The sequence below is a fragment of the Rhodococcus sp. P3_B8 genome (assembly GCF_056402775.1).
Window position 1 is genome coordinate 1 of record NZ_JBFUGT010000060.1, and the last position, 50,949, is coordinate 50,949.

The window sequence follows — 50,949 nt, forward strand, 5'->3', positions numbered from 1 at the left end:
TCCGCAATCCCCACCACAAAACCCACCCGCTCGGCAGGCAGATCCGGATCTATCGGCACATACGCCCCACCCGCCTTCACCACCGCGTACAACCCCACCAGCAAATCCACCGAACGACGCACAGCCACACCCACCGACGACTCCGGACCCACCCCCGCCCCGATCAGGAACCGCGCCAGCCGATTCACCCGCGCACCGAACTCCCCATACGACAACACCACATCCCCACACACCACCGCCGCAGCACCAGGAGTCCGCCCCACCTGCGCGTCGAGCAGGCCGGCAAGGGTGGTACGCGGCACCGGGTGACCCGTCGCATTCCACGAACCCACCACCAACGCCCGCTCACCCGGCCCCAGAACCTCCACATCACCGACCGGCGCATCCGGATCCGCAACCACTCCCGCCAGAATCCGGAGGAACCGTTCCCCGAATCCCGTGACCGTCTCCGGATCGAACACGTCCGACGCGAACGTGAACGACGCGTCGATGCCTGCTGCCGTCCCGGACGCGTCGTAGCGCTCCGCGAGCGTCAACTGCAGATCGAACTTGGACACACCGGTTTCGACATCGAGGATCTCCACCGTAAGTCCCGGCAGGTCGAGGTGCGCCGGGGCGGTGTTCTGGAACTCCAGGAGAACCTGGAACAGCGGTGAGTACGCGGTCGAGCGGGTCGGTGCGACCGCGTCCACCACGCTCTCGAACGGCACCTCCGCGTGACCGAACGCCGCCAGATCCGCCTCCCGCGCCCGGGACAGCACCTCGCCGAACGTCGCGGCGGACTCGACGSTCGTCCGCAGGACCAGAGTGTTGACGAGCATCCCCACCACGTCGTCGAGTGCTTCCTCGCCGCGCCCGGCGATCGGCGTCCCGATCGCGATGTCTCCGGAACCACTCAGCCGCGCCGCCAGCACCGCCAGCACCGCGTGCATCACCATGAACATCGTGGAATTGCGCTGCCGCGCAAGGAGCAGAAGCGCCCGATGCTGTTCCGCTGACACCGGGAACCGGACCATCCCACCCCGTAATGCTCTGTCCGCGGGCCTCGGTCGATCCAAGGGAAGATCCATCACGTCGGGGAGGCCGGACAGCGTCTGTTTCCAGTATTCCAACTGCGCCGACATCAGGCTGCCGGGATTCTCGTCACTGCCGAGGGCCGCCCTCTGCCACAGGCTGTAGTCGGCGTACTGCACGGGCAGCGGCGCCCAGCCGGGTGCCTGCTGCTGTACCCGCGCCGAGTACGCCACCATCAGGTCGTGCGCGAGTGGGGCCAGCGACGCTCCGTCCGCCGAAATGTGGTGCACCACCAGCATGAGGACGTGCTCGTCGTGGCGGGTCCGGAACAGGTCACCACGCACGGGCACCTCGGTGCTCACGTCGAAGCCCCGAGCGGTCGATTCGGCGATCCGCGCGCGCACCGCGTCCTCGTCGTCGCAGACCGTCGGATCCAGGTCCGGAATCACCTCCCCCGGTGGCAGGATCACTTGATGCGGTCCGTCCACTGACGCCGGATACACCGTGCGCAGCGATTCGTGTCGTTCGAGGACGTCCGCCACCGTGGCCCGGAGCGCCTCCACGTCGAGCGTTCCGGACAGTCGGAGCGCCATCGGAATGTTGTAGGCCGGTGACGAGGTGTCGTACTGATTGACGAACCACATACGTTGCTGGGCGAGCGATAGCGGGATCCGGTCGGGACGCGTCTGCGCCACCAGGTCCGGGCGGTCGGGGCGCCTCGCGTGAGTACCCTCGATCCGGTCCGCCAGTGCCTCCACCGTCGGTGCCTCGAACAGGGTCCGCACCACGAGGTCGACGCCGAGGGCGGCGTTGACCCGCGCCACCACTTTCGTCGCGACCAGTGAATTTCCGCCGAGGTCGAAGAAGCTGTCGTCGAGCCCGATTCGTTCCACACCCAGTACGTCGGCGAACACCCGCGCGACGGCCCGCTCCACCGGAGTGGCAGGTGCACGGAACTCGGCGGCCGTGGAGAGGAATTCCGGCGCCGGCAGTGCCGCACGATCGAGCTTCCCCACCGGTGTCATCGGGATCTCGTCCAGTACCACGATCGCCGCCGGCACCATGTACGTCGGCAATTGCTCTGCGGCATACTCGATCACCTCAGCAGTCGCGAGCTGATGCCCGGCCGCAGGCACCACGTACGACACGAGCACCGTGTCGCCGGACGGTGCCGTTCGCGGCATCGTCACCGCGGTCCGCACGCGCGGATGGGTGTGGAGGACGGTGTCGATCTCCCCGAGCTCGATGCGGAAGCCACGTACCTTCACCTGGAAATCGCTGCGGCCCAAGTACTCCAGTGTGCTGTCGGTTCGCCACCGCACCACGTCCCCGGTTCGATACATCCGCTCGCCGGGGCCGCCGAAGGGGTTGGCCACGAACCGTTCGGCCGTCAACGCTGATTTGCCGTGATATCCGCGAGCGAGGCCGTCACCCGCGACGTACAGCTCTCCGGCGACGCCGGGCGGCACGGGTTGCAACCGCGCATCGAGGACGACCTCGTGGAATCCGCGGAGCGGACCGCCCACCGTGATGGCTCCGGTCGGTGACATCGGCGCACTGATGTTGGACATGACGGTGGCCTCGCTGGGCCCGTACGCATTGCACAATCTGCGACCGGGCGCCCACCGCTCGACGAGTTCCGGCGGGCACGCCTCGCCGCCGAACACCACGTCCCCGAAGTCGGCGAGTCCGTCCGGTTCGACCGTTCCGAGCGCGGCAGTGGTGACGAATCCGTGAGTGACCCGCTCCGATTTCAGGAGCCGGGACAACTCGGTGCCGCCGTAGACCGTGGGCGGCACGATCACCATGGTTGCCGCGGCGGCGAACACGTGCAGGTACTCGGAGACGGACGCGTCGAAACTCGGTGTGGAGAAGTGCAGAATCCGGGATGTCTGCGTCGCTCCGAATCGTGAGTGCTGCTCGGCCGCGAAGGTGTCCAGGCCACCGTGTGTGACCACGACGCCTTTGGGCCTGCCTGTGGAACCGGATGTGTAGATCACGTAGGACGGGTTCTCCACGCGGAGGGGCCGTGCCCGCTCGGCATCGGTCACGACGGATACCGGCTGCGTTGCGCAGAGGGTCCGGAATTCTTCGTCGTCGAGCACGAGCCACGCAATCGCGTCCGGAAGCCGGGAACGGACGGCGGACACCGTCACGCCCAGGGCGGCACCCGAATCGCCCAGCATGTGCTCGATCCGTTCGGCCGGGTAGTTCGGGTCCACCGGCACGTAGGCCGCGCCCGATTTGGCCACCGCCAGCATCGACAGAACCGACTCGATCGAGCGAGTCATGCCCAGTGCGACGAAGTTCTCCGGCCCGATACCGCGTTCGGCGAGGACGCGTGCCAACTGGTTCGAGCGCTCGTCCACTTCGCGGTACGTCATCTCGATACCGTCATACGAGAGCGCGACACCGGTGGGGTTGGATCGTGCTGCCGCTGAGAATAATTCGGGCAGTGTGCGGCCCCGTCGCCCCGGCCCGCCGGACACCGGAACGAGGGTGGCCCGTTCGGTATCGGACAGGACGTCGACGTCGCCGACGACGAGTCCGGGGTCGCCGGCGGTCGTCTCCAGGGTTCGGCGGAACCGTTCGCCGAGGCGACGGACCGTGCCGGGGTCGAACAGATCGGTGGCGAACCCGAGGGTCGCCGTGATGCCGGACGGGATGCCGTCGGCGTCGAAGGTCTCGGTCGCGGTCACCCGGAGGTCGAGTCGGCCGATCCCGGACGTCTCCGGATCGTCACTGCACTCGAGCAGGACCTGGACGATCGGCGAGTACGCGGGCGAATCGCCGAGGGCGAGCGTCCGGACCACCCGTTCGAATGGGACGTCGCGGTGCTCGAACGCCTCCCGGTCGATGTCGCGGACGTGGCCGAGGAGACGCGTGAAGGACGTGTCCGGTTCGACGCGGGTACGGAGCGCCACGAGGTTCCGGTCGTGGTCCACCGTGGTCGTGGTTCCGATCACTACATCCGAGACGCCCGACAGCCTGCTCAGCAGCGCGGTGAACGCTGCGTGCAGAACCGAGAACGCGGTGGTGTCGTGTTTGTGCGCGAGGGCCAGCACCGCGGCATGCGCTTCCGCGCCGATCGGAATTTCTACGCGGTCTTCCCGCCCGGATTGCGCGACGGGCCGCGGCCGATCGGACGGCAGGTTCAGCACTTCGGGGATCCCCGCCAGCTGATCCGTCCAGTACTCGAGTTGATGCGCCTCGCGGCGTCGTCGCTCGCCGTCGCGGGCCGTGACCTCGTGAATCGTCGCGACCCGGGCCTGCGGGTCGGCCGAGATGAACTCTTCCAGCAGTTCGACGAAGTGCCGGTGGTGCAGGCGCAGCGCCACGTCCTCGTATCGGTTCGGGTTGGCCCGGAAATCGACGAAGATCTCGGCCGGTGTCCCGCTCGGGTACACGTTGACCAGGAGATCTTCCACCGGACCCGACGTGACGATGTGGTATTCGCCGACCAGTGGACCCAGCTGCACGTTCTGGTGGAACAGCATGACGTTGACCATCGGTCCGTGGAGATCGGCGCCGCTGCCCGCGCCCACGTCGCGGCGGATGTCCTCGACACTGCACCGCTGATGCCGCAACGCGCCCATCAGCTCTCGCCTGACCCGTGACACGAGGTCCGCGACCGTCTCGTCCTCGTCGACCGTGATCGGCAGCGGCGCGACGCTGACCATCATGCCGCCGGAGTTGCGCAGCACCGACGTGGTCCGGCCGGACATCGGAACATTCACGAGGACATCGGTTTTCACCGTGATTCGCGACAGGTAGCAGGCGAAGGCGGCGATGATCGTGACTGCCGCGGTGGCGTTTGCCTGACTGTCGGCGCCGTGGATACCGGACACGGCCGCCTCGGACAGCAGGGCACTCTCGACCTTGCTCCTGGCGAGTGCGGGGGCGGGCGCGTCGGCCAGAGTCGATCCGTCGACGGCCTCGACTCGCTTCGCCCAGTACTCCCGATCCGCCTCGAAGCGGTCGGACGACCGGTAGCGGGCATCGACGTCGTACAGCTCGTGCAGGGTCGCGGCGCGACTCGGATCCGGTTCGCGGCCGGCCACCGAGGCCGAGTACCGGTGCGCGATGCGGTTGATCAGCGTCATGGCGCCGTATCCGTCGAGCGCGACGTGGTGAATGCGGCTGTACCACAGGTAATGCGACTCTCCGACGCAGAGAATCGAGGTCTCGAACAGTCGATCCACATCGAGATCGAGGGGGGCCTGGTAGTCCCGGTCCATCCATTCGTGCGCGGCAGCGACCGGGTCGTCCTGACCGCGAAAGTCGATGAAGGCGATGGACGTGTCGGTGGCGTGGTCCACGTACTGCATCGGTCGGCCGTCGACCTCGACGACCTTGAGGAACGGCGACTGGAATTCGCGGGCCACCGCGATGGTCTCCCGGCGCAGCAGGTCGATGTCGAGGTCGCCGTGCAGTTCCACATAGTGCGCTACCGAGATCGGCACCGCGGGGTCGAGTTGCTGCGCGAACCAGGTGGCACGCTGCGCCGCGGACAGGGGGAACGGCTCCCCTTCGGAATCGTGTGTTGCCGGCTTCCGCGTGTCGACGGGCTTCACGGCGGTTCCTCCCCATAAGGTATCCCCGACCGCTCACAGCGTGACCGCGTCCGTATCCTGGCTCGCGAATGCGGGAGGCGGTAGCTTTTCGCCGTCCCCCAGAAAACTCGTTCGCCGTCCACAGGGCGCACAGACCCCATCGTTGCACAGCGGCACGGCTCCGTTCAGCGGATTCGGTCGTCGCGGCGCCGGGTGCGACCGGCCTCGAGATACCCCGACAACACCGGACCGATGACGGCGAGGGACTGCGGCTCGATCATGTCGTTGTGCCCGCAGTCCACCCGGTGCTCCACGATTCGACCGGTCACCAGCGGCCGCCACTCGTCCGCCGACCGGGAGCGCGTGGTGCCGTCGTCGTCGCCGGTCGCGGGGAAGATCAGCAGCTCGCCATCGTAGACCTGCGGCTCGAACCGGTGGACCAGATTTCGCGAATTCTCGTATCCGGCGTTGATCCGCGCGAGGTGTTCTCCGCGTAGCCCGGAGTCACTGCCCCACGATTCGTTCAGCAGTTGCGCCGCGCGTTCGTACGTGAGCTCGCCGTCGGTGGCGACGACGAGCCCCAGGCCGCGGAGCAGATCCCGCATGTCGAGCTTCCCGAACAGCGGATCCTCGCCGTTGTCGGGATAGCTGTCCATGACCGTGAGGGTGGCGACGTCGTCGCCTGCACGCTGGAGTTCGACGGCCATCGCGTGGGCGATGACCCCGCCCAGCGACCAGCCGAGCAGGTCGTACGGTCCCTCCGGCTGAATGGCCTTCATCTCCTCGACGTACCGGTGCGCGAGTTGTTCGATCGACTGGTAGTCGCCGTCCCCGCTGATCGTGGGCAACTGCAGTCCGAACGCACGGCGGTCGGCGGGCAGATACCGGACGAGACCCGCATACCCCCAGGAGAGCCCGATTCCCGGGTGGACACAGAACAGCGGTCGTCCGGTGCCCTCCGTGCGCAGCGGAATGACCACCCCCAGCGCCTCCGTCACCCCGCTCTCGGCCGACGGCACTGCGATCCTGCGGGCGAGGCCGGCCGGGGTGGGATCGAGGAACATCCATTGCAGCGGGATCTTCCGATCGAGCCTCTCCTGCAGGGCGGCGATCACCTTCGTCGCAAGCAGGGAGTTGCCGCTTCTCTCGAAGAAGTTGTCCTCGGCCCCCACCCGGTCGAGCCCGAGCACCTCGGCGAAGACGTCCACGACCGCCGCCTCGAGGTCGTTCGCCGGCAACCGGAAGGCGGCGCCCGACAGGAACTCGGGTGCGGGCAGTGCGGCGCGATCCAGCTTGCCCACCGGCGTCAGCGGAATCTGTTCGAGGACGACGATCGCGGCGGGCACCATGTGGGCCGGCAGACGCTCCCCGACGAGACGGGTGAGTTCCGCGGTGTCGACGTCCGCACCGCCGATCGGCCGGACATACGAGACGAGCAGCGGTTCCCCGGCAGGCCCGGCACGGCCGATGGTGACGGCGAACCCGACGTCGGGATGATCGGTGAGTACGGCGTCGATCTCGCCGGGTTCGATGCGGAACCCGCGGATCTTCACCTGGAAATCGCTGCGCCCGACGTACTCGAGGGTGCCGTCCCGGCGCCACCGCACCACGTCTCCCGTGCGGTACATCCGCTCGCCCGGGGCACCCCAGGGGGCGGCCACGAAACGGGACGCCGTCAGATCGGGCCGACGGTGATACCCGGACGCCAGAGCGCGTCCCGACACGTACAGCTCACCGACGACACCGACCGGCACCGGGCGCAGCCGCGAATCCAGCACGACCTCGGAGACGCCGCGGGTGGGTGCGCCGAGCGTGATCGGCTCGCCCGGCACCAGCGCGTCGCTGATGTTCGACATGATCGTCGTCTCGGTCGGCCCGTAGGCGTTGAACATCCGGCGGCCGGGCGCCCACCGGGCGACGAGTTCGGGTGGACAGGCTTCACCGGCCACGACCAGCATCCGCAGCGACTCGAAGCCGAGGGGGTCCATCGACGCCAGTGCGGTCGGGGTGACGAATCCGTGGGACACCCGCTCATTGCTCAGCAGTGCGGCCAGTTCGGTGCCGCCGTAGATCGTCGGTGGGGCGATCACCAGCGTCGCGCCCGCGCAGAATGCCATGACCAGTTCGAACACGGACGCGTCGAAACTCGGCGACGCGAAGTGCAGCACCCGGGCGCCGGGTGTGACGGCGAGGCGGTCGCGCTCCTCCGCGGCGAGGTTCGCCAGGCCGCGGTGTGTGACGGCCACTCCCTTGGGGACGCCCGTGGATCCGGACGTGTAGATGAGGTACGCGGGATGTGCCTCGTGCAGCGGTACCGTCCGGTCCGCGTCGATGACGGGGGCAGGCGACTGCAGCCGGATCCGTTCCTCGTCTTCGGCGTCGTCGAGCACGATCCAGTTCACGGTGCCGGGCAGCCGATCTCGGTGTGCCCGCAGGGTCACCCCGGACACCGCCCCGGAATCGGTGAGCATGTGCTCGATGCGGTCGAGTGGATACCCGGGGTCGACCGGCAGGAACGCGGCGCCCGTCCGAGCGACGGCCCACACCGACAGCACCGATTCGATCGAGCGCGGCAGGCTCAGCGCGACGGTGGTTCCCGGTCCCGCACCGTCCTCGATCAGGCGGCGCGCCAGCCGGTTCGACGCCTCGTCGAGTTCGCGGTAGCTGATCGTCCGGCCCCGGTAGGACACCGCGTCGGCGCCCCGGTCTCGTTCGACGGCGGCCGACAGCAGTTCCGGCAGCAGGACATTCGGGGCGTCGGGTGCGCCGCGCGCCGGGGTGAGCGCCGCGACTTCGTCGGTGCCGAGGATCTCGATGTCGCCGACCGGAACACCGGGTTCCGCGGTGACGGTGCCGAGGATGCGCACGAACCGTTCCGCGAACCCGCGCACCGTGTCGGCATCGAACAGGTCGGTCGCGTAGTCGATCGCACCCACCATGCCCGCCGGGGTGCCGTCGGCGGCGAACCGCTCGTCGAGGATCACCTCGAGGTCCACCTTCACGACGGCGAGGTCGGGATCGAGCCCCTCGACGGTCAGCCCCGGCAACCGCAGAGCGGGATTCTCGGTGTTCTGGAATTCGAGGGACACCTGGAACAGCGGCGAGTGGGCGGTCGACCGCACCGGTCCGACGGCGTCCACCACCCGTTCGAAGGGCAGGTCGGCGTGCGCGAAGGCGCCGAGATCGGCGTCGCGGACCCGCGCGAGCAGGTCACGGAACGGCTGTCCCGCCTCCACCGGGGTGCGCAGGGCCAGCGTGCCGACGAACATGCCGACGAGGTTGTCGAGTGCCGCCTCGCCGCGGCCGGCGATCGGGGTGCCGATCGCCACGTCCCCGGTGCCGCCGAGCCGGCCGAGCAGCACAGCGAGTGCAGCGTGCACGATCATGAACTCGGTGGACCGGTGCTCCCGCGCCGCCGTCCGGATCCGCTCGTGCAGGCCGGGCTCGATCGCGAAGCGCACCCGCTCGCCGCGGAACGACTGCTGTGCGGGACGCCGACGGTCGGCGGGCAGTTCGAGGAGTTCGGGCAGCCCGGCCAGCGCCGACTCCCAGTAGGCCAGTTGCCGCGAGACCAGCGACCCGGGGTCGTCCTCCGAACCCAGCAGCCTGCGTTGCCACAGTGTGTAGTCGGCGTACTGGACCGGCAGCGGCGTCCATCCGGGAGCGCGACCGTGGACGCGGGATTCGTACGCGATCATCACATCCCGCACCAGCGGTGCCATGGAGAAGCCGTCGGCGGAGATGTGGTGGACCACGACGGCGAGCACGTGGTCCGTCGGGTCGAGGGAGAACAGGGCGACGCGTAGCGGAACGGCTTGGGCGACGTCGAAGCCGGCCGTCGCGAGCCGGGTGAGCTCCTCCCGGAGCCGACCGTCGTCCGCGACCGCGGTCGGCGCGAGCATCGGCGCGGTAGGCGCGAGGATCTCCTGGACGGGTTCGCCGTCGCGGAGCGGGAAGCGGGTGCGCAACGACTCGTGCCGGGTCACGACGTCCGTGACGGCGGCGGTCAGCGCATCCACGTCGAGGTCGCCGATGAGCCGCACCACCATCGGGATGTTGTAGGCGGGCGAACTCGTGTCGAACTGGTTGATGAACCACATGCGTTGCTGGGCGTAGGACAGCGGGATGCGGTCGGGCCGGTCCCCGGCGGTGAGGGCGGGACGGCCGGACGGACCCGCTCCCGCGTGCTCGATACGCGCGGCGAACGCCTCGACCGTGGGCGCCTCGAACAACGCCCGCACGCCGATGTCGGTGTCGAGTGCGGCGCGCAGGCGGGCCACCGCGCGGGTCGCGCTCAGTGAGTTGCCGCCGAGGTCGAAGAATCCCGCGTCCGCGCTCACCCGGTCGAGTCCGAGGACCTCCGCGAAGACGTCGGCCACCGTCTCCTGGACCGGATCGGCGGGTGCCCGGTATTCGCGCGTGCCGACGTCGAATTCGGGTGCGGGCAGGGCTTTGCGGTCGAACTTGCCGACGGCGTTCAGCGGGATCTCGTCCAGCACCGTGATCGAGGACGGAACCATGTGGGCGGGCAGTCTGCTCGTGAGACGGCGGGTGATCGTCTCGGTATCGAGGGCACGTTCGGGCGCGGGCACCACGTACGACGCGAGGAGCGTGTCCCCGGCCGGACCGCGGTAGGCGACCGTGACCGCGAACCGGACGTCGGGGTCGGCCGTGAGAGTGGTGTCGATCTCGCCGAGTTCGATGCGGAACCCGCGCACCTTCACCTGGAAGTCGCTGCGGCCGAGGTACTCGATGGTGTGCTCGGCAGTCCAGCGCACGATGTCGCCGGTGCGGTACATCCGTTGCCCGGGCTCGGCGGGATCGGCGACGAACCGTTCCGCCGTCACCCCGGGGCGCCGGTGGTAACCGCGCGCCAATCCCGCACCGGCGAGGTACAACTCCCCCGGAACCCCGACCGGAACCGGCCGCAACCGGGAATCCAGCACCAACTCCGTGACACCGCGAATCGGTCCACCGATGGTGATCCGCTCCCCCGGCCTCAGCGGATCGCTGATGTTGGACATGACCGTGGTCTCGGTCGGCCCGTACCCGTTGTACAACCGGCGTCCCGGTGCCCACCGGGACACGAGTTCGGGTGGGCAGGCCTCGCCGCCGACCACGACGTCGGTGAAATGATCCAGCCCCGCCGGGTCGAGAGACGCGAGGGCCGCCGTGGTGACGAACGCGTGTGTGACGTGCCGGTCCCGGATCAGCTGGGCGAGTTCGTCGCCGCCGAAGACGGTGGTCGGCGCGATCACCATCGTCGCCGCCGCACCGAACGCCTGCAGATATTCGAATACGGATCCGTCGAAGCTCGGTGTCGAGAAGTGCAGCGTCCGGGACTCGGAATCCGCTCCGAAGCGGGCGAGTTGGTCGCGCGCGAAATTGTCGAGACCGCGGTGCGTCACGGTCACGCCCTTCGGCCTGCCGGTGGACCCCGACGTGTAGACGAGATACGCGGCCGTGTCGAGGGTGACCGGTGCCGTGCGGTCGCCGTCGTCGACCGATTCCGCGGATGCGGCCGCGCACTCGGCGGCGAACGCGGGGTCGTCGAGAACGAGCCAGCGGATGTTCTCGGGCAGGCGAGCGCGATGCTCGGACGTCGTCAACCCGAGTGCGCAGTCCGAGTCGGTGAGCATGTGCGTGATGCGCTCGCCCGGATAGTTCGGGTCGACGGGCACGAACACGGCCCCGGTCCTGGCCACCGCCCAGACGCACAGCACCGACTCGATCGAGCGTGGAATACCCACGGCCACCGACTTTTCCGGCCCGAGTCCGCGGGCGATCAGAGCACGGGCGAGCCGGTTGGACCGCTCGTCCAGCTCCCGGTACGACACCTCGACGTCGCCGGACGACAGGGCGACCGCATCGGGGTCGACCGCGGCGGCGTCCGTGAAGATCTGCGGGAGCGTGCGGACGGAGCCGGCGGGACCACCGCGGACCGGTACCAGTTCCGCGCGTTCCCGCTCGGTGAGCAGCGACAGCCGGGCCAGCGGCACGTCGGGTCCGGTGCAGGCGTCGAGCACCCGCACCACCCGCTCGGCGATGTCCTCGATCGCGCCGGCGGCGAACAGGCCGGGCACGTACTCGAATTTCAGGTGCAGGCTCGCCGCCGCCGACGCGACGAGACTCAGCGGGTAGTGGGCGGCGTCGCGGGCATCCACACCGGTCACGCGGAGTCCGGCGATGTCGGTGTCTTCCGACAGCCCGGCCCGGTCCACCGGATACGACTCGAACACGGTGAGGGTGTCGAACCCGACGCCGGGACCCGCGGCGTCCTGGATCTCGGCGAGACCCGTGTAGTGGTGATCGAGCATCGCCGCCTGCTCGGCCTGCACCCGCTCCAGCAACGCGCCGAGCGTCTCCTCCGGATGCAGAGTGACGCGCACCGGAACGGTGTTGATGAACAGCCCGACCATCGTCTCGATGCCGGAGAGTTCCGGCGGCCGGCCGGAGACGGTGGCGCCGAACACGACGTCGTCGCGTCCGGTGAGCATCGCCAGCACGATGCCCCATGCCGTCTGCAGAATGCTGTTGAGGGTGAGCCCGCGCGCCCGCGCGGATTCGCGCAGCCGGTCGGTCCGGTCCTCGTCGAGGTCGAACACCCACTCCCGCGACACGGTCGACAGCTGCCGAGCCCGGTCGGCGGGCACCAGCAGCGTCGGTTCCTCGACCCCCGCGAGGGCGTCCGCCCAGGCCCGCGCGGACAGCTCGGTGTCGCGCCCGCTCATCCACACCAGGTAGTCGCGGTAGTCCCGCACGCGGGGCAGCGGAGAGGGGTCGGCGTCCGTGGCGTACAGCGTGAGCAGTTCCCGGATCATCAGCGGCATCGACCAGCCGTCGAGCAGGATGTGGTGGTTCGTCGACACCAGTCGGCAGCGGCCGCCGGCCGTTCGCACCAGCAGGAACCGGATCAGCGGCGCGGTGGCCATGTCGAAGGGGGTGGTCCGGTCGGCGGCCAGCAGTCGCTCGATCTCGGCGGCCGCCGCGTCCTCGTCCAGTGCGCTCAGGTCGATCTCCCGCCAGGGCACGGCGACCCGGCCCGAGACCACCTGCACGGCCCCGCCCTCGGCGTCGTGACAGAACGCGCTGCGCAGGTTCGGGTGACGGTCGAGGAGTGCGGCGGCGGCCCGGCGCAGTCGTGCGGCGTCGACGTCGCCGCCGAGGTCGAGAATCAGCTGGACGAGGTAGGCGTCCACCGATTCGTCGGCCAGTTCGGCGTGGAACAGCATGCCCGCCTGCAACGGCGACAGCGGCCAGACATCGGTCATCGCCGGGTAGCGGCGCTCGAGGTCGTCGATCGCGCTCTGGCCGAGCCGGACGAGGTTCAGGTCGGACGGGGTGAATCCRCCGCCACCGGACCGGGCGTGCTCGGTGAGGGCCTCGAGCGCGCCGACCCACAGGCTCGCGAGTTCGCCGATGTCGTCGGCGGCGATCACCCCGACGGGGAACGACCACGTGGCGGTGAGGGCGGGACCGGCGGCGGTGTCGGTGGTCCTGGCGTTCACGTCGACGACGGCCGCCGCGGGCAGCCCGGAGTGCGCGGCGGCGGCGAGGCCCGCGTCGGCGACCGGCGTCCAGTCGCCGTCCGGCGCGGAACCCGAACCGAGCCTGCCGAGGTAGTTGAAGCTCACCTGCGCGCCCGGCAGGGCCGCGAGTTCGGGAGCCGTCTCGGCGTCGAGGTAACGGAGCAGCCCGAACCCGATGCCGTGGTCGGGGATCGACTGCAACCGCTCCTTCACCGTCTTGACCGCGGCCCCGGCGGCGGGGCCGGCCGCGAACGCGTCGTCGATGTCCACACCACTCAGGTCGAGGCCCACCGGGAAGATCGTGGTGAACCAGCCGACGGTGCGGGCGAGATCGGCGCCCGGAACCACCTGCTCCTCACGACCGTGCCCTTCGAGATTCACCAGCGCGCCGGACGACTCGATCCCGCGCGCCCGGCGCCAGCGGACGAGCGCCAACGCCAGCGCCGTCAGCAGTCCGTCGCCGACACTCCCGTGGAAGGCCTGGGGAAGCGTCGTCAGCAGCGCCTCCGTCACCTCGACGGGAACCCGGACCTCGACGTCGGAGGTCTGGACGTCGGCTGCGGTGAGGGGCCGCGACCCGAGCGGTGGGTCGGGGGTGTCGAGCATCCGCCGCCACAGGTCGAGTTCGGCTGTGCGAGAAGGCTCCTGCGCCACATCGGTGAGGGCGTGCGCCCACCGGCGCATCGACGTGCCGGTGCCGGGCAGGGTGGGCGGCTCACCCGACAGCACCTGAGCGCAGGCGAGGGCGAGGTCGGGGACGAGGATCCGCCACGACACCCCGTCGACCACCACGTGATGGGCGACGATCAGCAGCCGTCCCGCGGCGGCCGGTGTCGCGCTGCTCGCGAACCACACCGCCTGCACCATCACACCCGACTCCGGGTCGAGCCGGCCCGCGGCGGCGTCCAGTTCGCGGGACGCGGCCTCGGTGAACGAGTCGGCGGCGTCGAGCGGCACCGTGCGCACCACCGCGGTCGCCCGCACCCAGCCGGGCGGCGCGACCGCCATCGCCGCACCGCGCTCGGCCCGGTCACTCCGGTACAGCCGGGCGCGCAGCATGTCGTGCCGGTCCAGGACGGCCTGCATCGCCGCCGTCAGCGTGTCCTCGTCCAGTGCGGCGGGGGTGGTGAACAGCGCAGCCTGGGAGTACCGGCGGAAATCGCCGTCCCTGCCCAGCATCCAGTGCACGATCGGGGTGAGGGGGAATTCGCCGACGCCGCCGCCGGGCAGCTCCTCCAGCGTGACCGCCTGCTCTCCCGCGGTCGCGACCTCCGCGAGTGCGGCAACTGTCTTGCGTTCGAACACGTCCCGCGGGGTGATCACCACCCCGGACGCCTTCGCCCGGGTGACGAGTTGAATCGACATGATGGAGTCGCCGCCGACCGCGAAGAACGAAATGTCGACGCCCACCGATTCGAGGCCGAGCACCTCGGCGAACAGGCCGGCGAGGATCCGCTCCGTTTCCGTCGCCGGTGCGCGGCCGAGCGACACCTGCCGTCCGAAGTCCGGTTCGGGCAGCGCCCTGCGGTCGAGTTTGCCGTTCACGGTGAGGGGCAGGACGTCGAGCACCACCACGACCGCGGGCACCATGTGCGCCGCCAGCCGGCCGCCGACCGCGGCGACGATTGCGGCCGGATCCAGCACCCGGCCCGCCTCGGGCACCACGTAGCCCACCAGTCGTTCGCGCCGCGCCAGCACCACCGACTGCGCCACACCGTCGCAGGCGAGCAGCGCCGACTCCACCTCGCCGAGCTCGATGCGGAAGCCCTTGACCTGAACCTGGAAGTCGTTGCGGCCCAGATATTCCAGCTGACCGTCCGCGTTCCACCGGCCGAGGTCGCCGGACCGGTACATCCGCKAACCGGGTGTGTGCGGGTCGGCCACGAACCGGGTCGACGTGAGTGCGAACCGGCCGAGATAGCCCCGGGTCACCTGCGCGCCCGACACGTAGAGTTCCCCGACCACTCCCGGCGGCACCGGGTGCAGTCGGGAGTCGAGCACGTACACGCGCAGTCCGGGCAGTGCCCGGCCGATCACGGAGGCCGACGCGGACGCGGCGAGTTCCACGTCCAGCGGCAGGTGACTGACGTGCACGGTGGTTTCCGTGATGCCGTACATGTTCACCAGCGCCGGGGCGGTGTCGTCGTGTCGCGCGTACCAGCGGGTGAGCTGCCCCAGGTCGAGGGCCTCGCCGCCGAATACCACGACGCGGAGGGACAGTTCGGTGGCGCCGGCGACCCGGTCCGCCTCGGCGAGTTGGTAGAAGGCGGTGGGGGTTTGATTCAGGACGGTGACGTTCTCGTCCCGCAGCAGTCGTAGGAACATGTCGGGTGAGCGGGTCGTGAAGTAGTCGACCACCACCAGCCGGCCGCCGTGGAGCAGCGCACCCCACAGTTCCCAGACGGAGAAGTCGAACGCCGCCGAGTGGAACATGGTCCACACGTCGGAGGCATCGAACCGGAACAGCGGTTGCGTGTTCGCGAACAGGGTGACGACGTTGCGGTGCGCCACCTGAACGCCTTTCGGCTGCCCCGTCGAGCCGGACGTGTAGATGACGTACGCCACCGAGTCCGGGCGCAGCGGCCCGGTCCGGTCGCCGTCGGTGACCGGCAGCGGCGACGTACGGTCGAGTTCGGCCACCGTCTCCGCACTGTCCACGAGCAGGAGCGGGACCCCGCTCGCCCGGACCGCGTCGGATTCGGCCTCGGTGGTCAGCACACACACCGGCCGGGCGTCGGCGAACACGAACGCGAGCCGCTCCGCCGGGTACGTCACATCCACGGGCACATAGCCGGCACCCGACTTCACCACCGCGAGCAGCGCCACCACCAGGTCCACCGACCGCGCGGCGGCGACGGCCACCAGGGTCTCGGGGCCGGCGCCCCGCGCGATCAGCAAACGCGCCAGGCGATTCGCCCGGGTGTGCAGCTCGTCGTAGGTGAGCGAGACGCCTTCGCACACGACGGCCGTCGCGCGGCGGGATCGCTGCGCGGCCCGCTCGAAGAGGTCCACCAGGGTCGCGTCCGGGGCCGGGGACTCGGCGAACGCCGGCAGCACCCGGTCCCGCTCCGCGCTGTCCAGGATCTCGATATCGCCCACGGGAAGCTCCGTGGCCGCGGCGACCGACTCGAGCACCCGGAGGAACCGTTCCCCGAATCGGACCACGGTGTCGCGATCGAGCACGTCCGTCGCGAACCGCAGTCCGGCACTGAGTCCGGCGGGCGCGCCGTCACTGTCGATCTGCTCGGCGAGACTCAGTTCCAGGTCGAACTTCGCGACGCCCAAGTCCACGCCGAGCGAATCGACGGTGAGTCCGGGCAGTTCGAGGTGGGTGCCCTCCGCGTTCCGGAACTCGATCAGCACCTGGAACAGTGGGGTGTGCGACGTGGATCGTTCGGGGGCGAGATGGTCGACCAGCCGCTCGAACGGGATGTCCGCGTGTTCGAACGCACCGAGGTCCGCCGCCCGCACCGCGGTCAGTACCTGACCGAACGACGCCCGCGGATCCACCACCGTCCGCAGGACGAGCGTGTTCACGAACATGCCCACCACGTCGTCGAGCACCGCCTGCCCGCGACCGGCGACGGGCGTTCCCATCGTGACGTCGTCCGTGCCCGACAGCCGGGACAGCAGGACGGCGAATGCCGCGTGAACCGCCATGAACAGTGTCGAATTATGTTGTGCTGCGATCGTGTTCAACGCACGGTGCAGCCGGGCAGGCACGTCGAACTCGACGACGTCCCCGCGGTAGGACCGCTGGACGGGGCGCGGCCGGTCTACCGGGATCTGCAGCACCTCGGGCGAACCGGACAGGGTGTCCGTCCAGTAGCCCAGTTGCCTCGACAGCACCGAGTCCGGATCGTCCACCGCACCGAGGAAGTCCCGCTGCCACACGCTGTAGTCGGCGTACTGCACCGGCAGCGGGGTCCAGCCAGGCGTCTCCCCCACGGTCCGGGCGGTGTACGCGAGCATGACGTCGCGGGCCAGCGGCATCATGGAGAACCCGTCGGCGGCGATGTGGTGCACGACGATGGCGAGGACGTGCTGCTCGGGTTCCAGCTCGAACAGCCGTGCGCGGAAAGGGATCTCGTCGCTCACGTCGAAACCGGCGCCGACCAGGGCTGCGAGGGCGTCCCGCAGTGCGCGGTCACCGGCGGCGGCCACCGGATCGAGGCGGGGGGTGGCCCGCCCGGCATCGACGATCACCTGGTGCGGTCCGTCGACCGACCCGGGAAACACGGTGCGGAGCGATTCGTGCCGCGCGACGACGTCGCCGACCGCCGCGAGCAGGGCGGCGTGATCGAGGACCCCGGTCAGTCGCAGGGCGATCGGAATGTTGTAGGCGGGCGACGACGTGTCGAACTGGTTGACGAACCACATGCGTTGCTGCGCCAGCGACAACGGGATCCGGTCGGGGCGCTGTCGTGCGGCGAGCGCCACCGACGGGGTGGCCGCCGTCACCGCCGAGTCGATCCGGACCGCCAGATCGGCGACGACCGGCGCGTCGAACAGTGCGGCCACGCCGATCCCGGCGTCGAGGGCGGAGTTGATGCGCGCGACCGCCCGGGTGGCGCTGAGCGAGTCGCCGCCCAATTCGAAGAAGCTGTCGTCCGCACCGACGCGCAGGGCGCCGAGCACGTCGGCGAACACCTGCGCGACAGCCTCCTCGACCGGAGTGGTGGGCGCCCGGTACCCGATGGTCGCCGACGTGAATTCCGGTGCGGGCAGAGCCTTTCGGTCGAGCTTGCCGACGGGGGTCAGGGGAATCTCGTCGAGGACGACCACCGCGGCGGGCACCATGTACTTGGGCAGGATCCGGCCCGCGAACGCGAGCACGTCCGGCGCCGCCACCTCCTCGCCGTCGTGCGGCAGCACGTACGACACCAGCGCCGTGTCCCCCAGCGGGCCCGGCCTGCCGAGGGTCGCGGCGAAGTCGAGGTGCGGGTGGGTGGTGAGAACGGAATCGATCTCGCCCAGTTCGACGCGCTGACCGCGGATCTTCACCTGGAAGTCGCTGCGCCCGAGGTATTCGAGGGTGTGGTCGCGGGACCAGCGCACGACGTCGCCCGTGCGGTACATCCGGCCGCCGCCGTAGGGGTCGGCGACGAACCGCTCCGCGGTGAGCGCGGGCCGCCGGTGGTACCCGCGGGCCAGCGCCGGTCCCGCGATGTACAACTCGCCGGGCACCCCGGCCGGAACGGGCTGCAGCCGCGCATCGAGGACCGACAGCGCGATGCCACGGACGGGGCCCCCGATGGTGACCGGCTCGCCCGGTCTCATCGGCCGGCTGAACGTGGTGAGGATGGTGGCCTCGGTGGGGCCGTACCCGTTGAACATCGCCCGAGCCGCACCCCACGCGGCGACCAGTTCGTCGCCGACGGCGTCGCCGGCCACGACGAGCGCCTCGAGGTGCTCGATGCCGTCGCGCTCCACGGTGGCCAGGACGGCCGGGGTGATGCAGGCGTGGGTGACGCGTTCGCGGCGCAGCAGCGCCGCCAGTTCCGCCCCGCCGTAGACGTCGGGGGGAGCGATCACGAGCGTCGCCCCGGCGGCGCACGACTGGACGAGTTCGAGTATCGCCACGTCGAAACTGGGTGAACAGATGTGCAGGCACCGGGAGTCGGGTGAGACGGTGTAGTGCTCGGTCTGCTCGGTGAGCAGGTTCGCCAGACCGCGGTGGGTGACGACGACGCCCTTCGGCCTGCCGGTGGACCCGGACGTGTAGATCGCGTACGCGGCGTGGTCGACGTCGAGCACCGACCGGCGGTCCAGGTCGGTGACGCGGACCGGCGACGCGGCGGCCCACGTGCGGTCGAAGGCAGGATCGTCCAGCACCAGCCACGGCACGGAACCGGGCAATCGGTGTCGGTGAGCGGACGTCGTCACACCCAGTGCCGCACCGGAATCGGCCAGCATATGTTCGATGCGATCGGCGGGATAGTTCGGGTCGACGGGCACGAACGCCGCGCCCGCCTTCGCGACCGCCCACACCGCCAGCACCGATTCCCGTGATCGGGGTAGCCCGAGCGCCACGAACGTCTCCGGCCCGGCACCGCGTTCGATGAGGACGCGGGCCAGCGCGCTCGACCGCTCGTCGAGCTCGCGGTAGCTCGTCTCGCGTCCGTCGAAGACGAGCGCGGGCGTCTCCGGCCGGTTCCCGGCCGAGGCGGTGAGGATCTCGGGCAGGGTCTTCGGCGGCCCGGCGGGGGCCCCGGACACCGCGGTGTACTCCTGGAGTTCGGCCTCCGACAGCAGGGTGAGGTGGGCGATGGGTGTGTCGATGTCCGACAGCATGATCTGCACGACGCGCGCGACGCGGGCCGCCACCGACTCCGCGAACTCGCTCCGGAAGACGTTCGGCTGGTATCGCAGTCGCAGGTGCAGTCCGGTGTCGACGTGCGCCATCAGGGTGAACGGATAGTGGGTGGAGTCGATCCCCTCGATCCCGGCGACGTGCATGCCGTCGATGTCGGTGTCTTCCGACAATCCCATGCGGTCCACCGGATAGGACTCGAACACGGTCAGCGTGTCGAAGGCAGCACCTTCCCCGACGGCGCGCTGAATCTCCGTGAGGCCCACGTAGTGGTGATCGAGCAGGGCGGACTGTTCACGCTGGAAACGCTGCAGCAGTTCCGCGAGCGTCTCTTCGCGGCGCAGGCGCAGCCGGACGGGCACCGTGTTGATGAACAGCCCGACCATCGACTCGATGCCGGCGACTCCCGGTGGGCGGCCGGACACCGTGGCTCCGAAAACCACGTCCTCGCGCGTGCCGAGTGTGGTCAGCACCAGTCCCCACGCCACCTGGACGAGGGTGTTCATGGTCAGTCCGTGTTCCCGCGCGAGGGCCTCGAGCGCCCGGGTCTTCTCCTCGCCCACGTCGAGGCGCACGTCCTCGGGTTCGGCGAAGCTCTGCTCGCCGCGCGCCGCGGGGGCCACGAATGTCGGCTCGTCCGAGCCGGCGAGGGCGGATACCCAGGCGGCCGTGGAGCGTTCGTGGTCCTGTCTGCCGATCCACTGCAGGTAGTCGCGGTAGGACGTGACGTGGGGAAGGGCCGTCGTGTCGCCGTCCGTGGCGTAGAGGATCAGCAGGTCCTTGATCACCAGGGGCGTCGACCATCCGTCGAGAAGGATGTGGTGATGGGTCACGACCAGCCGGTACCGGTCGGGTGCGGTGCGCAGCAACGTGAATCGGAGCAGCGGCGCCTCGGACATCTCGAACGGGACGGCGCGGTCGGCCGCGACGAGTGCCTCCGCCTCCGCGGCGATCCGGGTGTCGTCGAGATCCGACAGGTCGACGTCGGTCCACGGCGCGGTCGCCCCGGCGAGTACCACCTGGACCGGTCCGCCACCGGTGTCCGCGAACGCCACCCGGAGGTTCGCGTGCCGGTCGAGCAGGCCCTGTGCGGCGCGGCGGAGCCTGGCGGAGTCGACGGTGCCGCGCAGGTCGAGGACCAGCTGCACCTGATACGCGTCGAGGCGATGCTCGGACAGCTGCGCGTGGAACAGCAGACCGGCCTGCAGCGGTGACAGCGGCCAGACGTCGGCGAGGTCCGGGTAGGTGCTCTCGAACCGGTCGATGTCTGCCTGCCCGACGGACACCAGATCGAGATCGGACGGCGTCAGCCCCCCTGCGCCCGGGCGGCTCGCGTGCTCGGCCAGGGCGGTGAGTCCCCGAACCCACAGTGCGGACAGCTCTTCCACGTCCTCGGCGGCCAGCACACCGGTGGGGTACGACCACGTCGCCGTGAGTACCGGTGCGCCGTCCCGGACGGTGGTGGCGGCGTTGACGTCCACGACCCAGGCGGCGGGCATGTCGTAGTTCTGGGTTCCGCCGAGGTCCCCGCTGCCCGCGACGGGTAGCCAGGGCACGTCGCCCCCGCTCGTCGCCACCCGGCCGAGGTAGTTGAAACTCATCTGCGGTGGCCGGAATCGGCGCAGTGCCTCCGAGCCGACCGGATCCAGGTATCGCAGGATCCCGTACCCGATGCCGTGATCGGGGATGGCGAGGAGTTGTTCCTTGATCGCCTTGATCGCGGACCCGGCCGCGTCGTCGCCGGCGAGGGCGGCGTCGATGCCGATGCCGGTGAGGTCGAGTCGCGCCGGGAACAGTGTGGTGAACCACCCGACGGTGCGGGACAGGTCGGCGCCGGGCACGACGTGGTCTTCGCGGCCGTGACCCTCGAGGTTGATCAGTACGTCGGCCATCTCGACCCCGCGGTGCCGCCGCCACCGAATCATTGCCAGTGTGAGCGCGGTGAGGAGGCCGTCGCCGACGGTGCCGTGGAACGCGGCCGGCAGTGTGGTGAGGAGAGCCTCGGTGACGGGTGCGGGGACGTCGACGGTGACGCGGCCCGTCGTGGCATCGACGTCGACGGCCGGATCGAGCGGCCGGAACCCGAGGAGCGGGTCGGGGCCGTCCAGGATCGACTGCCACCGCCCCGCTTCGGTGCGACGGGCCGCCGCGGCATCGGTGAGTCCGTGCGACCACCGCCGCATCGACGTCCCCACGGCAGGCAGCGCGGCAGGCAGACCCTCGGCGGCGCGAGTGTGGGCCGCCGCCAGATCCGCGATCAGGATCCGCCACGACACGCCGTCGACCACGAGATGATGCGCGACCAGCAGCAACCGCCCATGCCCGCCGGGACCGTCGAACCAGAGCACCTGCACCATGCTGGCCGAGGCCGGGTCCAGGCGGTCCGCCGCCGCGTTCAGTTCCGCTCTCGCCACCGCATCGAAGTCGCCGGCGTCGAACGACGTCACGGGCACGTGATGGATCAGCGCATCGGCGGGCACCGATCCGGTCGGCAGCACCGTCATGGCCCACTGCCCCGACTCGTCGACGGCGAGCCGCGCGCGGAGCATGTCGTGACGGTCCAGCACGGCGTCGACGGCGGCGGCGAGATCGCCACGGGTGAGCCGGGGCGGCGCGGTGACCAGCACGGCCTGGGAGAACCGGTCCAGCCGGCCGCCGCTTCGTCCCAGCATCCACGCGACGACGGGTGTGAGCGGAACCGGGCCGACGCCACCGCCGGGCAGTTCCTCCAGCACCACGGCATCCGCGCGCTCGTAGTGGGCCACCTCGGCGAGACCGGCGACGGTCCTGCGCTCGAACACGTCCCGCGGGGAGAGGATCAGACCCGCTGCCTTCGCGCGGGCCACCAGCTGGATCGACATGATGCTGTCGCCGCCCAGCGCGAAGAACGAATCGTCCACACCCACCGACCCGAGTCCCAGCACGTCCCGGAACAGGCCGGCGAGCAGCGCCTCCGTCTCGGTGCGGGGCGGACGACTGTCGGTGACGGCGACACCGAAGTCCGGTTCCGGCAGCGCCTTCCGGTCGAACTTGCCGTGGACCGTCACCGGAAGCGCCGCGATCACCACGACAACGGCGGGCACCATGTACGACGCGAGGCGCGTGCCCGCGAACTGCAGGACCTCGCCCGGATCGATGTCCGCTCCGGGTTCGGGGACCACGTATCCGATCAGCCGGTCGCCCGAGCGTTCGTCGCGGCGCACGTCGGCGATCGCCGCCGCCACGTCGCCGTGCGCGAGCAGCGCCGACTCGACCTCGCCCAGCTCGATCCGGAATCCGCGGATCTTCACCTGGAAGTCGGTGCGCCCGAGGTAGTCGAGTTGCCCGTCCGTCGTCCAGCGCACGAGGTCGCCGGTCCGGTACATCCGGCTGCCCGGCGGCCCGAAGGGGTTGGCCACGAAGCGTTCCGCGGTGAGCGGGTATCGGCCGTGATAGCCGCGCGCGAGCGCCGGGCCCGCGAGGTACAGCTCCCCCGCGACCCCCGCCGGTACGGGATGCAGCCGCTGATCGAGGACCGCCTCGGTGAACCCGAGCGTCGGCGCGCCGATCGTGACCGGTTCGCCCGGCGCCAGCGGGGTGCTGATGCTCGACACGACCGTCGACTCGGTCGGACCGTACGCGTCGAACATGGCCCGGCCCGGTGCCCAGCGGGCCACCAGTTCCGGCGGGCACGTTTCGCCGCCGGTCACCACGCACTGCACGCTCTCCAGACCGGCGGGATCGACCGAGGCGAGCGCCGCCGGGGTGACGAAGCAGTGCGTGACCCGCTCGCGCAGCAGCAGTTCCGCCAGCTCGTCGCCGCCGTAGACGGACGGGGACGCGATGACCATCGTCGCGCCCGGCCCAACCGCCAGCATCAGCTCCAGCACGGAGGCGTCGAAGCTCGGCGACGCGAAGTGCAGGGTCCGGGACGCCGCGGACGTGCCGAACGTGCTCTGCTCCGTCGCAGCGAAATTCGCCAGACCGCGGTGCGTGGTCACCACACCTTTCGGCCTGCCCGTCGATCCCGACGTGTAGATGACGTACGCGGGGTGGTCCACGTGCAACGGTGACGTCCGGTCGGTGTCGGTCACCGCCGCCGCCGGGAGCAGCGCCAGCTCGGCCTCGGTCCCGGGGTCGCCCGGCACCAGCCACGGGATCGACGCGGGAAGGGCTGACTGCAGCGCGGCCGTGGTGAGACCGGCGACGGCGCCCGAGTCGCCGAGCATGTACTCGATGCGCTCGGCCGGATGGTTCGGGTCGACCGGCAGGAACGCGGCCCCGGTCTTGGCCACCGACCAGACGGCCAGCACGGATTCGATCGACCGCGGCAGTGCCAGAGCCACCACTTGTTCCGGGCCGACGCCGCGCTCGATCAGGAGCCGGGCGAGCCTGTTCGACCATTCGTCGAGGTCCCGGTAGGACACCTGGCGTGCTTCGAAGGACAGCGCCGCGGCGGCCGGGTCCCTGGCCGTGGCGGCCGTCAGCAACTGCGGCAACGTCCGAGCGGCCACGCCGGGGCCTCCGCTCGCGGACGTCAGCGCGGCCCGCTCGCCGGCGCCGAGGACGTCGACATCGCCGACCGGGGCGTCCGGCGATTCGGTGACGGCGCTCAGGATCCGGACCAGGCGCTCGGTGAACGCGGCCACCGTGTCCGTGTCGAAGATGTCGGTGGCATACCCCAGCGCCGCACTGATCCCCGCGGGATGACCGTCGGCGTCGACGTTCTCCCTCAGCGTCAGCTGGAGGTCGAAATTGATCGTGTCGAACGCGAGGTCGAGGGGTTCGACATGGAGGCCCGGCAGTTCCAACTCGGGGCGCTCGGTGTTCTGGAATTCGAGCATCACCTGGAACAGCGGTGAGTACGCCGTCGAACGGGAKGGCCGCAGGCTCTCCACGACACGTTCGAACGGGACGTCCGCATGCGTGAACGCCCCGAGATCGGCCTCGCGGACCTGCGCGAGCAGCTCGGCGAACGTGCGGGCGCCGTCGATGGGGGTACGGAGCACGAGGGTGTTCACGAACATCCCGACCAGGTCGTCGAGCTCGACCTCGCCGCGGCCCGCGATGGGGGTGCCCACGGCGATGTCGTCCGACGCACTCAGCCGCGCCAGCAGGACGGCCAGCGCGGAGTGCAGGGCCATGAACACGGTCGATCCGTGCCTGCGTGCGAGTTGCACGACGTTCCGGTGGAGATCCGGGTCGATGTCGAATTCGATACGACCCGCGCCCAGGGTGCGGGCGGCCGGGCGGGGCCGGTCCGTCGGCAGTTCCAGTACATCCGGAAGGTCGGCCAGCGTCGCGGTCCAGTAGTCGAGCTGGCGGGCGAGAGGCGCACCGTCTGCGTCTTCGTCGCCGAGCCAGTCTCGGTGCCACAGTGTGTAGTCGGCGTACTGCACGGGAAGCGGGGTCCAGTCGGGCGCGGCGCCGCGGCACCGGGCGGTGTACGCCGACAGGACGTCGCGGGCGAGCGGAACCATCGAGAAACCGTCCGCCGCGATGTGATGCACGACCACGGCCAGCACGTGCTCGTGCTCGTTCACCCCGAACAGCCGGGCCCGCACCGGCGCCTCCGTCGTCACGTCGAACCCGGCGGAGAGCAGGCGGTGGAGTTCCGCGCCGAGGTCCGCCGACCCGACGGCGTGCGGTGTGAGTGCGGGCGCCACCTTCTCTGCCGGGAGGATCACCTGCCGCGGACCGCTGTCGGTGAGAGGGAAGACGGTGCGGAGGGACTCGTGGCGCTCGACGACGTCGGCGACGGCCTCCTCCAGCGCCTGCGCGTCGAGGGTGCCGGCGAGGCGGAGCGCGATCGCGACGTTGTACGCCGCACTGGCCGTGTCGAACTGGTTGATGAACCACATCCGCTGCTGTGCGAGTGAGACGGGGACCTCCCGCGACGGGTCCCGTGGGGCCGGCGGCGGCCGGGATTCCAGGTTGGAGTCCCCGGCCTCGGCGCGGGCGGCCAATCCGGCGACGGTCGGGGCGTCGAACACGTCCCGCACGCCCAGCCGGTCGCCGACGGCAGCGTTGACGCGCGCGACGAGCCGGGTCGCGGTCAGCGAGTTCCCGCCGAGTGCGAAGAAGCTGTCGTTCGCCCCCACCCGGACGCTGCCGAGCAGATCGGCGAACACGGCGGCGACGATCTCCTCCACCGGATTGCGTGGGGCGACGAAACCCACCGTCGACGTGCCGAAGTCCGCTTCGGGCAGGGCTTTCCGGTCGAGTTTGCCGTTGACCGTCAGGGGCAGGGCGTCGATCACCACGACCGCGGCCGGCACCATGTACGACGGAACGCTCGCCCCGACCGCGTCGAGAACCGCCGCCGCGTCGACATCCGCACCCGTCTCCGGGACCACGTAACCCATCAGCCGGTCACCGTCCCGGTCGTCGCCGCGCACCACGACCACCGACTGCGCGACCCCGGGGCACGCGGCCAGGGCCGCCTCCACTTCGCCGAGTTCCACCCGGAATCCGCGCAGCTGCACCTGGAAGTCGCTGCGCCCCACGTACTCGAGCCGGCCGCCCGCACCCCACTTCACGACGTCGCCCGAGCGGTACATGCGCGCCCCCGCCCGGTGGTGGTCGAACGGGTCGGCGACGAAACGTGTCGCGGTCAAACCCTGCCTGCCGATGTAGCCGCGGGTCACCTGGTCGCCGGACACGTACAGTTCGCCCACCACCCCGGGCGGTACCGGATGCAGCCGGCCGTCGAGGACGTAGACCCGCAGACCGGGGAGTCCGCCGCCGATCACCGAGCCCGGCACGGACGCCGCCAGCGCGCGGTCGAGGGCGAGGAAGCTGACGTGCACCGTGGTCTCGGTGATGCCGTACATGTTCACCAGCACGGGGGCCCGGTCGTCGTGCCGGGTGTACCACCGCTCCAGTTGCCCGACGTCGAGGGCTTCGCCGCCGAAGATCACGTGCCGCAACGACAATGGCGCCTGATCGGTGTCCTCGACGGCGTTCGCCGCGCGATCGGCCTCCGTCAGCTGGTAGAACGCCGTCGGGGTCTGGTTCAGCACCGTCACCCGTTCCCGGCGCAGCAGTTCGAGGAACGTGTCCGGCGATCGTGCGGTGAAGTAGTCGACCAGCACCAGCCGGCCACCGTGGACGAGCGCACCCCACAGTTCCCAGACGGAGAAGTCGAAAGCGTACGAGTGGAACAGCGTCCACACGTCGGACGAGTCGAATCCGAACAGTTCCCGGGTGTTGGCGAGCAGCGTGACGACGCACCGGTGCGACACCTGGACGCCTTTGGGTCGCCCGGTGGACCCCGACGTGAAGATGACGTACGCGACGGCGTCGGCCCGCAGCGGCCGCAACCGGTCCGAGTCGGTGACCGGCAGCCCGGACAGTTCGGCCACCGCACCGGCCGTCGCCGGATCGTCGATCGCCACCACCGGGATTCCGGCCGGTGCCAGCGACGCGAATTCGGCGCTCACCACGGCGCAGACGGGTCGCGCGTCCTCGAACATCGCTGCCACCCGCTCGGCGGGATAGCTGGTGTCGACCGGCACGTACCCGCCACCGGCGGCGAGCACCGCCAGCAACGTCACCACGAGGGCAGGCGTGCGATCCACCATCACCGCGACCAGCGACTCGGTTCCCACCCCCTCGGCGATCAGCAACCGGGCCAGCCGGTTCGCCTGCTCGTCCAGTCCGCCGTAGGTCAGCGTCGCGTCACCGCACACGACCGCGGTGGCGTCCGGGGTCGACGCGGCCACCCGCGCGAACAACTCGACCACGGTCTGCGCGTCGGCGGTGACGCCCTCGTGGTTCCATCGGTCCAGCACCAGGTCGCGCTCGACCGCACCGAGAACCGGGATGTCCCCCACCACCGCCGCCGGGTCGTCGACCACCGCCCGCAGCACCCGGACGAAGCGTTCCCCGAACCCCTCCACCGATGTCCGGTCGAACACATCCGCCGCATAGAGGAAGGCAGCGGACATTCCGGCGGCGGTGCCCTTCTCGTCGTGATGTTCGGCGAGCGACAGCTGCAGGTCGAATTTGGCGACCCCCGGGTCGACGTCGACCGCCTCGACTGTCAGGCCCGGCAGTTCGAGGTGGGCGCGCACGGTGTTCTGGAATTCGAGCAGTACCTGGAACAGCGGCGAGTGGGACGTCGACCGGCCTGGTGCCAGCTCGTCGACGACGCTCTCGAAGGGAACGTCCGTGTGCCCGAACGCGCCCAGATCCGTGTCGCGGGCCCGGGCCAGCACGTCGGTGAACACCTCACCCGGTTCCACCGGAGTCCGCAGCACCAGCGTGTTGACGAACATCCCGACCAGGTCGTCCAGCGCCGCCTCACCGCGACCCGCGATCGGGGTGCCGATGGCGACGTCACCCGACCCGGACATCCTCGACAGCAGTACGGCCAGCGCCGCGTGCATCACCATGAACAGGGTTGCGTGGTGCTCGCGCGCGAGGAGGAGCAGTTGCCGGTGCAGGCCCGCGTCGATCGCGAACGCCGCGGTCGCTCCCTCTAGCGAGCGGGCGGGCGGCCTGTTCCGGTCGAGCGGCAGGGCGCTGACCTCCGGCAGGTCCGCGAGCACACCGCGCCAGTACTGCAGTTGCCGGGACATGAGGCTGTCCGCGTCCTCGGCACTGCCGAGAAGGCGACGCTGCCACACGCTGAAGTCGGCGTACTGCACGGGCAGCGGCTCCCAGCTCGGCGGCGTCCCGGACCGGCGCGAAGAGTACGCGACCATCAGGTCGCGGGCCAGCGGTGCGAGCGACGCCCCGTCGGCGGCGATGTGATGCACCACGATCACCAGCACGTGTTCGTCGGGGCCGGTCCACAACAGCGCCGCCCGCAGCGGGACCTTCGCGCTCACGTCGAATCCGCCCGCGAGGAGGGTCGCGATCCTCTCGTACAGCGACTCGTCGCCGTCGACGTGCGGGGTGAGGTCCGGGACGACGTCCGCGGTGTCGACCACCACCTGGTAGGGCCCGTCCGTCGACGCGGGATACACGGTGCGCAGCGACTCGTGCCGCTCGATCACGTCGCCGACCGCTTCCCGCAGCGTGTCCGCGTCCAGAGGTCCGGTGAGGCGCACGGCCATCGGGATGTTGTACGCCACCGACGACGTGTCGAACTGGTTGATGAACCACATCCGTTGCTGCGCCAGCGACAACGGGATCCGGTCGGGCCGCTCCCCGACGACCAGGGGCGGTCGGTCCACGAGTTCGGTCCCCGCACGCCGAACGTACGCGGCCAGCAGTTCGGCGGTGGGCGCCTCGAACAACGCCCGCACACCCACGTCCGATCCGAGCGCCGCGTTGACGCGCGCGATCACCCGCGTCGCCACGAGAGAATTGCCGCCGAGGTCGAAGAAGCTGTCGTCGACACTGATCCGTTCGACGCCGAGGACCTCGGTGAAGACCTCGGCGATCGACTCCTCGACCGGGTCGGTTGGCGCCTTGAACTCCGCGGCCGCGGACAGGAACCGCGGTTCCGGCAGCGCCGCGCGGTCCAGCTTCCCGACCGGGGTCAGCGGGATCTCGTCGAGCACCACGACGACCGAGGGAACCATGTACGCCGGCAACCGGTTCCGCACCTGCCGCAGCAGTTCCGTCGTCTCGATCGGCCTGCCCGGAGCCGGGACGACGTACGAGACCAGGACGGTGTCCCCGGTCGGTCCCGGCCTGCCGATGGTGACGGCCAGTCGCACGTCCGGATGCGTCTGCAGCATCGCGTCGATCTCGCCGAGCTCGATGCGGAAGCCCCGCACCTTCACCTGGAAGTCGCTGCGGCGCAGGTACTCGAGGGTGTGGTCGGGCCGCCACCGCACCACGTCACCGGTGCGGTACATCCGGCCCCGGCCGTACGGGTCGGCGACGAACCGCGCCGCGGTGAGACCGGGACGGCGGTGATAGCCCCGCGCCACACCGGCACCGGCGATGTACAGCTCACCGGGTACCCCGACGGGTACCGGATGGAGCCGGGCGTCGAGTACCACTTCCTCGGTACCTCTGATCGGACCGCCGAGTGTGATGGGGTCACCCGGGGTCATCGGTGCGCTGATGTTCGCCATGACGGTCGTTTCGGTGGGACCGTACGCGTTGTGYAGCCTGCGGTCCGGCGCCCACCGGGCCACCAGTTCGGGCGGGCAGACCTCACCGCCCACGACCACGTCGAGGAAGTCGCCCAGCGAATCCGGCGGGATCGTGCCCAGCGCAGCCGTGGTGACGAAGCCGTGCGTGACACGTTCCGACCGCAGTAGGTCGGCCAGTTCCGGGCCGCCGTACGCGGACGGCGGCACGACCACCATCGTGGCACCCACCCCGAACGCCTGCAGGTACTCGAAGACGGACGCGTCGAAACTCGGCGTCGAAAAGTGCAGTGTCCGTGACGATCTCGTGGCGCCGAAACGTTCCTGCTGGTCGGCGGCGAAGTTGTCGAGCCCGCGGTGCGTGACGGTGACGCCCTTCGGCTGCCCCGTCGAGCCGGACGTGTAGATCAGATACGCGGAATTGTCGAGGTGCAGGGGCCGGATGCGGTCGGAGTCGGTCACCGGATTGTCGGAGCGGGCGGCGCAGTCGGCCTGGAAGTCCGGGTCGTCGAGCACGCACCAGGGAATCGAATCGTGTAAGCGTCCCCGCAGCGACTCCTCCGTCAGGCCCAGCACCGCACCGGAATCGGCGAGCATGTAGTCGATTCGGTCGGGCGGGTAGTTCGGGTCCACCGGAACGAACGCCGCCCCGGCCTTGGCGACGGCCCACACGGACGCCACCGACCGGAACGAACGCGGCAGTGCCAGCGCGACGAACGATTCCGGCCCCACCCCGCGGTCGATCAGCATGCGCGCGACCTGCGTCGACCACCGGTCCAGCTCGCGGTACGACAACTCCTCGCCCTGCCGCGACAGGGCCGTCGCCGCCGGATCCAGTGCGGCGGCGTCCGCGAAGAGGTCGGGCAGGGTGCGCTCGGACCGGCCCGGTCGTCCTCGTACCGGTGTCAGCGCGGAACGTTCGTCTGCGGAGAGGATCTCGATGTCACCGACCGGAACCACCGGATCGGCCGCCATCGCGTCGAGGATGCGGAGGTACCGCTCGGCGGCCACCCGAATCGTGTGGGCGTCGAACAGGTCGGCGGCGAAACCGAATTCGACGGCGACACCCGCCGGATCGCCCGACTCGTCGGCCGCTTCGGTCACGGTCACGCACAGGTCGAGGCCGGAGACGGCAGAACCCGGGGAGCCGGGCGCGCGGGTGTCGAGCAGCACCTGGAAGATCGGTGCGTACGCGTCCGACACCGACACGCCGAGTTCCCGCACCAGACGATCGAACGGAACACCGGTGTGCGCCGTCGCCTCGGTAGCGACGTCCCGGACGTGCGACAGATAGTCGCGGCACGACTCCTCGCTCGCGTACCGCGACCGCACCACCACGACGTCCGTGCGATCACCCACGTCCACAACCGTTCCGACGGCGATGTCGCTGCTACCCGTCACCCGCCCCAGCAGGATCGACAGGGCCGTCAGGAACACCGTGCGGCCGGTGGTGCCTGCGGCGTCGGCCAGTGCGGCCACGCGGCGGTGCAACTCCCTCGGCACCACCACGGTGACCCGATCGCTCGCCTGCGACAACCTCGCGGGCCGCCGATGATCGGTAGGCAACGGCAGGAGGTCGGGCAACCCGTCCAGCTGCCGGCGCCAGTAGTCGATTTCCGCCGCCTCGCGCAGAAGTCGTTCGCCGGTGCGGGAACTGGTCTCGTGGATGCTGCCCACCCGGGACGCCGGGTCTGCGGTGGCCAGTTCCTCGAGCAGTTCGACGAACTGACGATGGTGTTCCCGCAGTTCCGCGTCCTCGTAGCGGCTGGGGTTCGCACGGAAGTCCACGAAGATCCGGGTGGGAGTGCCGCTCTGATACACGTTGATCAGCAGGTCCTCGACCGGACCCGACGTGACGATGTGGAAATCGCCGAGGAGCRAACCCAGCGCGACCTCCTGGCGGAACAACATGACGTTCACCATCGGCCCGTACAGTGCCGTCGTCGCGGTGTCGCCGGCGTCGCGGCGGATGTCGTCGAGGCTGCACCGCTGGTGTCGCAGTGCGGCGACCAGCTCACGCTGCACCTTCTCGATCAGTTCCGCGACGGTGTCGTCGGCCCGGACACTGACGGGCATCGGTGCCACGTTGACGAGCATGCCCCCGGAATTGCGCAGTACCGCCGTGGTGCGGGCCGACACCGGAATGGTCACCAGCACATCGGTTCTGCCGGTACGTCGCGACAGGTAGCACGCCGCGGCCGCGATGATCGTCGCCGCCGACAGGCTGTCGCGGGAATCGAGAACGGCCACGACGTCGTCCGAGAGGACAGCGCTCTCCACCGTGCTGGTGGCCGACACCTGCCCCGCCGTCCGCGCCAGCGTGGTGCCCTCGAGCCCGGCGACCCGCCCCGCCCAGTACTCCCGATCGGTCACGAACCGCTCGGAGGCGCGGTACCGGCTGTCGATGTCGTACAACTGCCGCAGGCTCACCGCCCGGTTCGGATCCGGTTCGCGGCCCGCGACTTTCGCGGAGTACCGGTGTGCGATGCGGCGCAGCATCGTCATGGCCCCATAGCCGTCGAGAGCAACGTGGTGAATCCTGCTGTACCACAGGAAGTGTGTGTCACCGGTCTGCAGGATCGACGTCTCGACCAGCCGGTCGGCGCTCAGATCGAGCGGCGTGACGTAGTCACGTTCCATCCATGCGTGCGCCGCCGCCACCGGGTCCTCGTCCGCGCGGAAGTCGACGTACGCGATCGACGTGTCCGTCCGATGGTCCACGTACTGCAGCGGCCGCCCGTCGACGTCGTACACCTTGAGGAAGGGCGATTCGAATTCGCGGGCCGCTTCCACCGTCTCCTGCCGGAGCAGGTCGATGTCGAGGACACCGTGGAACTCGACGTACTGGGCGATGGAGATCGGGACCAGCGGTTCGAGTTGCTGCGCGAACCACGTGGCCCGCTGGGCCGCCGAGAGCGGAATCGGTTCGCCGCCGTCCGGAACACGGAGGTCCGCGGGGCGGCGCGTTTCTCCCGCCCCCGGAACGGGTCCTTCACCTTGTCCAGGGCACACTCGAACTCGACCTCGCCCCGCCCTACCAGGACGGACGCACTGTTTCGAGTATCCGCCCCTCGGACGCGCCGGGTCCAGGGCACTGCGGGACAAAAGCCGCCAATGGATACTGGGCCCCATGACCGAGCGCGTCGACACACCCGGCATCGATCCCGCGGACTTCCGCGTCCACGTCGTGGCGCAGGCCATCCGGCTGTTCTCCGAGAACGGGTACGAGGCGACGACCGTCGAGCAGATCGCATCCGCGGCGGGCGTGTCCCGGCGGACGTTCTTCCGCCAGTTCCGCTCCAAGGAGGACGTGATCTTCGCCGATCACGAATCGCTGTTGCAGCAGGCAGGCGATTATCTGTCCACGGATTCCGACGACCCGTGGGCGGCGGTCTGCAGGACGGCAGGCCTGGTCTTCGACAGGTTTCGCGAGAACCGGGAGCTGTCGGCTCGCCGGTACCAGGTGGTGCAGCGGGTGCCCGCCCTGCGCGACCGGGAGATCGTCACCGGTTTTCGCTACGAGCGGTTGTTCGTGGACTACCTGCGCGGCGTCGTACCCACCGAGCCGGCCCTGAAGGTCATCGGATTCGCGGCCGCTGTCACCGCGTGCCACAACTTCCTGCTTCGGAACATGATCAAGGGCGACCCCGACGCCACCGCTGAGGAACTCGAGCGGGCCCTCCTCGACGTGCGCCGGACGTTCGGCGTCGCTCCGGGGGCATCGACGCAGGAACAGGACGCCGTGCTGGTGGTGTCGTACCCGCCGGGAACGCCGGTGGACGAGATCACCGGGCGTATCCAGGCCCAGCTGTCCCGGCGCCGGGGCTGAGGCGGCCGGGTGACGACAACCACCCTTGACTGGCACTCAGTGCCGTGGTTGACTGCACTGTAGTGGCAGTAGTTTGCCGACCACGAACATTGCGGCCCGCCTGAACGACAATAACCCTGGCACGGAGTGCCTATTCAGACTCGGTGCCGTCGAGACTCAGCAAGGAGCGCCCCATGGCCGGAAATCCGGACTTCGATCTGTTCAAGCTCGGTGAAGAGCACGACGAACTGCGGTCCGCGATCCGCGCGCTCTCCGAGAAGGAGATCGCCCCCTACGCGAAGCAGGTCGACGAGGACGCACGCTTCCCCGAAGAGGCCCGCGTCGCCCTCGTGAACTCCGGGTTCAACGCCATCCACGTCCCCGAGGAATACGACGGCCAGGGCGCCGACTCCGTCGCCACCTGCATCGTCATCGAAGAGGTCGCCCGCGTCTGCGGCTCCTCCTCCCTGATCCCCGCCGTCAACAAGCTCGGCACCATGGGCCTCATCCTCAACGGGTCCGAAGAACTCAAGCAGCAGGTCCTACCGCAGCTCGCGTCCGGCGAGGCCATGGCGTCCTACGCACTGTCCGAGCGTGAGGCCGGTTCGGACGCCGCCAGCATGCGCACCCGCGCCAAGGCGGACGGCGACGACTGGATCCTCAACGGCTCCAAGTGCTGGATCACCAACGGTGGCAAGTCCAGCTGGTACACCGTCATGGCCGTCACCGACGCCGACAAGGGCGCCAACGGCATCTCCGCGTTCATGGTCCACGAGAACGACGAGGGCTTCGTCGTCGGACCGAAGGAGAAGAAGCTCGGCATCAAGGGTTCGCCCACCGCGGAGCTCTACTTCGAGAACTGCAAGATCCCCGGCGACCGCATCATCGGCGAGCCCGGCACCGGTTTCAAGACGGCGCTGCAGACCCTCGACCACACCCGTCCCACCATCGGCGCGCAGGCCGTCGGCCTCGCGCAGGGTGCCCTCGACGCCGCTCTCGCCTACACCAAGGACCGCAAGCAGTTCGGCAAGTCGATCAGCGACTTCCAGGCCGTGCAGTTCATGCTCGCCGACATGGCGATGAAGGTCGAGGCCGCCCGCCTCATGGTCTACACCTCCGCGGCCCGCGCCGAGCGCGGCGAGAAGAACCTCGGTTTCATCTCCGCTGCCGCCAAGTGCTTCGCCTCCGACGTCGCGATGGAGGTCACCACCGACGCCGTCCAGCTGTTCGGTGGCGCCGGCTACACCACCGACTTCCCTGTCGAGCGGATGATGCGTGATGCGAAGATCACTCAGATCTACGAAGGCACGAACCAGATCCAGCGCGTCGTGATGTCGCGTGCACTGTTGAAGTAGGCGGCTACGCCGCCCGTGCGCCGTTTTTTTCTCATCCTCGAGACCAAGCCGGAATTCGCCGAGGCCGCGCAGGCCCGGATCGAGAAGTCCCTGGCTCGCGGGGTCAAGGCGGGCAAGCTCGACCAGGACGCCGCGGATGCCGCGCTCGCCCGCGTGCGGGTCACCCTCGACATCGAGGAGTTCGCGGACCGCGACCTCGTGATCGAGGCGGCGCCGGAGATCGAGGCGCTCAAGGTCGACATCTTCCAGAAGCTCGACAAGATCGTGAAGCCGTCGGGCATCCTGGCGTCCAACACGTCGTCCATCCCGCTGATCAAGATGGCCAACGCCACGCAGCGTCCCGGGCAGGTCGTGGGTGTCCACTTCTTCAACCCGGTGCCGGTGATGCCGCTGGTCGAGATCGTGGTCAGCCTCGTCACGTCGGAGGAGACCGTCCTCGCGGTCACCGACTACGCGAAGAACACGCTGCGCAAGAAGACGGTGCGGGCCGGTGACCGTGCGGGTTTCATCGTGAACGCGCTGCTCATCCCGTACCTCACGTCGGCGGTCCGGATGCTCGAGTCGGGTTACGCGACCGCCGAGGACATCGACGAGGCCATGAAGGGCGGCTGCGGCTACCCGATGGGCCCGCTGACGCTGATCGACACCGTCGGCCTCGACATCACCCTCGCCGCGGCGGAGTCGCTGTACGCGGAATTCGCCGAGCCGCACTACGCTCCCCCGACGCTGCTCAAGCGCAAGGTGGACGCCGGACAGCTCGGCAAGAAGAGCGGTAAGGGCTTCTACGACTACAGCTAGTCACGCCCGTCCGGAAGCCCGTCGCGTCGTCGCGGCGGGCTTTCGCCGTTCTTGACCGCAAATCCCATGTAGGAGATGGCCGTGCTCCGGATCTGCCCGAAGTCGAGCCGGCGACTCAACTCCCCGTAGCTGAGCCGTGTTCCGCCCGCCCGGGCGAGGTCGAGGAGCCGGAGAGGATTCTTCGACCGCGGCCCGAGCCCGACGATCTCGCCGAGCCGCAGACCGTGCCGCTCCATGATCGGTGCCAGTTCCGCCGGACGGATACACATCGACCAGTCGTGGATGGGGGTGTCGAACATCCGGGTCATCCGCCACTCCTGCATGATCTTGATCGCGACGAGCTTGCTGGCGAATGTGCGGTTGATGGTGTCGAACAGGTACAGGCCGCCGGGTTTCAGCGCACGGGACGTTTCGGCGATCACTCCGTCGAGATCCGACACGTGCTCGAGGACGTCGCAGCAGTAGACGACGTCGAACGCGGCATCCGGCACCGGCAACTGTTCGCCCGACCCGATGCGGTACTCGATGTCGAGGGCCGAGTCGGCGGCGTGACGCCGTGCGGTGTCGACCGACACCGGGGACGGATCGATGCCCGTCACCCGGAAACCGATGCGGGTGAACTCCTCCGCGAGGAACCCGCCGCCCGACCCGATGTCGAGGGCGCGGAGTCCGCGATGGTCACGACCGACCGTCTCGCCGAGCACCTTACGGAAGTAGGCGAATCGTCCCGGCGTCAGGCTTCCGTGCAGCAGGTTGAGTGGGTTGTCCTCCTCCCACCACGACTCCCCCACACGGTTGTAGACGTCGTTGTCGATGACCAAGCGGACCACCCCTTCTCTGCCGACGGCACAGCGACGACCTCCAGCCTTCTCCTGCGCGTCGGTCACTTCAAGGCCGGTGCCCTTACGCGATGCTCAGGGGATGACATTCAGGATCTCGCACGTGTGCCTGCTGCTGGGCGGGTTCGTCGCGGGAATTGCGTTGACGTCCACCACGTCCAGTGAGTTCGCGTTCGTGGTCGACGGCAACCGCCTGGACGCGCTGTATGTCGGTCCGGCCGCAGGCGCCTTCCTCGCCGCGATCGTCGCCGTCCTGGTGGCAGCGCTGGTTCGCGCCCGCCGGATCCTGTCGACGCTGTCGTTCGCCGGCCTGGCGCTGCTGGGTGTCGCTCCGGCGACGGGGCCGTGGGACCTCGAGATGTACCTCGGCGGAGCCGGTGCGGGCCTGCTCCTCGGCGGTCTCGTCGGACTGTGCGCCACCGCCGACCGGGCATGGTTGCAGACCGCACTCGCTGCGGGGGTGCTCACCGGGCTCCTCCTCGCCGGCCCGATCGACCACTTCTGGACGTCGGCTCCCCGGCGCTACGCGGACTACCTTCCGGAACCCTTGTTCGAGCCGGTGACGCTGGCCCTCCTCGCGCTCACGGCCGTGGTTCTGGCCGTCACGCTCGCGTCCGGCGACCTCGGTGAGCGGACGGAGGTCGCGGTGAGCGGGCGCGCCCTCGTCACCGGGATCGTTCTGCCGCTGATCGGGCTGGTGCTGTACTGGTGGTTCGTTCGTCGTGTCTGGAACGTGGGCGCCGACGGTGCGATGCAGGGCCGGTGGATGTTCGGACTCGTCCTCGTCGTGGTGGTGATCGCCGCCTCGCTGTGGTTGGAGGGCCGCACCGGGATCGTGTTGCTTGCCGCGATGGCGTTCGTCGCCGCGGGGGACATCGGCGTGGCGGCGTTCCCGGACTCCTGGCCGTGGCTGCTGGTGCCGGCGGCGCTCGCGCTGACGGGTGCCGTGCTCGGGAGGCGTTTCCCTCACCCGGTGTCCGGCATCGCGGCACTCGCAGTCGTGGCCGCGTCGGCGCTGTTCGAGCACCCACCGTGGGACAACCTGCACGTCGGTGCGACGTGGCTTCTCCTTCCTCTCGCGGCCTCGTACACGGTCGCGTCGAGTCTGCCGTCGAGCGAATCGGTCACCGCGATGTCGCTGGCGGCCCCGGCCGCGCTGGCCGTCCCGCTGATCGCCGACTACGGGTGGACGGCGTACACGCCGCTCGTCGGATCCGAGAGCGCGCCGGGGCCGGACTCGTGGGCGTGGACATCGACCGGACTGTCGGTGGTTGCCGTGGTCGCGTGCGGACTCGCCGCCGCCTACCTCGGAAAACGCGCCTCCTGAGCCCATTGCACGGTACATACGTTGTGCACCATACATATGCTGTGTATGGTGCACAAATTGTGTTTCGCTGAGTTGAGGAGATTCGTGTGGACAGTCCGACGCCCGCCGTCCGACCGGGCGGCCTCGTCGCCGTTCTGGCCTTCACCGGCATCGTCGCCGCGCTCATGCAGACCCTCGTGGTGCCGCTGATCGGCGACCTCCCCCGACTGCTCGACACGACCGCCTCCAACGCGTCCTGGGTGATCACCGCGACGCTGCTCGCCGGCGCCGTGGCGACACCGGTCACCGGACGTCTCGGCGACCTGTACGGCAAGCGGCGGATGATGCTGATCTGCACGGTGCCGCTCGTCCTGGGCTCGGTGGTCTGTGCGCTCGCGACGTCCCTGGCCCCGATGGTGATCGGCCGAGGGCTGCAGGGCATCGGTGTGGGCATGATTCCGCTGGGAATCAGCGCACTGCGGGACCTGCTGCCGCCCGAGCGCCTGCACTCCTCCATCGCCTTGATGAGCTCGTCCATGGGCATCGGCGGCGCCCTCGGTCTGCCGCTCGCCGCAACGGTCGCGGAGAATGCGAGCTGGCGCGTGCTGTTCTGGGGCGCCGCCGGGCTCAGCGCGCTGATCGCCGTGCTGCTCTGGTTCTTCGTGCCTGCCACGCCCGTCCACGGGCCCAAGGCCCGCTTCGATCCCATCGGCGCGGTCGGACTGGGTGTCGGACTGGTGTCCCTGCTGCTGGCGGTGTCCAAGGGCGCCGACTGGGGCTGGGCGAGCAGCACCACCCTCGGTCTGTTCGCGACCACGGTCATCGCGTTGACTGCCTGGGGCTGGTGGGAACTCCGCACACCCGAACCGCTGGTCGACCTGCGGGTGATCGCCGGCCGTCAGGTGCTGCTGACCAACGCCGCGTCCGTCGTCGTCGGCTTCGCCATGTACGCCCAGTCCCTGATCGTTCCGCAGCTCCTGCAGTTGCCGGCGTCGACGGGATACGGCCTGGGACAGTCGATGCTGGCCATGGGCCTGTGGATGGCCCCCTCAGGTCTGATGATGATGGCGGTCTCCCCCTTCGGCGCCAAGCTGTCGTCCACCCGCGGACCGAAGGTAACCCTGCTCGTCGGAAGCCTCGTCATCGCGCTCGGCTACGGATCGTCGATGTTCCTGATGGGGTCGACGTGGGGCCTGGTCGTGGTGACCTGCATCTGCGGCTCGGGCGTCGGCCTGGCCTACGGCGCGATGCCCGCACTCGTGATGAGCGCCGTGCCGCAGTCCGCGACCGCCTCCGCCAACAGCGTCAACTCCCTGATGCGCTCGGTCGGTACCGCGGTGTCCGCGGCCGTCGTCGGAGTGGTCCTCGCCCAGATGAGCGTCCAGGTCGCCGGCCACACCCTGCCCACCGAGGGCGGCTTCCGAACCGGCCTGTTGATCGGTTGCGGTGTCGCACTCGTCGCCGCGGCCATCACGCTGGTCATTCCCACCCGTCGCGCCAACCTCACGGCGCCGGACTCGATTCCCGAACCGCTTGCGCCGTCGAAGGTGTAGAACCTTGCCGGTTGCCTACTTGTGGAGGGCGTACCCCGCCACCGGGTTGCCGTTGATGTAGACGGTGCCCTCGTAGGTGCCGTCGGGCCTCGGGGTGATCCGGTCGGTCAGGAAGGGAAGCCCGGAGGGGCTGTAGTCGGTGACGAGGGAACCGCCCGCTTCCGGGGTGGTCATGCCGAAGATGTACGGAAAGAACACCCCGAAGTTGTCCATGACCCACCCGGGCCCGAACGTCTTGCCCTTCCAGATCAGGTCGCCACCGAGAACGTTGGTGGTGCCGAGGTATGTCCCGGCAGGCAACGGGACCGGCATCGGCGCGGGTAGCGGCGGCGGCATGGGGGCCGGCACCGGGTCTGCCGCGGCCGTCCCCGCGGCGAAGAAAGACAGGCCGGCCACCGCGACGGCCCCGACTGCGACCTTGCGCATGATGTCCATGAGTTCTCCGTATATCGAGGTGCGTGGCGGAAAGTGTCGCACGGACAGGGCCGTCACAGGGAGAGTGTGAAGAAGATGCTGTTCGGATCGTTGCCGTAGTCCCCGAACGGGGGACATTCGGTGAAGCCGTGCTCGGTGTACAGACGCCTGGCCGGGGCGAAGAAATCCTCGACGCCGGTCTCGAGGCTGAGCCGGACGTACCCGCGTGCCCGCGCCTCGTCGACGAGGTGCGCGAGGAGCCGGGTGGCCACACCCCGCCCGCGCGCCTCCGCGGCAGTCCGCATCGACTTGATCTCGCCTTCGGCCGGCGAGAGCTCACGCAGAGCCACGGTTCCCAGCACGGTCTCCTCGCCCCACAGCGTCCACACGGTGACCGACGGGTCCCGCAAACCGGGCAGATCGAGGGCGTGAACACTGTCGGGCGGCGACGTCGCACGCATGTCCGCCAGGTGCTCGGCCAGCAGACCGTGCACGGCCTCGCGGGACAGGTCGTCGACTTCGATGTACACGTGCTCGAGTATGCCGAAGCCGGCGCGAGAAATCGCAACGAGCACCCCGCTGCCTGGACGGCGGCGCACCATGGGGAGATGACCGAGACAGTGCTGCGCCTGAGCACCCGCCAGGGACGGTGGGTGGTCACCGCCACCGTTCTCGGCTCGAGCCTCGCGCTACTGGACGGCACGGTGGTGAACATCGCCCTGCCGCACATCGGCGAGGACCTCGGGTCGGATGTCGCGGGAATGCAGTGGGTCTTGAGCGGCTACACCCTCGCCCTGGCGTCGCTGATCCTGCTGGGCGGGGCGCTCGGGGATCGCTGGGGCAGGCGCCGCGTCTTCGTCTGGGGGACGGTCTGGTTCGCGGCGGCGTCACTCCTGTGCGGCATCGCACCCGACATCACGATGCTCGTGATCGCGCGGATCCTGCAGGGTGTCGGGGCCGCGATGCTGACCCCCGGCAGCCTCGCGCTGATCTCGGCGTCGATCCACGAAGACGACCGGGGCGCCGCGATCGGACTGTGGTCGGGCCTCGGCGGGGTGGCCGGGGCGATCGGGCCGCTACTGGGTGGCTGGCTGGTGGAGGTGGCAGGCTGGCGGTCGGTGTTCCTGCTCAATCTTCCGCTCGCCGCCGTCGTCGTGTGGGCATCGATGCGGCACGTCCCCGAGAGCCGCGACCCGCATCCTCCCGATCATCTCGACGTGGTCGGGTCGGTGTGCGCAGTGATCGGCCTCGGCGCGCTCACCTACGGTCTGATCGAGATGAACCTGATCGCCGGGGTGGTCGGGACCGTCGCGCTGATCGCGTTCGTCGTGGTGGAACGGCGCTCACCGAACGCCCTGGTGCCGCCGAGCCTGTTCGCGTCGCGCATGTTCGTGGCGGCGAACCTGGTGACGCTCGCCGTGTACGCCGCACTCGGCGGCGTCTTCTTCCTGCTGGTCCTGCAATTGCAGTTGGTGGCCGGATACTCGCCGATCGAAGCCGGAGTCGCCACCATCCCGATCACGCTGGCGATGCTGGCGTTCTCCTCCCGCGCCGGCAGCTACGCCCAGACCCACGGCCCCAGGTTGCCGATGACCGTCGGGCCCGCACTCGCAGCGGTCGGCCTGCTGTTGATGACCCGGATCGGGCCGGGTGCGAACTATTGGACGGTCGTGCTCCCCGGCGTCGTCGTCTTCGGCCTCGGACTGTCCGCCATGGTCGCGCCGCTGACCGCCGCCGTGCTCGGGTCCGTCCCGGTAGACCAGTCCGGCATCGCCTCCGGCGTCAACAACGCCGTCGCGCGCACCAGCCAGCTACTGGCGGTGGCCGCGCTCCCCGGGATCGCCGGGATCGACGCCGAAAGCATGATCGACCCCACCAGCTTCTCGCACGGCTTCCGCATCGCGATGTACATCTGCATCGCACTGCTCCTGGTCGGGGCGACCATCGCCGCAGCCCTGATCCGGGCGCCCGCCCCGCCCGCTCCCACCCCGCTTGGTCCCGTCCCGGATTCGGTTGCATGCAAACCACATTGCGACGTCACCGGTCCGGCAGTGCAACCGGCAATCGCGCGGTCGAGCCCTACTCCACCGAAGCGATGACGTGTAGCGCTGCCCCGTGTTCGCGCACCTCGTCGTGGAGGGCCTCCATCTTGACGTCGAGATTGCGGGCCACGTCGGCAGCATCCTTCAACTCGTCCAGCAGCGCGGCCGGGACCGCCTTGTCGTACTTGTAGAAGATCTTGTGCTCGAGGCTTGCCCAGAAATCCATGGCCACCGTACGGATCTGGATCTCCACCCGCACCGATTCGACGCGGTCGGACATGAACACCGGAACCTCGACGATCAGATGCAGGCTCCGGTATCCGTTGGGTTTGGGTTCGGCGATGTAATCCTTGACCTCGATGAGGGTGATGTCCTGCTGGCCCGTCAACAGGTCGCTGATCCGGTACGCGTCCTGAATGAAGCTGCAGGTGATCCGGATTCCGGCGATGTCGTGGATGTTGTCGCGGATGGAGTCGAGAGTGAGCGGAATACCCTTGCGGGCAGCCTTGCCCAGCACGCTGTCGGCCGACTTCAGCCTCGACTTCACGTGCTCGATCGGGGTGTACTCGTGAATGTAGGTGAACTCGTCCTTCAAGATGTTGATCTTGGTCATCATCTCGTCGATGCCGAATTTGTACGACATCAGGAATCGGGTGAGATCCCGTCCCCCGTCGGAGCTTCGGAGACTCAGCAGTCCGGTCACGTCATCGGCCGTTCGCTGCTCCACACGTCACCCCCACCATTGCCTCGTGCATCGCCGACGGAGTGGGTGCAGGCGGCAGCGGTGCGGCGCCGACAGCCGAGAACGCCTGGAGCATGTAGCCCATGAGACGACGCCAGGCATCAGGGGCCGCGGCGCCTGTCGCCTCGACCACCCCCGCGTTCGCCATCAGAAGCAACACCAGGTCCTGGGAGGAGAAGTCCGCGCGCAGCCGACCCGTCTCCTTGGCGCGTTCGATCAGCCGCTCGAAGCCGCGGTAGGCCTCGGCCCGCTTCGCCTCGAATTCGCTTGCGGTGGGGAACGTCATGGTGAGCACGTGAGTGAAGCCGCGATCCTCCGCCTGCATGGCGCACACCCGCTCGACGTAGGCGCAGAAACCGTTCCACGGATCGGGGTCGGCCGCGGCCTCGTCGATGGCGTCGACGTAGGCGCTCATCTTGTCGGCGAAGACATCGGTGATCAGATCCTCCCTGGTGGGGAAACGGCGATACAACGTCGCGATGCCGACCCCGGCTCGCCGGGCGACCTCGGCCATGGAGGCCGTCAACCCTTGCTCGGCGAACACCTCCTGCGCCGCATCGACGACGCGCGAGCGGTTGCGCTCGGCGTCGGTGCGCAACGCCTGCCTGCACGCATCCCGTGCCTCTTTCGACCCCGGCTTCACCATGAACTCGATGCTACCTGAAGTGGAAAGCACACTCCGTTTATCGTGTCAGCCCACGCCCGGCGTTCTGGACGACCGCGCCCGATACCTCGAGGCGGCACCCGCGATCAGCAATCGAGTCGCACCCTTTCGTATCCTGGTCGGGTGGCGATTTCCGGTACCGATCCCGCGAGCGTCCGGGTCGACAGCTGGACCTGGGCGATCCGGCTGTTCAAGACACGCTCCGCGGCGGCGGCCGCCTGCAGGTCGGGGCACGTGCGGGTCAACGGCACCACCGCCAAACCGGCGCAGGCGGTCAAGGCCGGTGACGAGGTCCGCATTCGCGCGGCGGGTGTCGAACGCATCGTCGAGGTCGTCCGGCCGATCACCAAACGGGTCGGCGCGGTGGTGGCGGTCGAGTGCTACACCGACAACACACCGCCGCCCCCACCGCGCGAAGTCCTCGCGTCGATACCGCAGCGCGACCGCGGCGCCGGCAGGCCCACCAAACGCGAACGCCGCGAGATGGACCGGTTGCGCGGGTTGTGACCGCTCAGGCCGGGGTGTGGCTGAGGATGCGCAGGGCGTCCGGCACCGCCTCGATGGTGACCGGCAGCGGGCCGACCCGGTCGCCGTCCGCGTAGGCCGTGATGCCGTCGCACTGCAGTCGCACCGTCCGTGAACGGTAGGTCTGTACATCGGGGAGATCCACGTGTGTGCCCTTGTAGACCCGGGGGAACAAGCGGACCAGCCTCGACCGGCGACCGTAGTCGACGACCGTGACGTCGAGCAGGCCGTCGGTCTTGTCGGCACCCGGGCAGATCTGCATGCCGCCGCCGTAGGAGCGTCCGTTGCCCACCGCCACGAGGGTGGCGTCCACCTGGAACGTCTCCTCGTCCAGTTCGATGGTGTAGTGCAGCGGGCGGAGCTGCGTCAGTTCGGCGAGCATCGCGAGGTTGTACCGCATCGGACCCTTCGGCCAGGACATCCGGTTGGCGCGGTCCGTGACGAGCGAGTCGAATCCGCTCGCGACGATGGTGCCCGCCCACACCACCGCGCCGTCTGTGAGCGTGATCCTGGCGAGGTCGGACTCCTGCACCTCCCCGTCGGTGATCACGTCGGCCGCGGCGACGGGATCGCCGACGGGGATACCGAATTCGCGCGCGTGGTCGTTGCCGGTGCCGGCCGGGATCAGTCCGACCGGTGTCCCGGACTGCGCCGCCGCCTGCAACCCGATGCTGATGGCGCCGTCCCCGCCGACGACGACGAGCGCGTCGGTGCCGTCGTCGATCGCCCGGCGGGCCAGCATGCGCGCGTGATCGGCGTCCGTCCCGATGATCTCGGTGACGGCGACCCCGCGCTCACGCAGGCGGGCCACCCCCTTGCGGCCGGCGACGGGTGCGTGACCRTGCCCGGCGAGGGGGTTGACGAGGACGGTGACCTTCTCGATCACCTGCTGGGTACTCACGGAATCAGCTTGCCGGGGTTGAGGATTCCCGCCGGGTCGACCGTGTCCTTGACCGCCCGCAGGATCGCGACGCCCAGGTCGCCGATCTCGTCCCGCATCCACGGGCGGTGGTCGACTCCGACCGCGTGGTGGTGCGTGATGGTGCCGCCGGCGGCGACGATCGCATCCCCGGCGGCGGCCTTGGCCTTCCGCCACTGTTCGATCGGGTCGTCCGCCTGCGCGGACACGACAGTGAAGTACAGCGAGGCGCCGGTCGGGTACGTGTGCGAGATGTGGCAGAGGACGAGCGGCGGGGTGCCCTGCCCGGACAGCGACTCCGTCAGCGCGGTGGTCACGGCCGTGCGGAGCGCAGCGAGGTTGCCCCAGGTGGTCGCGGTTTCCAGCGTCTCACACAGCGCTCCGGCGTCGAGCAGCGAGTCGCGCAGGTACGGCGCGTCGAAACGGCCGTGCTCCCAGCCGTTTCCGGGTCCCTCGCCCAGGGACGTGCCGCCGTGCGCCACCAGGACGGCACGTGCCTCCGCCGTCCGCTCCGCGGTGTGCTCGGCCGTGCCCTCGAACGTCGTGATCGCCAGGCAGCCGCCGGTGACGGTCTCCTCACCGATCTTGTCGGTGGTCGCGAGGTTCACCGCCGTCTCCGCCTCGTCGGACAATCGCAACACGGTCGGGACCGCACCTTCCTGCCGCAGCGCCCGCAGAGCCGCCGCGCCCGTCTCGAAGTCGGGGAAACTCCACCCTTCCCGGACGGTGGTGTCGGGGACCGCGTGCACCCGCACCCGCACCCGGGTGATGACACCGAGCGTGCCCTCCGACCCGACGAACAGTTCGCCGAGGTCCGGACCCGCCGCGGAGGCCGGGGCGCGCCCCGTGTCGAGGGTCCCGGTGGGGGTCACCACCCGCAGTCCCTGCACCATGTCCTCGAACCGCCCGTACCCCGCGGACGCCTGCCCCGACGACCGGGTGGCCGCGAAGCCGCCGATGGTCGCGAACATGAAGCTCTGCGGGAAGTGCCCGAGCGAGAAGCCGTGCGCGCCGAGCAGTTCCTCGGCCAGCGGACCCGTCACACCCGCACCCAGCGTCGCGATGCCGGAGTCGGTGTCGAGGTCGACGAGCGCGTCGAACCGGCGCAGGTCCAGCGAGACGACGGCGTCGAATCGGTCGCGCACGGGGTCGAGCCCGCCGACCACGCTCGTTCCGCCACCGAACGGCACCACGGCGATGCCGTGGTCGGCGCAGTATCGGAGCACGTCGGCGACCTCGTCGTCCGTGCCGGGAGTGACCACGGCGTCGGGTGCGTTCTGCGGTTCCGTGCTGCGGCGGCGCAGCAGGTCGAGCGTGCTCTTGCCGCCGGAACGCAGCAGCCGGTCGGCGTGCGCGGTGCTGCAGAACTGTTCTCCGACGATGTCTGCGAGCGCGGCGACCTGCTGGTCGGACAGTGCGCTCGGAGCCAGAACGACGTCGTCGGCCGCCCGGTCGGAGGGCTCCCTGATCGTGACGCCGAGGGCCTGCTGCAGCAGTCCCTTGATGCCGTCCGAGAGGACCTTGTGCTTTTCCGGCGCGCCCCAGGCGTCCCACTGCATCGGGGGTGCCGTCAGGACGGCGTGATCTTCCGATCGCTCATTGCTCATGCGTTATAGTGTTACACATCATGTAAGAGTGTAACTAGCCCTTTCAGCGACCGCCCCGCTCCCGCCACACCTGACGGATGGGCCGCAACACCAACCCCATCTGCTTCCGCGTCTTCCCCCGCGTCACCAGAACACCCGTGATCGCCACGATCCAGACCGGGTACTGCACGAGCCAGGCCACCCGGAACGCGTCGAACGAGTACCCGCCCATCGCGTCGAGAATGAGACCCATCGCCTGGATGACCAGCAACGACGCCAGGAAGCCGCCGATGTTGACCATTCCCTGCGCCGTTCCCATGCTGGTGCTGGGATTGAACATGCGGGCGTAGTCGAAGCCGATCATGGAACCGGGGCCGCCCACCGAGATCACCATCACCAGCACGATCAGCAACCACATCGGCGCCGGACCCGGCAGCGACAGGACGACGGTCCAGATCGCCGCGTTGCTGATCATGATGGCCAGCACCAGATAGGAGCGGCGCATCGGGAAGCGGCCGCTGAGGATGCCGATGATCGGCCCGGCCACGATCGCCGAGATCACCGACAGCGTCAGCAGCGAACCGGCCTCCGCCGGCGACAACCCCTGCGCCGACCTCAGGTACGGCACACCCCACAGCAGGGCGAACGTGGTCATCGAGAACTGCGTGCCCATGTGCGTGAAGAACCCGAGCCGGGTGCCGGGACGGCCCCACACGGCGCGGATCTGTCTGCCCACCTCCCGCAGTCCGGCGGGCGCGGCCACCACCTCCAGACCGGGAGGCGCATTGCGGATGACGGAGACGGCGAGCACGAACGACAGCAAACCGAGCGACGCCGCGCTGCCGTACGCGAAACTCCAGCCCGGCCCGTTCAGCAACAGCATCAACGGCAGCGCCGACAGGATCTGACCGATCTGACCGAAGATTCCGGTCAGCTGCGACACGAGCGGGACCCGCCGCGGCGCGAACCACTGCGGCACCAGGCGCAGCACGGAGATGAACGTCATCGCGTCGCCGACGCCGACGAGAACGCGCGCGGCGACCGCCAGCGGCAGCGATTCGGTGAGCGCGAGGAGCATCTGCGCCGAGGCCATGATGAGGGCGCCCGCGGAAATCATGATCCGCGACCCGTACCGGTCGAGGAGCACACCGGCCGGGATCTGCATCCCCGCGTACACCACGATCTGGAGTACGACGAACCCCGACAACACACTCGGACTGATCGAAAATCGTTCCGTCGCCGCGAGGCCCGACACACCGAACGAGGTTCGGTGCAGGACGGCGACGATATAAGCGACAACCCCGACGCCCCACACCAACCACACTCTGCTCATCGCAGATCAAACTACCCCCCAGCAGGCATTACCCGCTGAGTGAAGTCACTCGCGACCCAGCGACACCCAGGTCGGATCGGCCGTGCGCTCGCCGACGGTGAGATCCGCGAGCAGGTCCAGACGCGCGATCTGCCCCTCGGTCAGCGTGAGTGCGAGCGCGCCGGCGTTCTCCGTGACGCGCGCCGCGAACCGGGTGCCGGGAATCGACACGGACGGCAACCCGAATTCGCGGCCCTTCGCGTCCAGCCACGCCAGCGACACCTGGGCGGGCGTCGCGTCGAGCTCGGCAGCGACCTCGCGGACGACGTCGAGCACCTTGAGGTTCGCGGGCAGCGCATCGTCGCCGAAACGCGGGAACCGGCGGCGCAGATCCTTGTCGCCCAGCGTGGCCGGGTCGTACGTTCCGGTGAGGAAGCCGCGGCCCACCGGGGAGTACGGCACGAAGCCGATGCCCAGTTCGGCCGCCGCGGGAACCACGTGCTTCTCGACGTCGCGACTCCAGATGCTCCACTCGCTCTGGATCGCGGCGATCGGGTGCACCTGTGACGCGCGACGCAGTTCGTCGCCGGTCGCCTCCGACAGTCCGATGTTGCGGACCTTGCCTGCCTTCACCTGTTCCGCGATCGCGCCGACGGTGTCCTCGATGGGCACCTCGGGGTCGACACGGTGCAGGTAGTACAGATCGACGGTGTCGACGCCGAGCCGGGACAGCGATTCGTCGAGGGCCTGCGCCACGTAGTCGGGCTTGCCGTTGATGCTGCGCCGGCCGTTCGCGATGTTGCCGACGAGACCGAACTTGGTGGCCAGCTGCACCTCGTCGCGGCGTTCCTTCAGCACCGTGCCCACCGCGATCTCACTCGCGCCGTCTCCGTAMACGTTGGCCGTGTCGATGAACGTCACTCCGATGTCGATGGCGTGGTGGAGGGTCGCGAGCGCCTCCGCGGCATCGACGGGGCCGTACACGGGGGCGACGGACATGGCGCCGTAGCCCTGCGCGCTGACGGTGAGGCCTTCGGACAACTGCACGGTGGGGATGTTGGTCATGCGCCCCATCCTTCCCGAGCACCCCGACAGGTGCATCGTTTGGAATCGCGCTGATCGTGACCCGGCTGCCTCTACCCTGAAGGCATGGCATTCGACTGGTTCGAACTCGCCCGCATCGCCCACCGCGAGTTCGGTGCACGGGTCGCCGCGATCACCGACTGGTCGGCGCCGACCCCGGACCGCGAATGGGACGTCACCCAGCTGGTGCGGCACGTCATCGAGGAACAGCAGTGGGTTCCCCCACTACTTGCGGGGAAAACGGTCGGCGAAGCGACCCCGGACATCGAGCCGCTGCACGGCGACATGCGCTCGGAATGGCAGCGGTATTCGGACGCGGCCATCCACGCGTGGTCGTCGACCGACCCGCAGACGAAGGTCCACCTGTCCTACGGGACGGTGCCACTCGAGCCGTATCTGCGGCAGCAGATCGCCGACGTCACCATCCACGCATGGGACCTCGCCAAGGCCACCGGATCCGACGACACACTCGACCCGCAACTCGTCGCCGGCGTCTGGTCGGATCTCGACGGCCAACGCGAGATGCTCTCCGAGAGCGGACTGTTCGCCGACCCCGTCGACGTTCCCGCCGACGCGCCGCTGCAGGACCGCCTGATCGCCCTGACCGGTCGCGATCCCCGGCAACGCAGTTAACCAACCGCCGCCGAGGGTCCCGCCTACGCTGGGACACATGAGTACCCCGGATCCCAAACCCCGCAGCCGCGATGTCACCGACGGACTGGAGAAGACCGCAGCGCGCGGAATGCTCCGTGCGGTGGGCATGGGCGACGACGACTGGGGGAAATCCCAGATCGGCGTGGCGTCGTCCTGGAACGAGATCACCCCCTGCAACCTGTCGCTCGACCGGCTCGCGAAGGCCGTCAAGGACGGCGTCCACGCCGCAGGCGGATACCCCCTCGAGTTCGGCACCATCTCCGTGTCCGACGGCATCTCGATGGGACACGAGGGCATGCACTTCTCCCTCGTCTCCCGTGAGGTGATCGCCGACAGCGTGGAAACGGTGATGCAGGCCGAACGCCTCGACGGATCGGTGCTGCTCGCCGGTTGCGACAAGTCCCTGCCCGGCATGCTGATGGCCGCGGCCCGCCTCGACCTCGCGAGCGTGTTCCTCTACGCCGGTTCGATCCTGCCGGGTGTCGCCAAACTGTCCGACGGCACCGAACGCGACGTCACCATCATCGACGCGTTCGAGGCGGTCGGCGCCTGTTCACGTGGACTGATGAGCCGTGAGGACGTCGACGCCATCGAACGTGCCATCTGTCCCGGCGAGGGCGCGTGCGGCGGAATGTACACCGCGAACACGATGGCCAGCGCCGCCGAGGCGCTCGGCATGTCACTACCCGGCAGCGCCTCCCCGCCCGCCACCGACCGTCGTCGCGACGGATTCGCGAGGCGCAGCGGGGAAGCCGTCGTCGAACTGCTCCGCCGCGGCATCACCGCCAGGGACATCCTCACCAAGGAGGCGTTCGAGAACGCCATCGCCGTGGTCATGGCCTTCGGCGGTTCCACCAACGCCGTCCTGCACCTGCTGGCGATCGCGAGCGAAGCGGATGTGGAACTCACCCTCGACGACTTCTCCCGCGTCGGCGCCCGCGTCCCGCACCTCGCGGACGTCAAACCGTTCGGCAAGCACGTGATGAAGGACGTCGACCACATCGGTGGCGTCCCCGTCATCATGAAGGCCCTGCTCGACGCCGGGATGCTGCACGGCGACTGCCTCACCGTCACCGGCAAGACCATGGCCGAGAACCTGTCGGCCATCGCCCCTCCCGACCCGGACGGCAAGGTGCTCCGCGCGATGAGTTCGCCCATCCACCCGACCGGCGGGATCACGATCCTCAAGGGGTCCCTCGCCCCGGGCGGCGCGGTGGTGAAGTCRGCCGGGTTCGACTCCGACGTCTTCACCGGCACCGCCCGCGTCTTCGAACGGGAACGGGCCGCGATGGACGCCCTCGAGGACGGCACCATCACGAACGGCGACGTCGTGGTCATCCGCTACGAGGGTCCCAAGGGCGGACCCGGCATGCGCGAGATGCTCGCGATCACCGGCGCGATCAAGGGTGCCGGACTGGGCAAGGACGTCCTCCTGCTCACCGACGGCCGATTCTCCGGCGGCACCACCGGCCTGTGCGTCGGCCACGTGGCACCGGAGGCCGTCGACGGTGGTCCCATCGCGTTCGTCCGCGACGGCGACCAGATCCGGCTGGACGTCGGGACGGGCACCCTCGAACTGCTCGTCGACGAAGAGGAACTCGCCGGCCGCAAGAACGGGTGGGAGCCGCTGCCCCCGCGCTACACCCGTGGGGTCCTGGCCAAGTACACGAAGCTGGTCGGTTCCGCGTCGGGCGGCGCCGTCTGCGGGTAGGCGCTTCGCGCCCGTGCGCCTTTCTGGTTGGGCGGGTTCAACCGGTCGTTGCAACGTCCCTGATGATGAGGGGTGTCGCAGATGGTGATGATCGGTCGACCGCCGGCTTCGGAGCGGGCGCGGTTGTTGTTCTGGCAGTGTCGCACGCAAGGTGCGACCGTGGTGGAGGCGGCGTGCGCCGCCGAGGTGACCGCGTCC

The 50,949-nt window shown here is 69.5% G+C and carries 20 protein-coding genes; 9 read left to right on the plus strand and 11 right to left on the minus strand.

The features are described from left to right. Together AC1D1G_RS20035 and AC1D1G_RS20040 are read right to left on the minus strand one after the other, a co-directional pair. A partial coding sequence (locus tag AC1D1G_RS20035; RefSeq protein ID WP_477953433.1) for an amino acid adenylation domain-containing protein occupies nt 1-5,588 on the minus strand: 5,588 nt, incomplete at its 3' end. Between the two features lie 164 nt (nt 5,589-5,752). Further along, nucleotides 5,753-32,452 carry a non-ribosomal peptide synthase/polyketide synthase gene (locus AC1D1G_RS20040; RefSeq protein ID WP_477953435.1) on the minus strand — a complete coding sequence of 8,900 codons (26,700 nt, stop codon included), beginning with the start codon at nt 32,450-32,452 and terminating at the stop codon, nt 5,753-5,755. Nucleotides 32,453-32,570: 118 nt separating this feature from the next. Here AC1D1G_RS20040 and AC1D1G_RS20045 point away from each other — a divergent pair, with 118 nt between their 5' ends. The 3 genes from AC1D1G_RS20045 to AC1D1G_RS20055 all read left to right on the plus strand — a co-directional run bounded on the left by AC1D1G_RS20045 (nt 32,571) and on the right by AC1D1G_RS20055 (nt 35,401). Continuing rightward, nucleotides 32,571-33,269: a TetR family transcriptional regulator gene (locus AC1D1G_RS20045; RefSeq protein WP_283351573.1), complete on the plus strand. Its 699-nt coding sequence runs from the start codon at nt 32,571-32,573 to the stop codon at nt 33,267-33,269. A gap of 173 nt (nt 33,270-33,442) precedes the next feature. Then, entirely contained in the window at nt 33,443-34,603 is a 1,161-nt protein-coding gene (locus AC1D1G_RS20050; protein WP_009478133.1) for an acyl-CoA dehydrogenase, read from the plus strand. A gap of 15 nt (nt 34,604-34,618) precedes the next feature. Next, a complete protein-coding gene (locus AC1D1G_RS20055; protein ID WP_477953436.1) occupies nt 34,619-35,401 on the plus strand; it encodes a 3-hydroxybutyryl-CoA dehydrogenase in 783 nt (260 codons plus the stop codon). Here AC1D1G_RS20055 and ubiG read toward each other — a convergent pair. Next, a complete protein-coding gene (gene ubiG, locus AC1D1G_RS20060) occupies nt 35,398-36,231 on the minus strand; it encodes a bifunctional 2-polyprenyl-6-hydroxyphenol methylase/3-demethylubiquinol 3-O-methyltransferase UbiG (protein ID WP_477953438.1) in 834 nt (277 codons plus the stop codon). The two genes, AC1D1G_RS20055 and ubiG, sit on opposite strands and share 4 nt — an antisense overlap. A 91-nt stretch (nt 36,232-36,322) precedes the next feature. Between ubiG and AC1D1G_RS20065 the strand changes: the two genes are divergently transcribed. Together AC1D1G_RS20065 and AC1D1G_RS20070 are read left to right on the plus strand one after the other, a co-directional pair. Then, nucleotides 36,323-37,567 carry a hypothetical protein gene (locus AC1D1G_RS20065; RefSeq protein ID WP_283351571.1) on the plus strand — a complete coding sequence of 415 codons (1,245 nt, stop codon included), beginning with the start codon at nt 36,323-36,325 and terminating at the stop codon, nt 37,565-37,567. An 86-nt stretch (nt 37,568-37,653) separates the two neighbouring features. Beyond that, nucleotides 37,654-39,099, plus strand: coding sequence for an MFS transporter (locus AC1D1G_RS20070; RefSeq protein ID WP_477953439.1), 1,446 nt, complete (start codon nt 37,654-37,656; stop codon nt 39,097-39,099). A 15-nt stretch (nt 39,100-39,114) separates the two neighbouring features. Here AC1D1G_RS20070 and AC1D1G_RS20075 read toward each other — a convergent pair whose 3' ends face one another. Together AC1D1G_RS20075 and AC1D1G_RS20080 are read right to left on the minus strand one after the other, a co-directional pair. Further along, the gene (locus AC1D1G_RS20075) at nt 39,115-39,534 is read right to left on the minus strand and encodes a hypothetical protein (RefSeq protein WP_317570976.1); all 420 of its coding nucleotides are present in this window, start codon (nt 39,532-39,534) and stop codon (nt 39,115-39,117) included. Nucleotides 39,535-39,587: 53 nt separating this feature from the next. Next, complete coding sequence (locus AC1D1G_RS20080; RefSeq protein WP_283351568.1) at nt 39,588-40,115, minus strand: GNAT family N-acetyltransferase; 528 nt, start codon at nt 40,113-40,115, stop codon at nt 39,588-39,590. Between the two features lie 6 nt (nt 40,116-40,121). Between AC1D1G_RS20080 and AC1D1G_RS20085 the strand changes: the two genes are divergently transcribed. Then, nucleotides 40,122-41,612: an MFS transporter gene (locus AC1D1G_RS20085; protein ID WP_283330814.1), complete on the plus strand. Its 1,491-nt coding sequence runs from the start codon at nt 40,122-40,124 to the stop codon at nt 41,610-41,612. Here the strand turns inward: AC1D1G_RS20085 and AC1D1G_RS20090 are convergent. Together AC1D1G_RS20090 and AC1D1G_RS20095 are read right to left on the minus strand one after the other, a co-directional pair. Further along, complete coding sequence (locus AC1D1G_RS20090) at nt 41,593-42,282, minus strand: GTP pyrophosphokinase (protein WP_005255930.1); 690 nt, start codon at nt 42,280-42,282, stop codon at nt 41,593-41,595. The genes AC1D1G_RS20085 and AC1D1G_RS20090 overlap by 20 nt on opposite strands. Continuing rightward, nucleotides 42,260-42,943 carry a TetR/AcrR family transcriptional regulator gene (locus AC1D1G_RS20095; protein ID WP_283330813.1) on the minus strand — a complete coding sequence of 228 codons (684 nt, stop codon included), beginning with the start codon at nt 42,941-42,943 and terminating at the stop codon, nt 42,260-42,262. Before AC1D1G_RS20095 ends, AC1D1G_RS20090 begins: the two co-directional genes overlap by 23 nt. 141 nt (nt 42,944-43,084) lie before the next feature. Here AC1D1G_RS20095 and AC1D1G_RS20100 point away from each other — a divergent pair, with 141 nt between their 5' ends. Then, nucleotides 43,085-43,468, plus strand: coding sequence for an RNA-binding S4 domain-containing protein (locus AC1D1G_RS20100; RefSeq protein WP_280778509.1), 384 nt, complete (start codon nt 43,085-43,087; stop codon nt 43,466-43,468). A 4-nt stretch (nt 43,469-43,472) separates the two neighbouring features. Here AC1D1G_RS20100 and AC1D1G_RS20105 read toward each other — a convergent pair whose 3' ends face one another. The 4 genes from AC1D1G_RS20105 to AC1D1G_RS20120 all read right to left on the minus strand — a co-directional run bounded on the left by AC1D1G_RS20105 (nt 43,473) and on the right by AC1D1G_RS20120 (nt 48,368). Further along, nucleotides 43,473-44,387: a diacylglycerol kinase gene (locus tag AC1D1G_RS20105; protein ID WP_283330812.1), complete on the minus strand. Its 915-nt coding sequence runs from the start codon at nt 44,385-44,387 to the stop codon at nt 43,473-43,475. Further along, nucleotides 44,384-45,964, minus strand: coding sequence for an FAD-binding oxidoreductase (locus AC1D1G_RS20110; RefSeq protein WP_477953443.1), 1,581 nt, complete (start codon nt 45,962-45,964; stop codon nt 44,384-44,386). The genes AC1D1G_RS20105 and AC1D1G_RS20110 overlap by 4 nt, the downstream gene beginning before the upstream one ends. Nucleotides 45,965-46,055: 91 nt before the next feature. Next, nucleotides 46,056-47,324 (minus strand): MFS transporter, encoded by a 1,269-nt coding sequence (locus AC1D1G_RS20115; protein WP_280778511.1) that lies wholly within the window; start codon nt 47,322-47,324, stop codon nt 46,056-46,058. A gap of 45 nt (nt 47,325-47,369) precedes the next feature. Further along, on the minus strand, nt 47,370-48,368 hold the full coding sequence (locus tag AC1D1G_RS20120; protein ID WP_105414220.1) for an aldo/keto reductase: 999 nt from the start codon (nt 48,366-48,368) through the stop codon (nt 47,370-47,372). 84 nt (nt 48,369-48,452) lie between these two features. On the opposite strand from AC1D1G_RS20120, the gene AC1D1G_RS20125 reads away from it, so the two are divergent. Together AC1D1G_RS20125 and ilvD are read left to right on the plus strand one after the other, a co-directional pair. After that, on the plus strand, nt 48,453-49,019 hold the full coding sequence (locus AC1D1G_RS20125) for a TIGR03086 family metal-binding protein (protein WP_477953441.1): 567 nt from the start codon (nt 48,453-48,455) through the stop codon (nt 49,017-49,019). Between the two features lie 37 nt (nt 49,020-49,056). Next, nucleotides 49,057-50,751 (plus strand): dihydroxy-acid dehydratase, encoded by a 1,695-nt coding sequence (ilvD, locus tag AC1D1G_RS20130; RefSeq protein ID WP_065489475.1) that lies wholly within the window; start codon nt 49,057-49,059, stop codon nt 50,749-50,751. Nucleotides 50,752-50,949 lie beyond the last annotated feature (198 nt).

Bases quoted from the DNA above. Each gene is read 5' to 3' on its own strand.
- AC1D1G_RS20095 (WP_283330813.1), bottom strand. From the start codon at position 42,943: ATGGTGAAGCCGGGGTCGAAAGAGGCACGGGATGCGTGCAGGCAGGCG.
- AC1D1G_RS20050 (WP_009478133.1), top strand. From the start codon at position 33,443: ATGGCCGGAAATCCGGACTTCGATCTGTTCAAGCTCGGTGAAGAGCAC.
- AC1D1G_RS20110 (WP_477953443.1), bottom strand. From the start codon at position 45,964: ATGCAGTGGGACGCCTGGGGCGCGCCGGAAAAGCACAAGGTCCTCTCG.
- AC1D1G_RS20065 (WP_283351571.1), top strand. From the start codon at position 36,323: ATGACATTCAGGATCTCGCACGTGTGCCTGCTGCTGGGCGGGTTCGTC.
- AC1D1G_RS20045 (WP_283351573.1), top strand. From the start codon at position 32,571: ATGACCGAGCGCGTCGACACACCCGGCATCGATCCCGCGGACTTCCGC.
- AC1D1G_RS20085 (WP_283330814.1), top strand. From the start codon at position 40,122: ATGACCGAGACAGTGCTGCGCCTGAGCACCCGCCAGGGACGGTGGGTG.
- AC1D1G_RS20075 (WP_317570976.1), bottom strand. From the start codon at position 39,534: ATGGACATCATGCGCAAGGTCGCAGTCGGGGCCGTCGCGGTGGCCGGC.
- AC1D1G_RS20080 (WP_283351568.1), bottom strand. From the start codon at position 40,115: ATGGTGCGCCGCCGTCCAGGCAGCGGGGTGCTCGTTGCGATTTCTCGC.
- AC1D1G_RS20115 (WP_280778511.1), bottom strand. From the start codon at position 47,324: ATGAGCAGAGTGTGGTTGGTGTGGGGCGTCGGGGTTGTCGCTTATATC.
- AC1D1G_RS20125 (WP_477953441.1), top strand. From the start codon at position 48,453: ATGGCATTCGACTGGTTCGAACTCGCCCGCATCGCCCACCGCGAGTTC.